The sequence below is a fragment of the Pseudomonas sp. NCIMB 10586 genome (genome assembly GCF_023127895.1).
Lineage (GTDB): Bacteria > Pseudomonadota > Gammaproteobacteria > Pseudomonadales > Pseudomonadaceae > Aquipseudomonas > Aquipseudomonas synxantha_A.
The window spans coordinates 1-43655 of sequence record NZ_SPKQ01000027.1 but is presented as its reverse complement, the minus strand read 5'-3'; the positions used below and the strand labels follow the sequence as shown (position 1 = coordinate 43655).

Sequence of the window (43655 nt, the reverse complement as noted above, 5' to 3'; positions counted from 1 at the left end):
GCTTGCCACTCACCGCTCTCACCTCAGTCTAATCCCGGATCAAGACACAAGCCGGGCTTGCCCGCGATGACGGCAGTACTGACGACCCTTACTTCTCAGTCAGCCCAAACTGCGTCAGGCAAAACGTGGGAATCCCCATGTCTTCCAACCGCTGCGAACCACCCAATTCCGGTAAATCAATAATCGCCGCCGCTTCAAAGATCTGCGCGCCCATGCGCCGTACCAGGTTGGCCGCAGCAATCAGGGTGCCACCCGTGGCGATCAGGTCATCGAATATCAGCACCGAATCACCTTCGCACAGGCTGTCGGCGTGTACTTCCAGGAAGGCTTCGCCGTACTCGGTCTGGTAACCCTCGGCCAGCACATCCGCCGGCAGCTTGCCTTGCTTGCGAAACAGGATCAGCGGCTTGTTGAGCTGGTAGGCGATGATCGAACCGATCAGGAAACCGCGGGCATCCATCGCACCGATATGCGTGAAATCGGCTTCGACATAGCGCTGGGCAAAGCTGTCGGCTACCAGGCGCAGGGCGCGGGGTGATTGGAACAGCGGGGTGATGTCACGAAAGATAACCCCAGGCTTGGGGAAGTCGATGACAGGGCGAATCAGGGATTTGATGTCGAACGAATCGAAGGTCATCGTCGCAGAGTCCTGGGCGGAAAACGGACTCGAAGTATACCTGCGGCCTTGCCGATTGGCGCGGCCGCAGTGTCTGGATCAGACCTCCAGTGAGCCCCCGGCCAATGCGCAAAGCTGGATCGGGTCGAGGATATGCACTTCCTTGCCCTCGGCAGCAATCAACTGGTTCTGCTGGAAGCGGGTAAACACGCGGGACACGGTCTCAACTGCCAGGCCCAGGTAATTGCCGATTTCATTACGCGACATGCTCAGGCGGAACTGGTTGGCCGAGAAACCACGGGCACGGAAGCGCGCCGACAGGTTGACCAGGAATGTCGCGATGCGCTCGTCGGCGGTTTTCTTCGACAGCAGCAGCATCATTTGCTGGTCGTCACGAATCTCGCGGCTCATCACGCGCATCAATTGGCGGCGCAGTTGTGGCAATTGCAGGGCCAATTCGTCCAGGCGCTCGAAAGGAATTTCGCACACCGACGTCGTCTCCAGGGCCTGGGCCGACACCGGGTGAATCTCGGTGTCCATTCCCGACAGCCCGACCAACTCGCTGGGCAGGTGGAAGCCGGTGATTTGTTCTTCGCCGCCGTCGCTGAGGCTGAACGTCTTCAATGCGCCCGAACGTACTGCATAGACGGAATCAAACTTGTCGCCCTGGCGAAACAAAAATTCGCCTTTTTTCAATGGGCGGCCGCGTTTGACGATGTCGTCCAGCGCATCCATGTCTTCCAGATTCAACGAAAGTGGCAGGCAGAGGGGAGCCAGGCTGCAATCCTTGCAATGGGCCTGGCTGTGAGCGCGCAGTTTAACTGGCTCGGACATTTCTTAAATCCTTGTGGGAAAACACACATAAGACGTAAGGGTAACGCACTGGGGGGTATGGAGGCCAGCGTGTACAAAAAACCTGTCGGTATATAAAGATCTGGCTAAAACCGCCGATAGTACTGCTATCGACTACAAATACGGCGACTCAAAACATGTTAGCCCTCAGTACTCAACTCGCTTCGCGTACTCAGATCCAGGCACAGCCCGAAACCAAGAAAGCTGCCGATTCCGATGTTGCCGCGATTCCGACAGCGGATGAAGCCAAGCCTGCCGTTTCGGTGACCATTTCCGGCGCCGCGATGAAAGCTGCCGCGGCGGAAAAAACCTCAAACAGTGACATCGACGAAAGCGGCCTGGCGGACAACGTCAAGAATCTGCTCAAGATGATTCGTGAGATCAAAAAGCAGATTGCCGAGAAACAGGCTGAGATGGCAGCGGTAATGGCCGACAGAAGTCTCAGCCCTGAACAGGCCCGTGCCCGGCTCTCCGGGCTGCAGTCAGCGTTGAGCGCGCTGCAAGCCAGCTTGACCAGCGCCCAGGCATCCCTGACCAAGGCGATGAAAGACATGAGCGCGGGTGATGCGGTCAAGGCCGCGAGCCTGGCCATGAAGTAAGAACGTCTAGATGACCCGCGAAAATCGTTGCCTGTTCTGGTGCTCCAGATAGGCATCGAACACCATGCACACTGAACGCACCAGCAAGCGCCCGGCCGGCAGCACACGAATGCCCCGGGCGTCCAACTCGATCAGGCCATCGGTGGCCATCGTCTCCAATTGCGGCCATAGCTCGGCGAAGTAGCCGCGAAAGTCGATGTTGTACGCCTGTTCGATCGCCTCGAACCCCAGGCTGAAATTGCAGATCAACTGCTGGATCACTTCCCGTCGCAGACGATCGTCAGTGGTGCAGACCAAACCACGGCTGGTTGCCAGTTGTGCGCCCGCCAAGGCGTTCTGGTAGTGGGTGAGGTCGCTGCTGTTCTGGCAATACAAGTCGCCAATCTGGCTGATCGCCGAAACGCCCAACCCAATCAGATCGCAATGCCCGTGGGTGGTATAGCCCTGGAAGTTGCGCTGCAGCTTGCCTTCCTCCTGGGCGATGGCCAGTTCGTCGTCCGGCAGGGCGAAGTGATCCATGCCGATATAGCGGTAACCGGCCTGGGTCAGTTGTTCAATGGTGGTTTGCAGCATCAGCAGTTTTTCGGCCGGCGAGGGCAGCTCGTCGGTGTTGATCCGCCGTTGGGGCATGAAACGTTCCGGCAGATGGGCGTAGTTGAATACGGACAAGCGGTCCGGCTGCAAGCGGATGACTTCTTCCACAGTGCGCGCAAAGTTCAGCGGTGATTGCTTGGGCAAGCCGTAGATCAAATCGATATTGATCGAGCGAAATTGCAGGGTACGTGCCGCATCGATCACTGCGCGGGTCTCTTCCAGGCTTTGCAGGCGATTGACCGCTCGTTGCACCTCGGGGTCAAGGTCTTGCAGGCCGATGCTTACGCGGTTGAAACCCAGCTCGCGCAGCAGGCCCATGGTGGCCCAGTCGGCTTCGCGAGGGTCGATTTCGATGCCATAGTCGCCCGAATCATCATCGAGCAAATTGAAATGCTGGCGCAGGCAATTCATCACCTGGCGCAGTTCGTCGTGGCTGAGAAAAGTCGGTGTGCCGCCGCCAAAGTGCAATTGCTCCACTGGCTGCTTCGGATCGAGGTGGCAGGCCACCAGCTGGATTTCCTGCTGCAGGCGCTGCAAGTAGGCCTGGGCGCGACCACGGTCCTTGGTGACCACCTTGTTGCAGGCGCAGTAGTAGCAAATGTTTGCGCAGAACGGTACGTGCACATACACCGATAACGGCCGTACCGCCTTGCGGCTTTCGCGCAGGGCATGGAGCAGGTCGAAGGTGCCGACCTGGCTGTCGAATTGGACGGCGGTAGGGTAGGACGTGTAGCGCGGCCCCGCCAAGTCGTAGCGGTGAATCAGATCTGTGTCCCAACGAATGGCGTCGAGCATGCGGGCGGTCCCCCGGTTTGGCTGGTGGGCCGAGTCTAGGGGCAGGGTGACAGAGGCATGTTGATTTGTATCAACGGTGAGCGGCGCTATGCCACATGGCCTTTTAATGACCCATTAGCCAGTGTTGATGTGGGCCTGGCAAGGTCCATATTCCGAAGATCATCACCAGCACGCCCCCGGCGACGCGCACGCTGCGCTTGCGCAATAGTGCGGTCACGCGTTCGGCTGCCAGCCCGGTCGCCAACAGCACCGGCCAGGTGCCCAACCCGAATGCCAGCATCAGCAAGGCACTGTCCAGCGCATTGCCCTGGCTCGCCGCCCAGAGCAGGGTGCTGTAGACCAAGCCGCACGGCAACCAGCCCCAAAGCGCTCCCAGCAGCAACGCGCGGGGTAGGCTGGACACCGGCAGCAGACGGTTGGCAACAGGCTGTATATGCCGCCACAGGCCGCGTCCGAGGCTTTCGATGCGGGTCAGGCCGCTCCACCAGCCGGCCAGGTACAGGCCCATGCAAATCAGCAGTAACCCGGCGAGTACGCGCATGAACATCGCCGCCGGGCTGTTGGCCACCGCCCAGCCGGCCAGGCCGATCAGCAGCCCTGCCGTGGCATAGCTGAGGATGCGCCCCAGGTTGTACGCCAGCAGCAGGCGAAAGCGGCGGCTGCGTTGCTCCTTGGGGATCGCCAGGGTCAGCGCGCCCATCAACCCGCCGCACATGCCGAGGCAATGGCCGCCGCCGAGCAGGCCCAGAATCAATGCCGAAACCAGCAGGGGCGCCAGCTCAAGCATGGGGTGGATCCTTGGGCGGTTGTTCGGAGCTGTTGGCTTCGTCAATGGCGGCCAGGTGGTTAGGGTCCTGATCGTCAAATAGTACGCTGTGGGCCGGGCCATCTAGATCTTCGTACTGTCCGCTGTCCACGGCCCAGAAGAAGATATAGATGGCCACACCCACTAACAGCAGCGCCGCTGGAATCATTACGTATAAGGCTGGCATCTGCACTCCATGCCCACGCGGCTCAGGCCGGCAGCGGGCGGGTTACTGGGGCGGTACCTTTAGCGTGTGCGCTCGGCAGGCGAGTCAGGCGCAATGCGTTAAGTACCACGGTCAACGAACTGAGGGACATACCGATGGCTGCCCAGATTGGTGTGATCCAGCCCAGGGCCGCAAACGGCAGCATAAGGCCATTGTACAGCCCGGCCCACAGCAGGTTTTCAATGATCACTCGACGGGTGCGCCGCGCCAGGCTGAAGGCCTGCACCAAGGCATCCAGGCGGTTGGACAACAGCACCGCGTCGGCGCTGGTTTTCGCCAGGTCAGTGGCCGAGCCCATGGCCACGCTGATATCGGCGGCGGCCAGCACCGGCACATCATTGACGCCATCGCCCAGCATCAGCACCTTGCGGCCTTGCCTGTGCAGGTTTTGCAGCACCTGCAACTTGTCATCAGGGCGCAGGCCGCCGTGGGCTTCGTCGATGCCCAACTCAAGGGCCACACTGGCGACCATCGGTGAGCTGTCGCCCGAGAGCAGCAGCGTACGCCAGCCGCGTGCCTTGCACGCTGCGAGCAGGGCAGGGGCGTCGCTGCGCAGGCGGTCGTCGAGTACGAACCAGGCGAGGGCGCCGCTGTTGTCACCCAACAGCAGCCATTGCCCGGCTTCGTCCGGTGAGGCGGGAATCGCGCAGCCACTGAGTTCGCAGACAAAACCCGGTTGGCCAATACGCAACAGGCGGTCCCCCACCCGACCCTCCAGGCCCAGGCCAGGGGTGCTCAACACTTCATCAGCGGCCAGTGGCGCACGCCCAAAGGCTCGAGCAATCGGGTGTTCCGAGCGGTTCTCCAGGGCGGCGGCGAGGCCCAGGCACTGGTCGCTGTCCAGCGCGCCCAGGGGCTGGATGGCGCGCAACGCCAGGCGTCCTTCGGTGAGGGTGCCGGTCTTGTCGAAAATCACCGTGTCGATCTGGTTCAGGCCTTCAAGCACATGGCCGCGGGTCAGTAGCAACCCCAGGGTGTGCAAGGTGCCGGTGGCAGCGGTCAGGGCGGTTGGGGTGGCCAGGGACAGTGCACACGGGCAAGTCGCCACCAGCATCGCCAACACAATCCAGAATGCGCGTGACGGGTCCAGTTCCCACCACAGCAGGCCGATCAGCACGGCGGCGATCAGCGAGCACAGCAGGAACCACTGCGCGGCACGGTCGGCGATTTGCGCCAGGCGTGGTTTCTCGGCCTGGGCGCGCTCCAGCAGGCGCACAATGGCGGACAGACGCGTGTCGTGGCCCAGGGCGCGCACCTCGACCGTCAGTGCGCCCTCGACATTCAGCGTGCCAGCCGTAACGCTGTCGCCGACCCGCCGCGGCTGTGGCAGGTACTCGCCGGTCAGCAGGGATTCATCGATGCTGGATTGGCCGTCGAGGATCACGCCATCCGCCGGCAGCACCGCGCCGGGATGCACCAGGACACGATCACCCAATGCCAGTTCACTGAGCAGGATGCGTTCGCTCTGACCATCACCTTGGAGGCGCAAGCAGGAGGCGGGCAACAGGTTGACCAATTGAGCGGTGGCCGCTGCGGTGCGCTCCCGGGCGCGGCGCTCAAGGTAACGCCCGGCCAGCAGGAACAGCGCAAACATGCCCACGGCATCGAAATACAATTCGCCCACGCCAGTGATCGCGGTCCAGATGCCCGCCAGGTACGCACCGCCAATTGCCAGGGATACCGATACGTCCATGGTCAGGTGTCGCGTGCGTATGTCACGCAGCGCCCCTTTGAAGAACGGTGCGCAGCTATAGAACACGATGGGGGTGGTGAGAAACATCGCAACCCAGCGCAGGATCACGTGCAACTCCGGGCTCAGGTCGATATTGAATTCCGGCCAGGTCGCCATGGTTGCCATCATCGCCTGGAACCACAGCAAGCCGGCAACCCCCAGTTGACGCAGGGCCAGGCGATTTTCGCTGGCCAATTGTTCGGCGGCGCGGTCGGCCTGGTAGGGGTGGGCGGCGTAGCCGATATGGCGCAGTTCGCTGAGCAGTTGGCTCAACGGCAGTTGCCCATCGGCCCAGCGCACGTGCAAGCGATGGTTGGACAGGTTCAGCCGCGCCTCGGCCACCGCGGGCAGGCTGCGCAGGTGTTTCTCGATCAACCAGCCGCAGGCGGCGCAGCTGATGCCTTCCATCAACAGGGTGGTTTCGGCCAAGTCGCCTTGATGGCGCACAAAGGGTTTTTGCACATCGGCGCGGTCGTACAGCGCCAGCTCATCCACCAGTTGCACCGGGAGCGCCTCAGGGTTGGCCGAGGCTTCGCTGCGGTGCTGGTAATAGCTTTCCAGCCCACCGGCCACAATCGCTTCGGCCACGGCCTGACAGCCGGGGCAGCAGAGTTCGCGGCGTTCGCCGAGGATCCGGGCGGTGAACCGGCTGCCGGATGGGACGGGCAGGGCGCAGTGGTAGCAGGGGATTGGGCTGGTCATGGGCGCTGCTATTTTTTCAGGTCTTCGGCACCCTGCAATGGTTCGTCACCCAACAGCAAGTCTTTGTCGTGGCTGACCTCTTCTTCCTCGAACATCCTCCAGGTGTTGCTGCCTTCCACGCCAAGCAGTTCCACGAAACGCCGGCCTTCGACCTTGTCGGTGACCTGGCCGATGTAGCGGCCCTGCTCGCTATCACTGCGGGCCAGGACGATCTTGCGATCCTTCTCCGGCTGGGTCGGGGAAATCAGGTTCAGTTCCAGGGTTGCAGGGCCGCTGTTGCCGGTCAGGTGCAACTCGACTTCGCCGGTCAGTTCATCCAGGTGCAACTTGGCACGCAGTTGCAGCGTCTGGGCCAGGCGTTCACGGTCCAGGGAGCGGTTGATGCCTTTGCCGGCCTCGTAGTAATTGTCGTTGACCAGGTTGTCCGGGTTGTTGACCGCGATGGTCACCATGGACAGGGTCAGCGTCACCGAGCAGGCCAGGATCGCGATGATGATCCAGGGCCAGAGGTGCTTGTACCAAGGGCTTGCAGCAGTGGTTGCGGGCATTCTTGTGTTCCCTGTTTAACGAACTTGTGGGCCGATGAATCGGCTCTTGGCTTCAATATGAACGCTGGTGTCATCGGCATCTTTGAGGATGAAAGTCACCTCGTTGGTGCTCGACGGCAGTTGCTCCGGCGCACTCGACAACTCCACCGGCATACTGACTATATCGCCGGCGGCCACCTTGATTTCGCGTCGCCCCTGCAACTTGAGGTCCGGCAGGCCGGCGGCGTCGAGCACGTAGGTGTGGTCGTGCTGGTCCTTGTTCATGATCTTCAGGCTGTAGACGTTTTCGATGCGCCCTTCGGCGTTTTCCCGGTACAGCACGCGGTCCTTGCTGACATCGAAACCCACCAGCGAGCGCATGAAGAATGCGCCGACCAGCAAGCCGATCATGGTCAGCAGCACCAGCGCATAGCCGATCAGCCGTGGGCGTAACTTATGGGTCTTCTGACCGGACAGATTGTGCTCGGTGGTATAGCTGATCAGGCCGCGTGGGTAGTCCATCTTGTCCATGATGTTATCGCAGGCATCGATACAGGCGGCGCAGCCGATGCACTCGATTTGCAGGCCGTCGCGGATATCGATGCCGGTCGGGCACACCTGCACGCACATGGTGCAATCGATGCAGTCTCCCAGGCCCTGGGCCTTGTAGTCGACGCCCTTTTTACGCGGGCCGCGCACTTCGCCACGGCGCGGGTCATATGAAACGATCAGGGTGTCTTTGTCGAACATTACGCTCTGGAAGCGCGCGTAAGGGCACATGTAGATACACACCTGCTCGCGCAGCCAGCCGGCGTTGCCGTAGGTGGCGAGGGTGAAGAAGCCGACCCAGAAATACGACCAGCCGTCGGCCTGGCCGGTGAAGAAATCGAACACCAGCTCGCGGATCGGCGAAAAGTAGCCGACGAAGGTCATGCCGGTGGCGAAACCGATCAACAGCCACAGCGTGTGTTTGCTGAACTTGCGCAGGAACTTGTTGGCGCCCATGGGCGCCTTGTCCAGCTTGATGCGCTGGTTGCGGTCGCCTTCGGTGACCTTTTCGCACCACATGAAGATCCACGTCCACACGCTTTGCGGGCAGGTATAGCCGCACCACACCCGTCCGGCGTACACGGTGATAAAGAACAGGCCAAAGGCCGCAACAATGAGAATGCCCGAGAGCAGGATGAAATCCTGGGGCCAAAAGGTGGCGCCAAAAATGAAGAACTTACGCTCCGGCAGGTTCCACCACACCGCCTGGTGGCCGCCCCAGTTCAGCCACACGGTGCCGAAGTAAAGCAGGAACAGGCCGGCGCCACCGAGCATGCGCAAATTGCGGAACAGGCCGGTGAAGGCACGGGTATAGATTTTCTCTCGCGAGGCGTAGAGGTCGACGGTTTTGGCAGGTGGGGTAACGTCATGTACCGGTATCTGGTTGCTCATCATTGCATCCCACGGCGGTGGAGATTTGCCTCGGCCAGTACGTGCCAGCCAGGGTCAAATGGGGGTGTTGCAGTGGCCTAATGATACGCCCCCGATGTTGTGCAAAGGGTGCGACCTTTGGTCGCGTTGGGAGAAATCAAATGATGGTGTACGTGACCTGGATCAATTGACTTGTGAAGTATGGACGGTTTTTGCTCGCAAGACGGTCATTCGTCCCATGGATTGATCAGCGCAACGCCGCTGGACTTGAAGTCGCTGACGTTGCGTGTGACCACGGTAAGCCCATGAACCAGAGCGGTTGCGGCAATCAACGAGTCACTTTCGTTGGCGCGGTCTGGAACATGCAAGTGCGCGCAACGCAACGCGACGGCCGCATCGACGGGCAGGATTCTGGCATCAAAGGCGGGCATTACGTGGCGTTTGAGCCAGGCCCTCAATACCTTCCCCTGAGCCGGGTCTCGCCGTTCGATGCGCAGAACGCCGGTTTCCAGTTCCTTTAGCGTGATCGCCGAAATAAACATACGCGGCGCAATCACGCTTTTCGCCCAGGCAACGACATTTGCATCAGCCTGAGGTTTACGCAGTTCAGAAATTACATTGGTGTCGAGTAGATACATCAAGAAAGGTCCACGGGTCGATGAATGATCACGGCACGTTCGGTTTCGAAGTCGATATCGGCCGCTTCCGGCATCACCAGCAGGTCAACGATGTCGGCATTCAGACCTGTGAGTTTCTGGTAGTCCTCAATGCTTAGCAGTACATGGGCAGGCTTGCCGCGATCGGTGATGAAAACCGGGCCGTTGCGCGTGGCTTTTTTGGCGCCACTTGTGTCTTGGTTGAATTCTCGGCTGGAAATTGTCGTGATGGTCATGGGGTAACCCCCTTCGTTAGGCTTAATGTAGTTACGTTACTACTTAGGCATGGCGCGTGGCAAGTTCGAGGTATGAGCGGTAATGAATGACAGTCTTGAACGGCCAAGGGGAGCCAGAAACAAAAAAGCCCCGCCAGTTTTCGCTGGGCGGGGCTTTTTTATGGGCGAGGATTTACTGCTCTTCTGCCTTCTTGTCCCCATGGGACAAGCTGTAAACATACGCAGCCAGCAAATGCACCTTGTCATTGCCTTGCAGTTGCTCTTGCGCGGGCATCTGGCCCTGGCGGCCATAACGGATAGTCTGTTGCAGTTGCGCAAAGCTTGAACCGTAGATGAATGCGCCTGGATGCGTCAGGTCGGGCGCGCCCATGGCTGGCGTGCCTTTACCGGTCGGGCCGTGGCAGGCCACGCAGTTGGCGGCGAAAAGTTTCTCGCCGTTGGCGACGTCGGCCTTGGCGCCTTCGGGCAGTTTGCGGCCATCGAGTTGGGTCACCACAAAGCCTGCTACGTCAGCTACGCCTTGCTCGCCGATGACTTCGGCCCAGCCTGGCATCACTGCGTGGCGGCCTTTCATGATGGTTTCCTTGATGGTGTTGGGCTCGCCGCCCCAGCGCCAGTCAGCGTCGGTCAGGTTAGGGAAACCGTAGGCGCCCTTGGCGTCGGAGCCGTGGCACACCGAGCAGTTGGAGGCAAACAGGCGGCCGCCCATCTTCAGGGCTTGCGGGTCCTTGGCCACCTCTTCAATGGGCATCGATGCGAATTTGGCGAAGATCGGCCCGAACTTGGCTTCCGATCTGGCCATTTCCTTTTCCCATTCGTGCACGCCGGTCCAGCCGGTCTGGCCGTTGGCAAAGGCGGTTTGCTTGTCGTTGTCCAGGTAGTTATAGCCCGGCAGCAAGCCTTTCCAGTTACCCAGGCCGGGGTAGAGCACCAGGTAGCCGAGGGCGAAGACGATGGTGCCGACAAACAGCATGAACCACCATTTGGGCAGTGGGTTGTCGTACTCCTCGATGCCATCGAACGAGTGGCCGACGGTCTCGTCCGTCTGCTCGGTGCGCTGGCCCTTGCGGGTCGACAGCAGCAGCCAGGTCAGGGCGAAGATGGTACCCAGACTGAGGACTGTGACGTACAGACTCCAGAACGTAGTCATTCTTTGTTACTCCTAGAAGCTTGCTCGACGTGCTTGATGGCTTCGGGATCATCTGCAAAGGGCAGCATGGTCGCGTCGTCAAACTCCGACTTGCGCCGCGGGCTGAACACCCACAGCGCCAGGCCGACAAAGGCCACCATCACCACAACGGTGCCCAGGCCACGAATCATCCCGATATCCATGTAGGTCACCGTTTGCTTTTGATGATGGTGCCAAGGCCCTGCAGGTAGGCCACCAGTGCGTCCATTTCGGTCTTGCCCTTCACAGCGGCCGCTGCACCGGCGATGTCTTCGTCGGTGTAGGGCACGCCCAGGGTGCGCAAGACTTCCATCTTCTTCGCGGTGTCCTTGCCGTCGAGCTTGTTTTCCACGAGGAACGGGTACGCCGGCATTTTCGACTCCGGCACCACGTTGCGCGGGTTGTACAAGTGCGCACGCTGCCAGTCATCGGAGTAACGCCCGCCGACCCGGGCCAGGTCCGGGCCGGTGCGCTTGGAACCCCACAGGAACGGGTGGTCCCACACGCTTTCACCGGCGACCGAATAGTGGCCGTAGCGTTCGGTTTCGGCACGGAACGGGCGAATCATCTGCGAGTGGCAGCCCACGCAACCGTTGGCGATGTAGACGTCGCGGCCTTCCAGTTCAAGGGCGGTACGCGGCTTCATGCCTTCGACCGGCTTGTTGGTCACGTCCTGGAAAAACAGCGGCACGATCTGGGTCAGGCCGCCGATACTCACGGCAATGACCATGAAGAAGGCCAGCAGGCCGATATTCTTCTCGACTACTTCATGCTTCATCAGTGAGCTCCCACAACGGCGATCTTGGCGGCGGCTTCAGCTTGCGCCGGGTCGGAGGCACGCACGGTGCGCCAGACGTTGTAGGCCATCAACAACATGCCGCTGGCAAAGAATGCACCGCCCAGGGCACGCACGATAAAGCCCGGGTGGCTGGCTTGCAGCGCTTCGACGAAGGAGTAGGTGAGGGTGCCGTCATCATTGATCGCACGCCACATCAGGCCCTGGGTGATGCCGTTGACCCACATCGAAGCGATGTAGAGCACGGTGCCGATGGTCGCCAGCCAGAAGTGCGCATTGATCAGCCCGACGCTGTGCATCTGAGCGCGGCCGAACAGTTTGGGGATCATGTGGTACAGCGCGCCGATGGAGATCATCGCTACCCAGCCCAGTGCGCCGGCATGTACGTGGCCGATGGTCCAGTCGGTGTAGTGGGACAGCGAGTTGACGGTCTTGATCGCCATCATCGGCCCTTCAAAGGTCGACATGCCGTAGAACGCCAGCGACACCACCAGAAAGCGCAGGATCGGGTCGGTGCGCAGCTTATGCCAGGCGCCCGACAGGGTCATCATGCCGTTGATCATGCCGCCCCAGCTTGGTGCCAGCAGGATGATCGACATCGCCATGCCCAGGGACTGTGCCCAATCCGGCAAGGCGGTGTAGTGCAGGTGGTGGGGGCCGGCCCAGATGTACAGGGTGATCAGCGCCCAGAAGTGCACGATGGACAGGCGATAGGAGTAGATCGGGCGCTCGGCCTGCTTGGGCACGAAGTAATACATCATCCCCAGGAAGCCGGTGGTGAGGAAAAAGCCTACGGCGTTGTGGCCGTACCACCATTGAATCATCGCGTCCGTCGCGCCAGAGTAGGCCGAGTAGGACTTGAACAGGCTGACCGGCAAGGACGCGTGGTTGACGATGTGCAGCATCGCCGTGACCAGGATGAACGCCCCGTAGAACCAGTTGCCCACATAAATGTGCTTGGTCTTGCGCTTGACGATGGTGCCGAAGAACACCACCGCGTAGGTCACCCAGACGATGGCGAGCAGAATCGCGATCGGCCATTCCAGCTCGGCGTATTCCTTGGTGGTGGTGTAGCCCAGCGGCAGGCTGATGATGGCGCCGACGATAACCGCCTGCCAGCCCCAGAAAGTGAACGCGGCCAGGCTATCCGAGATCAATCGCGTCTGGCAGGTGCGTTGCACCACGTAGTAGGAGGTGGCAAACAGTGCACAGCCACCGAAGGCGAAGATCACCAGGTTGGTGTGCAGCGGGCGCAAACGACCGAAGGTCGTCCAGGGCAGGTCGAAATTCAATTGCGGCCAGACCAGTTGCGAGGCGATGAACACCCCGAGCCCCATGCCAAGGATCCCCCAGACCACCGTCATGATGGCGAACTGGCGGACTACCTTATAGTTATAAGCAGTCGGACTGATTGCTGTGCTCATTCTAAGGTTCCACGGTTTAGGTTTTTTTATAGGTAAAATCGGTCGCAAGTATGTAGAAAGCGAGGGGCCATTGCAACGCAATGGCTGACCTGTATCAATGCGTTCCACGCCAGATTCTGCGCCCTTTCCATGTTTGTCGTAAGGATTAAATCCGAAATAGAAAGCTGATCAAGTGGACAGGAATTTTAGGGAGCGCAACGGATACCGTCGCCTACGCCAGAATTGCTCCACTGTGGGAACAAGCGTAGACCCGAATGGGAGGGGGGGAAAGTTGGGTGTTGCGAGGGTGCGACACTTGGTCGCGACTTATGCCTGTGGCGAGGGAGCTTGCTCCCGCTGGGCTTCGCAGCGGCCCCAAAATCTTGGGAGCGCTTCGCACTCCAGCGGGAGCAAGCTCCCTCGCCACAGGTAGAGCTTTTACTGCGGTTGGCTGTCTGGCGTTGCACCATCAGTATTATGGGACAGGCTATACACGTACGCCGCCAGCAGATGCACCTTGTCATTACCCTGCAGCACTTCCTGGGCCGGCATCTGGCCCTGGCGACCATGGCGGATGGTCTGCTGCAACTGCGCCAGGCTGGTGCCGTAGATAAACCCGCTTGGTTCGGTCAGGTTCGGCGCGCCCATGGCTTCCACGCCGTGGCCTTGTGGGCCATGGCAAGCCACGCAGGTGGTGCTGAATGCGGCTTGGCCCGCGGCCAGGTCAGCGGTGTTGTCCGCCGGCAAGGGCAGCTTGGCCAGGTCGTGGCGCACATAGGCGGCGACGTTTTTCACCCCGTCCTCGCCCAGCACTTCACCCCAGGCCGGCATGGCCGCGTGGCGACCGGCCATGATGGTAGCCTTGATCGCTTCGGCCGAACCACCCCAGCGCCAGTTGTTGTCCGCCAGGTTGGGGAAGCCATAGGCGCCCTTGGCATCCGAACCGTGGCACACCGCGCAGTTGGAGGCAAACAGGCGGCCGCCCATCTTCAACGCTTGCGGGTCCTTGGCGACTTCTTCCACGGGCATCGCCGCGAACTTGGCGAAGATCGGCCCGAACCTGGCGTCGGCCTTGGCCATTTCCTTGTCCCATTCCTTGGTCTGGGTCCAGCCATCTTCATAGCCCGGCAGCACGCCTTTCCAGTTGCCCAGGCCCGGGTAGAGAATCAGGTAGCCGACGGCAAATACCAGCGTGCCGGCGAACAGCATGAACCACCACTGGGGCAGCGGGTTGTCGTACTCCTCGATACCGTCGAAGGCGTGGCCCATGGTCTGGTCGACGCTGCCCTTGGTTTCGCCCTTGCGGGTGCCGACCAACAGCCAGGTCAGGCCGATCAGGCTGCCGAGGGTCAATACGCAGATCCATGTACTCCAAAAAGTAGTCATGGCCGAGTGCTCCTTGTTACTGGCTCTGCTTGAGCGTCGGTTGGGGAGGGTTCATCGGCAAACGGCAGCATGGTCGCATCGTCAAACTCCGACTTGCGCCGTGGGCTGAACACCCACAGCGACAGGCCGATAAAGGCGATGGCGACCACCAGTGTGCCGAGGCCGCGGATGGTGCCCGCATCGAATTCAAATCCCATGGCTCACCTCTTGCTCTTGATGGCAGTGCCGAGCACTTGCAGGTAGGAAACCAGCGCGTCCATCTCTGTCTTGCCCTTGAGGCTGGCGACCGCGCCGTTGATGTCGTCGTCGGTGTACGGCACGCCGAGGGTGCGCATCACTTTCAATTTGGTCTCGGTGTGGCTGCTGTCGACGGCGGCGGTGACCAACCACGGATAGGCCGGCATTTTCGACTCCGGCACCACGTTGCGCGGGTTGTACAAATGCGCGCGGTGCCAGTCGTCCGAGTAGCGCGCGCCGACGCGGGCCAGGTCCGGCCCGGTGCGCTTGGAGCCCCACAGAAACGGGTGGTCCCACACGCTTTCGCCGGCCACCGAGTAGTGACCGTAGCGCTCGGTCTCGGCGCGGAACGGGCGGATCATCTGCGAGTGGCACTGCACGCAGCCTTCGCGGATGTAGATGTCGCGGCCCTCCAGCTGCAGCGCGGTGTAGGGCTTCATGCCTTCCACCGGCTTGTTGGTCACGTCCTGGAAGAACAGCGGGACGATCTGGGTCAGGCCGCCGATGCTCACGGCGAGCACCATCAGCAGCATCAGCAGGCCGACGTTTTTTTCAATCGTTTCGTGTTTCATCATCGAGTCCTCAGGCCATCTGCGCTGCGGCGCTGATTTCGGCTGGCTGCGCCGAACGCACGGTGCGCCACGTGTTGTAAGCCATCAGCAACATGCCGGTGAGGAAGATCGCACCGCCCACCAGCCGCACGATGAAGCCAGGGTGGCTGGCCACCAGGGTTTCGACGAAGGAGTAGGTCAAGGTGCCGTCTTCGTTGACCGCACGCCACATCAGGCCCTGGGCGATGCCGTTGACCCACATCGAGGCGATGTAGAGCACGGTGCCGATGGTGGCCAGCCAGAAGTGCGCGTTGATCAGGCCGAGGCTGTACATCTGCTCGCGACCGAAGACTTTCGGGATCATGTGGTACAGCGCGCCGATGGAGATCATCGCTACCCAGCCCAGCGCCCCGGCGTGTACGTGGCCGATGGTCCAGTCGGTGTAGTGGGAGAGAGCGTTGACGGTCTTGATCGCCATCATCGGACCTTCGAAGGTCGACATGCCGTAGAAGGCCAGGGACACAACGAGGAAGCGCAGGATCGGGTCGCTGCGCAACTTATGCCAGGCACCCGAGAGGGTCATCATGCCGTTGATCATGCCGCCCCAGCTTGGCGCCAGCAGCACCAGTGACATCACCATGCCCAGGGACTGCGCCCAGTCCGGCAAGGCGGTGTAGTGCAAGTGGTGAGGGCCGGCCCAGATGTACAGGGTGATCAGCGCCCAGAAGTGCACGATCGACAAGCGATAGGAATACACCGGACGCTCGGCCTGCTTGGGTACGAAGTAGTACATCATCCCCAGGAAGCCTGCGGTGAGGAAAAAGCCTACCGCGTTGTGCCCATACCACCATTGCACCATGGCATCCGTCGCACCGCCGTACAGCGAGTAGGACTTGGTCAGGCTGACCGGGATTTCCAGGTTATTGACGATATGCAGGATGGCCACGGTGATGATGAACGCACCGAAGAACCAGTTACCGACGTAGATGTGCTTGGTCTTGCGCTTCATGATCGTGCCGAAGAACACGATGGCATAGGCGACCCAGACGATGGTGATCAGGATATCGATCGGCCATTCCAGCTCGGCGTATTCCTTGGAGCTGGTGTAGCCCAGCGGCAGGCTGATTGCGGCCAGCAAAATTACCAGCTGCCAGCCCCAGAAGCAGAACGCAGCCACTTTTGGTGCGAACAGCTGAGTCTGGCAGGTGCGTTGTACCGAGTAGAAGGAGCTGGCGAACAGCGCGCAGCCACCGAAGGCGAAAATCACCGCATTGGTGTGCAACGGGCGCAGGCGGCCGAAGCTGGTCCAGGGTAAATCGAAGTTGAGCGCAGGCCAAACCAATTGGGCGGCGAGAAAAACCCCGAGCCCCATGCCGACGATGCCCCACACCACCGTCATAATGGCGAATTGGCGGACCACCTTGTAGTTATAGGCGGTACTTAAAGTAGTGTTCATGGTTCCCCATCCACGGTTCAACCCAAGCAAGTGCGGCACTTGGGCTGGAGTTATAGGCAGACTAAAAAGCGAGGCAAGCATGGGCAAAGAGCACAAGGCCAGTATTGACGGGGATCAATGGGCGCAGTGTGTGCGCGAACGCTGCTGGCTGTGGGATGTCGCCACGGGCACGGCTTCGGGCGAGCCGGTCACGCTGATCCTGGCCCACGGCGCCGGGGCACCGATGGACTCGGCGTTCATGAACGACATGGCGGCACGCCTTGCCGGGCATGGCGTGAACGTGGTGCGCTTCGAGTTCCCGTACATGGCCCAGCGCCGTATGGATGGCGGCAAGCGCCCGCCGAATCCGGCGCCGAAACTGCTGGAGTGCTGGCGCGAGGTGTATGGCGAGGTGCGACGTCATGTCGCTGGGAAACTGGCAGTTGGCGGCAAGTCCATGGGTGGGCGGATGGCCAGTTTACTGGCCGATGAACTGGGCGCCGATGGGTTGGTGTGCCTGGGCTATCCGTTCTATGCGGTGGGCAAGCCAGAGAAACCCCGGGTGGAGCACTTGGCTGCGCTTACGACGCCAACGTTGATTGTGCAGGGCGAGCGTGATGCCTTGGGCAATCGGGCAGCGGTGCAGGATTATGAGTTGTCAGAGAGTATTGAAGTGATGTGGTTGGTGGCGGGCGATCATGACTTGAAGCCGTTGAAGGCTTCGGGGTTCAGCCATGAGCAGCACTTGGAGGCGGCGGCGGTGCAGGTGGCTGAGTTTCTCAGGGCCTGTTAGGGCCCTATCGGGGGCAAGCCAGCTCCCACATTGGACTGGGTTCACCTATTTCTATCGGTGAATACCGTCCAGTGTGGGAGCTGGCTTGCCTGCGATAGCGGTTTATCGGTTAAAACGCTCCACCAGCGAGTACTGGGTATTGGCGGTATGCGTCAACTCCTCACTCAACTGCGCCGAGTTCATCGCCTGCTCTGAAGTCTGATCCGCCAACAGCGCGATGGTGCTGATATTGCGGCTGATCTCCTCGGCCACGGCGCTTTGCTCTTCGGTAGCAGCGGCAATCTGGGTGGTCATGTCGGTGATATTGGCCACCGCCTCACTGATGCCCACCAACGCCTGATCCGCTTCCATCACCCGCGCTACACCCTCTTCAGCCTGGCGATGCCCGGCGTCCATGGTTTGCACAGCCGCAGCCGCCGTGTGTTGCAGCTTGGCGATCAGGGTATGGATCTGCCCGGTGGATTCGGCCGTACGCTGCGCCAGTTGGCGCACTTCATCGGCGACCACCGCAAATCCACGGCCCATCTCACCGGCACGCGCGGCTTCGATAGCGGCATTGAGCGCCAGCAGGTTGGTCTGGTCGGCGATGCCTTTGATCACATCGACCACGCCGCCGATTTCATCGCTGTCCTTGGCCAGTTGAGTGACGGTCACACCCGTCTCGCCCACCGCAACCGACAGCCGCTGAATCGCCTCGCGGGTTTCCCCGGCGATATCTCGGCCGCGACCGGTCAGGCGGTTGGCTTCCTGGGTGGCATCGGCGGTGCGCTGCACATGGCTGGCGACTTCCTGGGTGGTCGCGGCCATCTGGTTGACGGCGGTGGCCACCTGTTCGGTTTCCACGCGCTGACGTTCCAGGCCGCTGGAGCTGCTGTGCGCCAGGGTGTTGGACTGCGCCGCTTGGTCGTTGAGGTGCTCGGCGGTGTCCTGCAGACGGGTCAGGCAGGTCTTCAGGCGCGCTTCCTGGCTGAGGATCGACATTTCCAGTCGGGCCTGGGCGCCACGGCTGTCGGTGTACATCTGCGCGATCAACGGATCGGAGGTGGTCTGCTCGGCCAGCCGCAGCAAGCGCTTGAGGCCGCGCTGCTGCCAGCTCAGGCCCAGCAGGCCCAACGGCACCGATAGCGCTGCCGCCAGGGCAAAGCCCCACTGGGAGGTGAGGGTGGCGCCGATCATGAAGCTCAGTTGGCTGACCAGGATAAACGGCAGCCAGTCCTGTAGCACCGGCAGCCATTTGTCGCGCTGGGGGATGGCCGACTTGCCCTGGTTGATGCGTTGATAGAGCGCCTCGGCCCGGCGGATCTGCTCGGCGGTGGGCTTGATGCGCACCGATTCGTAGCCGATCACCTGGTTGCCGTCGAACACCGGAGTCACATAGGCGTTAACCCAGTAATGGTCACCGGTCTTGCAGCGATTCTTGACAATGCCCATCCATGGCAAGCCTTGTTTGAGCGTGGACCACATGTGCGCGAACACGGCCGAGGGCACATCCGGGTGGCGCACCAGGTTGTGCGGGGCACGGATCAGTTCGTCGCGGGTGAACCCACTGATTTCGACAAACGCGTCGTTGCAGTAGGTAATGACACCCTTGGCATCTGTGGTGGAGATCAACCGTTGCTGAGCGGGGAAGGTACGTTCGCGCTGGGTAACGGGTTGGTTATTACGCATGATTGTTCAATCCGCAAGGCTTTCAGGGGGTATCGGCCATGGCGGGCATTTATTTAACTTATTTTTTGCAACAATCCTGGGAGCAGTGGGCTGGCTGTGGTGAGGGAGCAAGCTCCCTCGCCACAACAACTCGCTCCTACAGCAAGAAAGGCTCAGCCGGCCAGCATCGGGTAGGTGAACAGCCCGAAGTGCAGCAGATTCAAGCCAAAGTGCGTGGCAATCGCTGCGCCGAGCCCGCCAAAGCGATACGCCAGGCCGTAACCGACCCCGGCAATACTCGCCAGCATTACCCATTGCCAACCCGCACCAAAATGCGCCAGGCCGAATAACAGCGAGGCCAGCAGCAGCGCGAGGTTCTCGCCGTAGGGCAGGTGTTTGAAGCGCTGGCTCAGGCCGCCCTGAACATAGCCACGAAACAGCGCTTCTTCCACCAGCGTCACCAGCAGCAGGTTATTGAGTACCCACAGCCATGCCTGGTCCGGCCATTTGGGGGCCCAACTGATCATCCCCATCAGGGCCGCGCCACCCAGGGCTGCGATGGCGGTCAGGGTCAGTGCCAAAGCGGTGACGCAGATCGACAGGCGCAATGAGCGTCGCGCCACAATCCATGGGCACGCCAGCAACAGCCAGAAGCCGATCAGGGGTTTGTCCTGGTTCAGGTACATCGAGAAGGGCACTGAGTCCGGGGTAAAACGCTGGGGTGCAATACCTCGGCCATTGTAGAAACCCGGCAGCCAGTGCATCGCTAGCCCCAGGGCCAGGACGATAAACAAGCCGTGGCCCAGGTAGCGTGCCCAAGGAGTGCGTTGCTGGCGTACGGCGTAGCCGGCCACCAGCAACAGCGCCACTGACACCGCCGCCAGTATGCCCAGTTGGCCGTAGATCAAGGCCGTGACATAGCCAATGCAAAGTAGTGTGAGGTACAGCCAGGGCAGAGCAATCATGTGAAATCCTTAACAAAAACCGGGCGGCATTATAGCGAGAGGTCTGGTTCGGGGGCATGAAAACGCCTCTACGTACAAGGTAAGGGGGAAAGGATTGCAAAGTATGTTTGCGGCTGGTTATAGTCGTCGCGTCTTTCTCCCTTCAAAAAGATCAGCACATGCCAGCTTCCCAGCGCATAGCGGTAGTCGATTCAGCGGTCAACGCTGTGGTCGTGCCGTGCGGCGCAAAGCAGCCTGCGCAGATCAGTCACTACCCCCCACCTGTCAGTAGCACGCCGGTGTACGCAGTCGTATCACCGCCGGGCGTTGGCATTTCGGGCTGATCAGCTGTTTGCTGTTCCCCTGTGCCTGCCTGAAAAAAACCTACTGAAATTCAGTCCTTACTGAATCGGCTTTTTTGCCTGATAACAGGTGGTAACTCATGTCTGTTCTTTCGAAACAATCCGTGGCCGCGGCGGCCTCGACGAGCTTGTTTGTCTTGCTGTGGAGCAGCGGGGCGATCTTCTCCAAGTTGGGCCTGGCCCATGCTTCGCCCTTTGCCTTTCTGCTGATCCGCTTTGCCATCGCCCTAGTGGGGTTGGTGGTGCTGGTGCCGATCCTCAAGTTGAAGCTGCCACGTCCCGGCAAGCCCATGCTGTATGCGGCGGCGACGGGCCTGGTGTTGTTGGGGGCCTACCAGATTTTCTATCTGCTGGCCCTGGACCTCAAAGTCACCCCAGGGGTGATGGCGACCATCATGGGCGTCCAGCCGATCCTCACCGTGGTGCTGATGGAGCGTCAGCGCTCGTTACGCCGGCTGTTCGGCCTGGGGTTGGGCCTGGCCGGGTTGATCATGGTGGTGTACCAGGGCATCGGGCTGGCGGGCATGTCCCTGGCCGGGATGCTGTTCGGGCTGCTGGCGCTGGCGAGCATGACGTTTGGCTCGATCATGCAAAAGCGCATCACCGACAACCCCTTGGGCACGTTGCCGTTGCAATACCTGGCCGGGATGCTGTTGTGTGCGGTGTTCGTGCCGTTCCAGCCCTTCCATTTCGAGCACAGTTGGGGCTTTTACCTGCCGGTGCTGTGGATGGGATTGGTGGTGTCAGTGCTGGCGACGCTGTTGCTGTATCGGCTGATCGCCCGCGGCAACCTGGTGAATGTCACCAGTTTGTTCTATCTGGTGCCAGCGGTGACGGCGGTAATGGACTACCTGATCTTCGGCAATCGCCTTGCGCTGTTGAGCGTGCTGGGAATGGCGTTGATCATCGTCGGCTTGGTGTTTGTATTCCGTAAAAACTAAAACCTATCCCTGTAGGAGCAAGCTTGCTTGCGTTGGGGGGCGAAGCACCCCCAGGAGCAAGGGCGCGCTCCTATAGTTTTTGCGGGCGCAGCACCAACCACAACGCCCCGGCAATCAGCACCCCGCCATACAGGTGAGCCATGGACAGCGGCTCATCCAACAGCAACGCCCCCCACAGCACGCCGAACGGCGGAATCATAAAGGTCACGGTCATCGACTTGACCGGGCCAATGGATGACAGCAGGCGGAAGTACAAAATGTAGGCGAACGCCGTACACACCAGCCCCAAGCCCAGCAGCGACGCCCACACCTGCCAGCCGCCCCAACTTGCCGGTGGATGGCTGATGGCGCTGTAGGCAAAGAGCGGCAATAGAAACAAGGTAGCGCCGAGCATACTGCCCAAGGCCGAAAGGCGACTGTCTAGCCCGCCGCGCTGATCCAGCCAGCGTCGTGCCAGGAAACCGGCAAAACCGTAGCAGGTGGTCGCCAGCAGGCACGCCAACGCGCCCATCAACAATTGCAAATCAAAGGCCACTGGCCCCGCACGTGTGAGCACGGCGACGCCAAACAGCCCCAAGGCAACGCCCGCTATTTTCGACGGTGTCAGGCGCTCGCTGAAAAACAACCCGCCAATCAGCACGCCCATCAGCGGCGTGGTGGCGTTGAAAATCGCCGAATAACCCGCCGGCAGTACCTGCGCTGCCACTGAATACATGGTCGCCGGAATTCCGGAGTTGATCACCCCCAACAGCAAAACGGTCTTGAACTTGCCCTGGAAATCCCAGCTCACGCGCAGCATCGCCAGGATCACCAGCAACCCGGCGGCGGCAATCGACACGCGGAAAAACGCAGTCGGCACTGTGCCGATTTCCGGCGCAATGATGCGCATGAACAGGAAACTCGCGCCCCAGATGGCAGCCAGTCCCAGCAAGTAGAGGGTGTCAACAGGTCTCACGGAAAACTCCTACGCCAATCAGGCGGGGAGTGTTGCCCAGTGCTCAGGCCGACACAATCGCTAACTACGACGGCCCCTTAAAAATCCTCCTTCTCCTGCCAGCGTTCACTGGCTAAGCTCTGAGCTTCCCGCTACCCGTTCGAGGTTTCCCGCATGTCGCAGCCCGCCCTTGCTATCGCCCGGATGATCCTCGACGGTTTCGACGATTACCGTGAGCACTTTCGCCAGATCACCGATGGGGCCCGCGAGCGTTTCGAGAAGGCCCAGTGGCAGCAAGGGCAGGCGGCGTCTGCGGCACGCATCAACCTGTATGAAGAGAAAGTTGCCGAGGTCACTGCCCGCCTGCGCGCCGGTTTCGAAGCGAGTGCGTTGCAGGACATCGAGCTGTGGCCCTTGGTGAAAAGCGCGTATATCGGCCTGATCGACCTGCGCTTTGACGATGAGTTGTCCGAGACCTGGTACAACTCGATCTTCTGCGGCCTGTTCAGCCATGACCTGATCAGCGACGGCTGCATGTTCATCCACACCACCCGGCCGAGCCTGCGCCGGGCGCGGGCGGCGCAAACCCGGGTCTACACGCCGGCCGGTAAAATATCAGACATGCTGGCGCAGATTTTCTCTGACTACAGCTTCAGCGAGCCTTACGCCGACCTTCCTGCCGACCTGCGTCGCCTCGAAGCCCAACTGCGGGAAAACCTGCCGGATTGGGTATGCAAGGACCCGGACCTCAAGGTCGAGCTGTTTTCCTCCGTGCTCTACCGCAACAAAGGCGCCTATCTCGTAGGGCGCATTTATACCCGCGACGAACAGTGGCCGTTGGTCATCCCGTTGCTGCACCGCGAAGGGCGCGGCATCCAGATCGATGCGTTGATCACCGACGAAGCCGACGTGTCGATCATCTTCTCGTTCACCCGTTCCTATTTCATGGTCGACGTGCCGGTGCCTGCCGAATTCATCGGTTTTCTCAAGCGCATCCTGCCGGGCAAGCACATTGCCGAGCTGTACACCTCCATTGGTTTCTACAAGCACGGCAAGTCCGAATTCTACCGCGCACTCATCAACCACCTGGCCACCACCGACGATCAGTTCATCATGGCCCCCGGCGTGCGCGGCATGGTCATGAGCGTGTTCACGCTGCCGGGCTTCAACACCGTGTTCAAGATCATCAAGGACCGCTTTTCGCCGTCGAAAAACGTCAACCGTGCCACGGTGATCGAAAAGTATCGCTTGGTTAAAAGCGTCGACCGGGTAGGGCGTATGGCTGATACCCAGGAGTTCGCCGACTTCCGCTTCCCCTTGAGCAAGTTCGAGCCCGAGTGCCTGGCCGAGTTGCTGGAAGTCGCGGCCGGCACGGTCGAAGTGGAAGGCGACAGCGTGCTGATCCGCCACTGCTGGACCGAGCGGCGCATGACCCCGCTCAACCTCTACCTCGACAACGCCAACCCCGCCCAGGTGCGCGAAGCCCTGGAAGACTACGGCCTGGCAATCAAGCAACTGGCGGCGGCGAATATCTTCCCCGGCGACATGCTGCTGAAAAACTTCGGCGTCACCCGTCATGGCCGCGTGGTGTTCTACGACTACGATGAAATCTGCTTTCTGACCGAAGCCAACTTCCGCCATATTCCCGCACCGCGCACCCCCGAGGACGAAATGGCCTCAGAGCCCTGGTACTCCATCGGCCCGCTGGACGTATTCCCCGAAGAGTTCCCGCCGTTCCTGTTTGCCGACGCCGGCCAGCGCAAGTTGTTCGACGAGCTGCATGGCGAGCTGTACAACGCCGATTACTGGAAGGGCCTGCAGGACGCGATTCGCGCCGGCAAGGTTATCGACGTATTCCCCTATCGCCGAAAAGACCCGCTATAACGCTTTCTCTTGTGGGAGGGGGCTTGCTCCCACATGTTTGACCTGCCAGATAAGTCGATTTTCTGCCACACTTGCCGGCCGCGCATAACATAGATGACCGTCGAAGTAGCTGATGACTGACCAAGCACCCACCATCGACCAACTGCTCAAAACCCTCGATCACGCCATGCTCGCCGACCGCCACCGCTTGCGCCGGCAGTTGCTTGAGCTGCGCAAGAAACCCGATGAGGACAAGCTGGCGCAGTGGGTGGCGCGGATGCAGGCATCCTGTGCCCAGGTCACGGCGCGGCGCGCCAGCCTGCCGGTAATTCGCTACGACGACAGCCTGCCGATTGCCGCCAAGCGCGATGAGATCAAGGACGCGCTGCTCAAACACCAGGTGTTGATCATTGCCGGCGAGACCGGCTCGGGCAAGACCACCCAGTTGCCGAAAATCTGCCTGGAAATCGGCCGCGGCCAGTACGGCCTGATCGGCCACACCCAGCCGCGCCGGATCGCAGCGCGCAGCGTCGCCAGCCGTGTCGCTGAAGAGCTGGCCACGCCATTGGGCGCCTTGGTCGGCTATCAGGTGCGCTTCGAAGACCAGAGTGATTCCAACACCCTGATCAAACTGATGACCGACGGCATCCTGCTGGCCGAAACCCAGAACGACCGTTATCTGGAACGCTACGACACGATCATCGTCGACGAGGCCCATGAACGCAGCCTGAACATCGACTTCCTGCTCGGCTACCTCAAGACCCTGCTGCCGCGTCGCCCTGACCTGAAAGTCATCATCACCTCGGCGACCATCGACCTGGAGCGCTTTTCCAAGCACTTCGACGATGCGCCGATTGTCGAGGTCTCGGGCCGTACTTTCCCGGTGGACACCTGGTATCGCCCACTGACCCTGGAACAGGACGAAGAGGGCAACCGCGTCGAGGATGACTTGACCGTCGACCAGGCGATCCTCGCCACCCTCGATGAAATCGCCGCCTATGAGCGCAGCGAGCGACGCAGCCCCGGCGATGTGCTGGTGTTTCTGCCCGGAGAGCGCGAGATTCGTGATGCCGCCGACATGCTGCGCAAGGCCCAGCTCAAGCACACCGAGATTTTGCCGTTGTACGCACGGCTGTCACCGGCCGAGCAACAGCGCATTTTCCAATCCCACCCAGGCCGGCGCGTGGTACTGGCGACCAACGTTGCGGAAACCTCGCTGACGGTGCCGGGCATTCGCTATGTGATCGACAGCGGCACGGCGCGCATCAGCCGCTACAGCTACCGCGCCAAGGTGCAGCGCCTGCCGATCGAGGCGATCTCCCAGGCCAGCGCCAACCAGCGTAAAGGCCGTTGCGGCCGGGTTGAGCCGGGCATTTGCGTGCGCCTGTACAGCGAAGAAGATTTTATCGGGCGCCCGGAATTCACCGACCCGGAAATCCTGCGTACCAACCTCGCCGCCGTGATCCTGCAGATGCTGCACCTGCGCCTGGGCGAAATCACCGATTTCCCGTTTATCGAACCGCCAGATGGCAAGGCGATCAGCGACGGTTTCAACCTGCTGCAGGAACTCTCGGCGGTGGACCGTAACAGCCAACTCACGCCGTTGGGCCGCCAGCTTGCACGCTTGCCGGTGGACCCGCGCATGGGCCGCATGTTGCTCGAAGCGGCCAAGCTGGGCAGCTTGCAGGAAGTGCTGATCGTCGCGAGCGCCATGTCTATCCAGGACCCGCGCGAGCGCCCACCGGAGCGTCAACAGGCCGCCGACCAGGCCCACGCTCAGTGGAAAGATCCGGATTCGGACTTCGCCGGGCTGGTCAACCTGTGGCGTGGCTTTGAAGAGCAGCGCCAGGAACTGACCGCCAGCCCGCTGCGCAACTGGTGTCGCAAGAACTTCCTCAACTACCTGCGCCTGCGCGAGTGGCGCGACTCCCATCGCCAGTTGAGCCTGATCTGCCGCGACATGCAGCTGAACATCAATAAAGAGCCTGCGGACTTCCCCAAACTGCACAAGGCGGTGCTGTCCGGCCTGCTCAGCCAGATCGGCCAGAAGACCGAAGACGGCGATTACCTCGGTGCGCGGCAGCGGCGTTTCTGGATCCACCCCTCGTCCGGTATCGGCAAGAAGCGCCCGCAATGGCTGATGACCGCCGAACTGGTGGAAACCACCAAGCTCTATGCGCGCATGGTGGCGAAGATCGATGCCGACTGGATCGAGCCGCTGGCCGGGCACCTGATCAAGAAAAACCACTTCGAACCCCATTGGGAGAAGAAGCGCGGCCAGGTGGTGGCGTTTGAGCAGATCACCCTCTTCGGGCTGATTGTGGTCGGGCGTCGGCCGGTGCATTACGGGCCGATTGACCCGGTGGTGTCTCGCGAGTTGTTTATTCGTGAGGGCCTGGTGCGCGGCGAGATTCAATCCCGTGCCAAGTGCCTGGCGGCCAACCAGCTATTGCTGGAGCAGCTCGACGAACTGGAGGCAAAGGCACGCCGCCGCGACATCCTCGCCGACGAAGAAACCCTCTACGCGTTCTACGATGCGCGCCTGCCAGCGGAGATTCACCAGACCGCCACGTTCGACAGCTGGTACAAGGTCAACAGCCAGAAAGACCCGCAACTGCTGATCATGCGCGAAGAAGATGTGCTGGCCCGCGAGGCCAGTGAGGTTACCGCTGCGCATTATCCGGACACCTTGCACCTGGGTGACCTGGCGTTGGCCTTGAGCTACCACTTCGAACCCAACCACCCTCGCGATGGCGTCACCCTGCGTGTACCTGCGCCGTTGCTGCCGGCGTTGCCGGCCGAGCGCCTGGAGTGGCTGGTGCCGGGCGTGATCGAAGCCAAATGCATCGCGTTGGTACGCAACCTGCCCAAGGCATTGCGCAAGAACTTCGTGCCGGTGCCGGACTTCGTCAAGGCGGCGCTGCAACGTATCGAATTCGGCCAGGGCTCGCTGCCCCAGGCGCTGGGGCGCGAGTTACTGCGCATGACCGGTGCGCGGGTCAGCGATGAGGCCTGGGCCGAAGCGGCGCAGCAGGTAGAAAGCCACCTGAAGATGAACCTGGAAGTGGTCGACGGCCAAGGCAAGTTCCTTGGCGAAGGCCGCGACCTGGCCGAACTGACCGCACGTTTTGCAGAGGCCAGCCAGGCCGCGTTGGCCGTACCGCAAACCGCGAAAAGCCAACAGCCGGTAGAAGCCAAGGTGTTCGCGGCGGTGGCTGAAAAGACCCAGCAAAACATCGCCGGCCTGTCGATGACGGTGTACCCGGCGCTGGTGGAAGAGAACGGCACGGTCAAGGAAGGGCGTTTCTCCACCGCCGCCGAAGCCGAGTTCCAGCATCGCCGCGCGTTGCAGCGCCTGCTGATGCAACAACTGGCGGAACCGGCGAAATTCCTGCGCGGCAAATTGCCGGGCCTGACCGAGCTGGGCTTGATGTACCGCGAACTGGGGCGTATCGACGCGTTGGTGGAAGACATTCTGCTGGCCAGCCTCGACACCTGTGTACTTGAGGGCGAAGACAGCCTGCCGCGTGATGGCGCGGGCCTGGCTGCCCTGGCCGAGCGCAAGCGTGGCGGTTGGACCGAACACGCCGAGCGCCTGGCACGCCTGACCCTGGAGGTGCTGAAACTCTGGCACGGCCTGCAAAAGCGCTTCAAAGGCAAGATCGACCTGGCCCAGGCGGTGGCCTTGAATGATATCAAGCAGCAACTGAGCAACCTGGTGTACCCAGGTTTTGTGCGCGAAACCCCGGCGCAATGGTTCAAGGAGCTGCCGCGCTATCTCAAGGCTATTGAACTGCGCCTGGAAAAACTGCCGAGCCAGGTGCAAAAGGACCGCGTGTGGAGCAGCGAATTGGGCGGCCTGTGGGCTCAATACCAGAACCGCTTGAACAAACACGCCCAGGAAGGCAAGCGTGACCCACAGTTGGAGCTGTACCGCTGGTGGCTGGAAGAATACCGGGTGTCGTTGTTTGCCCAGCAGTTGGGCACCAAGGTACCGATTTCCGATAAACGCTTGAGCAAGCAGTGGAGCCAGGTAGAGCCCTGAACCTTTCCCGGTTTCCCGATCCGGGCAGGGCCAAATGTGGGAGGGAGCAAGTCGAATCGTCGCACCGCCCCTCCCACATTCAAGGTGTTTGTCTGGCCTATAGCGCCAAATCTCCAGGGTTGTGGCAAACTTCGCGGTTACAAGATTGAATAAAGCGTCGCCAGTTTGATGCCTGCTGGACGGAATCAAACGACTTTAAGTTTGGTACGACGGTACCAATATCTTCTGCCTGACAGATTTAGAGGAACGACCGTGCATAACGTCGTCATCAGCGGCACTGGCCTGTACACCCCGGCCAACAGCATCTCCAACGAAGAGCTGGTGCAGTCTTTCAATGCCTATGTGCAACAGTTCAACGCAGACAACGCCGCCGCCATCGAGCGTGGCGAGGTGCAGGCGCTGACGGAGTCGAGCGCGGCATTCATCGAAAAGGCATCCGGCATCAAGAGCCGTTTTGTGATGGACAAGGACGGCATCCTCGATCCGCAGCGCATGGCGCCACGCCTGCCCGAGCGTAGCAACGACGAATGGTCGGTGCTCTGCCAGATGGCGGTCGGTGCCGCCGAACAAGCCCTGCAACGCGCCGGCAAGACCGCCGCCGACATTGATGGCGTGATCGTTGCCTGTTCCAACCTGCAACGTGCCTACCCGGCGATTGCCATTGAAGTCCAGGAAGCCTTGGGTATCCAGGGCTTCGGTTTTGACATGAACGTGGCGTGTTCTTCGGCCACCTTCGGCATCCAGAACGCGGCCAACAGCATCCAGTTGGGCCAGGCCCGGGCGATCCTGATGGTCAACCCGGAAGTCTGCACCGGCCACCTGAACTTCCGCGATCGCGACAGCCACTTCATCTTCGGTGACGCCGCCACTGCGGTGATCCTGGAACGCGCTGACCTGGCGACGTCCGAGCACCAGTTCGATGTGGTGAGTACAAAGCTGCTGACCAAGTTCTCCAACAACATCCGCAACAATTTCGGCTTCCTCAATCGCACGGCGGAAGAAGGTGTCGGTGCCCCCGACAAGCTGTTCGTGCAGGAAGGCCGCAAGGTGTTTCGCGATGTCTGCCCGATGGTGGCCGAATTGATCGGCGCGCACCTGGCGGAAAATCAGTTGAGTGTGACCGATGTGAAGCGCTTCTGGCTGCACCAGGCCAACCTGAGCATGAACCACCTGATCGTGAAAAAGCTGCTGGGGCGCGACGCGTCGGTGGAAGAAGCGCCAGTGATCCTCGATACTTACGCCAATACCAGCTCGGCCGGCTCGGTGATTGCGTTTCACACTTACCAGGATGACTTGCCCAAGGGCTCGGTTGCCGTACTCAGCTCCTTTGGCGCCGGGTATTCGATTGGCAGTGTGATCCTGCGCAAACGCTGATTGTGTGGGGGCTGGCTTGCGTGCGATGGCATCACTGTGGTGTGACTGATACACCGAGGTATCTGCATCGCAGGCAAGCCAGCTCCCACAGGACCGGGTGTGCACTTTTAAATAGAGGTTTGAATGGCAGCAGCGGACGACGCGCACCTGCTTGAACGCCTGCTCAAGGGTGAGCAGCGGGCCTACAAGGAATTGGTCACCACTTACCAGAGCGCAATGCGGGCGGTGGCCTACGCCATCGTCGGTCAGCGCCACGCCGACGAAATCGTGCAAGACGCCTGGGTTTCGGTCGTACGCAACCTGGCCAGATTCGAAGGGCGATCGAGCCTCAAGACATGGTTATTGACCATTACCGCCAACGCCGCCAAGGGACGTTACAAGCAGAATCGTCGGGAAGTGCTGCTCGACGATTTGCCTTCGCCCCACGGCACCATTGGTGATGATCGCTTCAGCCCGGATGATGGCCATTGGGCCGTCGCCCCGTATGCCTGGCACCAGGACACCCCTGAAGCGCTGCTGACCGAAGATGAACTGCGCAAATGCCTGGAGCATACGATTCTGAGTTTGTCCGAACTGCAAAGCAGCGTGCTGGTGTTGCGTGAACGCCAGGGTCTGGAACTGGAGGAAATCTGTAATCTTCTGAGCCTTTCGCTCTCCAACGTTCGTGTGCTCCTGCATCGAGCACGGCTTAAAGTCTTTGCTACGGTGGAGCATTTTGAGGAGACGGGCGAATGTTGACCTGTAAAGAGCAAGTAGCGCGCTCCAGTGACTATCTGGATGGTCAATTGACCTTCCGTGAACGTCTGATGGTGCGTCATCACTTGATGTTCTGCCCGAACTGCCGACGATTTATCCGGCAGATGCGCCTGTTGCAGGCGACGCTCAAGCGTATGCCGCAGGAGCCGGTGGACGGTGCTGATGCGCTGGCTGAACAGATGGCAGCCGAGCGCCGTAAGGATATGTAGGAGCGAGCTCACCAAGCTCGCTCCTACAGTAACGGTTAGAACTTGGCTTCAGCATCCAGCTGCAGGGTGTTGGTGTTGGCATCCCGCTGGGTACGGCTGGCGTAGTCCGCCTTGGTCAGGAAGTAGGTGGCGCCCAGGGCGAAGTTCTTGTCGATGTCGTAGCTGACCTTCATCTTGTGGCCGCGCGAACCGGTGGTACCGTTGGCGAAGTCCGAATCGGTGAACGCGCCTACGACGGCATTACGCTGAACATCGCGGTAGTTGTAGTCCAGGTTGAAACCGAACACCTTGGACTTGGCACCCAGCAACCACGCGGTGTCCTGGTCGGTCACGGCATCGTTGTTTTTCACGTATTGGCCGTAGAACGACAGTGGCACTGCCAGGCCGCCGATGTCTGCCTGGGCAAAACCTTCGTACAGGCGGAACTCGTTGTTGGCCGAGTTGCCGTTGACCGCCAACGCGCAAGGTGTGGTAGTGGTTGTGCAGCGGCTGTCCTCGTCATTTTTGTAGGCGTAGACGCTGCCGCCCAGGGTCATTTTCAGGTTGTCGGTGACCGAGAAACGCGTACCCAACTGGCCGGACGTCAGGCGCAGGTCGTGGCGGAACTGCACGCCGTCGCCGTCGACGTTGTCCTTGAGGTTGTAGTTACCCAGGCTGCCGAACAGTTCGGCGCTGCTGCCCAGTGGGTATTTGTAGGTGACGGCCAGGCCTTCAGGGTTGATATCGCTATCCCAGATCACGTCGCCCATGTTTACCCAAGGCTGAAGCATCTTGCCGCCGATCACGTGCAGGTTCTTGATCTGGTCCGGGTGGTAGTCGATGTAACCGAGGTCCAGCCAGATCGATTTTTTATCGAAGTAGCCGTCCTGATCCTGGTTGGTAGAACGCGCATCGTCACCACCGCCGGTGGCGATACGGATACCGGTGTCCACCTGCGGGTTGATTTCGGTGTAGGCACCCAGGCGGGCGCGGATACGTTGACGGTCTTTGTCACGCCCACCGTTGTTGGGTTCGCCATCAATCTTGATGGTTTCCTGGCGGAAGCGTACATCACCCTTGAATTGAGTCTTGGCGGCCCAGGCCAGCTTTTGGTCGAAGCTGCTCAGCTCGTTGGTTTTTTTCGCAGTGGCTGCGATCTGCTCGTTGGTCTCTTGCTGAGCTTGGCGTGCGATCTGCTGTTCTTTCTGGTCCTTGGCCAGTTCCGCTTGCAGTTCTGTGTACTGCGACGCGGTGATCTGGCCGTTGGCCTTGAGCATGTCGAGCAATTTAGCGTCGACTGCAGCGCTGGCCGGTACGCTCAGGGCCAGCAACAGGCCGCCACACAGGAGCGCCGCAGTTTTAGTGGAAGCAAGACGCATATCAATCTCCGAAAGTGAGGAGGGATGGCAAACCATCCAGGACACAACCGACCCATGACGGACGGAAAAAATGTCGCCCGGTAGATCCGGACGCTCTAAAAACTGGCGTCAGTATCGCGGCCGTTTATGACGGAGTAGTGGCTAAGTGATTTCATGTAGATGACAGCTTGTAACGGGAAGGAACTAACGCTTGCGCGGTCTGTCGGCGCGTTTTGCAGATGTACGCCAGGCTGCGATAAGCGATACTGCCCAGGCTTTCATGCCGCGAAACAATGAGGATGTCGATGCCACTGCAACGCCTGGACAGCCTGTCCGCAATCGCTGCTCACACTTGGGATGCCCTGGTGCCGCAGGCCCAGCCTTTTGTGCGGCATGGGTTTTTGAGCGCGCTGGAAGACAGCGCCAGCCTGGGCCCGCAAACAGGCTGGCAGGCGGAACATCTGCTGCACTGGGAAGGCCCGCGTTTGGTGGCGGCATTACCCAGTTACCGCAAGTGGCACTCTTATGGCGAGTACGTGTTCGACCATGGCTGGGCCGACGCCTGCGAGCGTGCCGGCATTGATTACTACCCGAAGCTGCTGACAGCCGTGCCGTTCAGTCCGGTCAGCGGGCCGCGTTTATTGGCCGCCAGTGCCGAAGACGGCTTTGAGTTGCTCAAAAGTTTGCCGGGTTACCTGGAAATCGAAGGGCTCTCCAGCGCCCATATCAATTTCACCGACGCTTTGGCCGACGACGCCTTGGCCCGGCAGCCCGACTGGATGCAACGCCTGGGCTGCCAGTTTCATTGGCAGAACCGTGGCTATCGCGACTTCCAGGACTTCCTTGATGCCTTGAGTTCACGCAAGCGCAAGCAGATGCGCAAAGAGCGTGAACAAGTGGCCGGGCAGGGCATCGAGTTCGAGTGGCTGCAAGGTCATCAATTGAGCGAGGCCCAATGGGATTTTGTTTATGCCTGCTATGCCAACACCTATGCGGTGCGCCGCCAAGCGCCCTATCTGACGCGGGCGTTTTTCAGCCTGTTGGCCGAACGTATGCCCGAGGCGATCCGCGTGGTGCTGGCCAAGCAAGGCCCGCGTCCGGTGGCCATGGCGTTCAGCTTGATCGGTGGCGACAGCTTCTACGGCCGCTACTGGGGCTGCCTGGGGGAGTTCGACCGGCTGCATTTCGAAACCTGTTTCTACCAGGGCATGGACTACGCCATCGCCCACGGCCTGCAACGCTTCGATGCGGGGGCCCAGGGCGAGCACAAATTGATTCGCGGGTTTGAGCCGGTGATCACGCGGTCCTGGCACTACCTGCGCCATCCGGGGCTCAAGAGTGCCGTGCACGACTTTCTTGAACGTGAACGGGTGGGGATTCTGGCGTATGCCGAAGAGGCGAGGGCGGCTTTGCCTTATCGGCAACCTGACAGCAAGTGAAACACCTTGTAGGAACGAGCTTGCTCGCGAAGAACGCTTAGGCGAAGCGGGCTGCATCTGGAAGCCTGCGTCATCGTTGACGTTTTTCGCGAGCAAGCTCGCTCCTAGAGGGGTTTGGTCAGGCAGGCTTTTCTGCGCCCAACCATCGGTACGTAATGCCACCGATCACCGCGCCCAGGATCGGCGCAAGCCAGAACAGCCACAACTGTTCGAGCGCCCAGCCGCCGACAATCAACGCGGGCCCCGTGCTGCGGGCCGGGTTGACCGAGGTGTTGGTGACCGGGATCGAGATCAGGTGGATCAGCGTCAGCCCCAGGCCAATGGCGATGGGGGCAAAGCCCGCGGGGGCACGGCGGTCGGTAGCGCCCAGGATGATCAGCACGAACATCGCCGTCATCACCAGCTCACAGACCAATCCTGCTGCCATCGAGTAACCACCGGGTGAGTGTTCTCCATAGCCGTTGGAGGCCAGGCCACTCGCCAGTTCAAAGCCGGGTTTGCCGCTGGCAATAAAGTACAGCAGCGCAGCGGCGATGGTGGCACCGATCACCTGAGACACGATGTAGGCCGGCAACTCTCTGGCCGGAAATCTTCCGCCCACTACCAGCCCCACCGAAACGGCCGGGTTGAGGTGACAGCCGCTGATGTGCCCGATGGCAAACGCCATGGTCAGCACTGTGAGCCCGAAGGCCAGGGCCACGCCGAGCAGGCCGATTCCGACATTGGGGAACGCTGCGGCCAGCACCGCACTCCCGCAACCGCCCAACACCAGCCAAAACGTACCCAGCCCTTCCGTTACGGAACGTTTGAACAGTGACATGAACACTTCCTTAGATTGCTCTATCTGATTAACGGTTTGTGAAGCTTCCCTGCCGCCTAAATCAGGGCCCTCCTGGGGCCTGATTGCAGTACAGCAGGATTGTGTCGCAAGACCAGTTCGATAGAGAAAACTGTCAGAATTGTTCGGAATTGCCCGGGCACCTATCCAATGAAATCAGTCTATTCCGACGAATCCACCGGTCTGGTGCTGCCATAACCGCGAATAAAGCCCGCCCTGCGCCAGCAACTCGGCATGGCTGCCGCTTTCGGCAATCTGGCCTTTCTCCAGCACTACCAAGCGGTCCATTCGTGCGATGGTCGACAACCGGTGGGCGATCGCAATCACGGTCTTGCCCTGCATCAGAGTTTCCAGGCTCTCCTGGATTGCCGCTTCCACTTCCGAGTCCAATGCCGAGGTGGCTTCGTCCATGATCAGGATCGGTGCGTCCTTGAGCAGCACGCGGGCGATGGCGATACGTTGACGTTGACCGCCAGAGAGTTTCACCCCGCGCTCACCAACATGGGCGTCCAGCCCGGTGCGGCCCTCGGAATCCGACAACAGCGGGATGAACTCATCGGCGCGAGCCTTGTGCACCGCAGCCCAGAGTTCTTCCTCAGTTGCGTCGGGCTTGCCATACAGCAGGTTGTCACGGATCGAACGGTGCAGAAGCGATGTGTCCTGGGTGATCATGCCGATCTGTGCACGCAGGCTTTCCTGGGCCACTTCGGCGATGTTCTGGCCGTCGATCAGGATGCGGCCGCCTTGCAGGTCGTAGAGGCGCAGCAGCAGGTTGACCAGGGTCGACTTGCCCGCGCCGGACGGGCCGATCAAACCGATCTTTTCCCCGGCCTTGATGTTGAGGTTGAGGCCGCCAATGATCCCGCTCTTCTTGCCGTAGTGGAAATCCACCTGCTCAAAGTGCACTTGGGCATTGGGGACTTTCAGGCGCGGGGCGTTTTCACGGTCGGTCACGGCCAGTGGCTGGGCGATGGTTTTCAGGCCGTCCTGCACGATGCCGATATTTTCGAAGATGCCATTGACCACCCACATGATCCAACCGGACATGTTGACGATGCGGATAACCAAGCCAGTGGCCAAGGCAATCGCACCGACGGAAATCAGCGACTGCGTCCACAACCACAGGGCCAGGCCGGTGGTGGTCACAATCAGCAGGCCGTTCAAGATACAGATCACGGTGTCCATGCTGGTGAGCACACGGGCGGCCAGTTGGGTTTTTTCGGTCTGCTCGATGATCGCTTGCTTGGCGTATTCCTGTTCATTCTGCGTATGGGCGAACAGTTTCAAGGTGGTGATATTGGTATAGCCGTCGACAATTCGGCCCATCAATTTGGAGCGCGCCTCCGAGGAAATCACCGAGCGCTCCTTCACGCGCGGTACGAAGTAACGCAGGGCCAGGCTGTAGCAGATGATCCAGGTGATCAGCGGGATCATCAGCCGCCAGTCGGCCTCGGCAAACAGCACCAGGGCACTGATGGCATAGATCGACACGTGCCAGATGGCTTCTGCCGTCGCCACTGCCGAATCACGCAAGGAGTTGCCGGTTTGCATGATCCGCTGGGCGATGCGCCCGGCGAAATCGTTCTGGAAAAAGTTCAGGCTCTGCTTGAGCACGTAGCTGTGGTTCTGCCAGCGAATCAGGCTGGTCATGCCTGGGTTGATGGTCTGGTGCACCAGCAAGTCATGCAGGCCGTTGAAAACCGGGCGCAGCAGCAGGGCGACCACGGCCATCCAGATCAGCTCGGCGCTGTGGATCTGGAAGAAATTCGCCGGTGGTGTGCCCTGGGCCAGGTCGATGATGCGGCTCAGATAGCTGAACAGCGCCACTTCGATAAGCGCACCGACCAGCCCCACCACCAACAGTGCGGCGAAGCAGGGCCAGACCTGGCGCAGGTAATAGAGATAGAAGGGCAGGACTTTTTCGGGAGGGGCCGCGCTGGGAGCGTCGCGGAAAATATCGATCAGTTGTTCAAAGCGACGATAGAGCATTGGGTTTGACGCCCGCCGGGCGGGCTCTCCTTTCAAATGCGCGCGGTGCCGTGTGGGCACCACGCGAAGCTACCTGCAGACCTCAGTCGATGCGCTTGGCCGACTTGATCAACACAGGATCGATTGGCACGTTCTGCATGCCTTGTTTGGTGGTGGTCTGGGAGTTGACGATGATGTCGACCACATCCATGCCCTTGACCACTTTGGCGAACACGGCGTAACCGGCATCGCGGCCCGGGTCGAGGAAGGCATTGTCGGCTACGTTGATGAAGAACTGGCTGGTGGCCGAGTTCGGGTCATTGGTGCGGGCCATCGACAGCGTGCCGCGCACGTTATGCAGGCCATTGCTGGCTTCGTTCTTGATCGGTGCTTCAGTCGGTTTTTGCGACATCTGCTGGGTGAACCCGCCGCCCTGGACCATGAAGCCCGGGATCACGCGGTGGAAAATCGTGTTGGTGTAGAAACCCTTGTCGACATAGGCGAGGAAGTTCTTGGTGCTGATCGGCGCCTTGACCGGGTCCAGTTCGATTTCAATGTCGCCATTGGTGGTGGAGATCAATACGTGGGGCGCCTTGGCCGGTTCGGCCGCCATCAGGTTGGCAGCGAACAGAACAGAACCGGCAAAGAAGGCGATTTTTTTCAGCATGGGTCAGTGATCCTGGGTAGTGGTTTCGACTGTCTTTAGAAAATCGAGCAAGGTTGCGTTAAAGACTTCGGGTTGATCCAAGGGCGTGGCATGGCGGGAATCTTCGATCACCACCAGTCGCGCATCGGGCAGCAGTTTTACATAGATTTCTTTCTGCGCCACGGGGGTGTAGTCGTGGTCGGCGCTGATGACCAGGGTTGGACAGGTAATTCGCGAAAGTTGTTCCTGCACGCCCCAGCCCACAATCGCGTCGAAGCTGGCGAGATAAGCACGTTTGTCGTTGCTTGCCCAGCGTTCGGCCATCTTGCGGCGCAGGTCTGCCTGGGCAGGTTTGGGAAACAGTCGTTCGCCCAGGGCGTTGCCGATGGTGCGCAGGTTGAGTACGCGGGCCAGGGTCCAGCGTTTGGCCCACTGCCAATAGTCACCTGCGCTGCGCACCTTGACTTCGGGCGCGCTGTTGACGATGCACAGGCTTCTGACTCGCGCGGGGTCGTCCACCGCCAGTTGGAAGGCGATCATGCCGCCCATGGATAAACCCACAACGTGGGCTGGCGGCAGGTCCAGGTGCTCGATCAGGGCGAGCAGGTCGAACGTGAAGCCCTGGATGCTGTAGCGCTCGCGGGGCTTATCGGAGCGGCCATGCCCACGCACGTCGACCACGATCAGGCGATAGTGCCGAGCCAGTACCGGCACTTGCAGCTCCCAATCCTGGCTACTGGAGCCCAGGCCGTGGATCAGGATCAGCGGCGTGCCGTGGCCGTATTCCTCGTAGTGCAGGCTGCAGCCTTCGTGGTCGAACCAGGCCATGGATGAACTCCGTTTCAGGCTTGTCGGGGAGCGGCGAAAGGCGCGTCCAGGGGAGCAGTGTCAAACGTGCGTAGCAGCTCCACGAGAATCTGCGTCGCCGGCCCCAGGGGTTTGTCTTTGTTGGAGTAGAGATAGAACGTCGGGTGACGGCTGCCGCCTTGTTCCAGGGGCAGTTGCTTGAGTACGCCTTCGGCCAGTTCGCGCTCGATCATGTGCCGTGGCAGCCAGGCAAAGCCCAGGCCGCTGCCCACGAAGGCGGCGGCGGTAGCCAGGCTGCCGACGGTCCAGCGCTGTTCGGCGCCCAGCCAACCCACGTCGCGCGGTTGCTGGCGGCCGGAGTCGCGGATGACCACCTGCATCTGGCTTTCCAGGTCCTGGAAACTCAGCTCGCGATTCATGCGGTGCAACGCATGTTCGGGGTGGGCCACGGCGATAAATTCCACATCGCTCATTTCGGTGCCCAGGTAACCGGGGATACTGAAACCGCAAATTGCCAGGTCGGCTACGCCTTCGATCAGCAGTTCTTCGACGCCGGACAACACCTCTTCACGCAAGCGCACGCGGCAGCCGCGACTTTGCGGCATAAACGCAGTCAGGGCGCGCACCAGGCGCGCATTGGGATAGGCCGCATCCACTACCAGGCGCACTTCGGCCTCCCATCCCTGTTCCATATGATGGGCAAGGTCCTCAAGTTGACTGGCGTTCTTCACCAACTGCCGGGAGCGACGCAGCAGCACTTCACCGGCCTCGGTCAGCACCGCCTTGCGCCCGTCGATGCGCAGCAGCGGCACGCCGAGTTGATCCTGCATACGAGCCACGGTGTAGCTCACCGAGGATTGCGAACGGTGCAGCGCTTCAGCCGCCTGGGCGAAGCCGCCATGGTCAACCACGGCCTGCAACGTGCGCCATTGATCGAGGGTAACGCGGGGCGCTTTCAAGATGAGCTCCTCTTGTCCTAAGCTGGCGGTCCTTATTGGAGACTGCCGAATGAGAAAATTGTGTTGTGTGTTGCTGGCGCTGCTGCCGATGAGCGTATTTGCCTACCCTATCGACGTGACGAAAAAGATCGATGGCGTCAGCATTGATTACACCGCCTCCGACGTGGACGCAGACATCAGCTCGATTCAGCTGAACAACTACGGCACCCAGGATGCTGTGTGTTCGGTAATCTTCACCAACGGCCCAGAATCGCCGCGCCGTCGCACCGTGAGCGTGCCAGCAGGCAAAAGCACCAACACCACGGTCAAGTTCAACCGCGCCATCATCAAGATGCGCATTGCCTTGAACTGCAGCCCCAAATAAAGCGATAGCGGAGCCTGTCCACAGGAGTACTCCGCTTATAAACAAATTTATAGATGGGTTATAGCAGTTTTTTGCGCTTTTTTATCGAATGAGCCCTGGTTAATCTTTTCTCCATCGACTTACAACATTCACCGATGGAGCCTACATAGCCATGTCCAACGTTCTGATCATCGAAAGCAGTGCGCGCCAGCAGGATTCTATCTCTCGCCAGCTCACCCAACAGTTCATCAGCCAATGGCGGGCTGCCCACCCAGCCGATCAGATCACCGTGCGCGACGTGGCACTCAACCCGGTTCCACACCTGGACGCCAACCTGCTTGGCGGCTGGATGAAACCTGAAGATCAGCGTAACGACAGCGAACAGGTATCCCTGGAGCGTTCCAACGCATTGACCGACGAATTGCTCGCCGCCGATGTGTTGGTAATGGCTGCACCGATGTACAACTTCGCCATCCCCAGCACCCTCAAAGCCTGGCTGGATCACGTACTGCGCGCCGGCGTAACGTTCAAGTACACCGCCACCGGGCCGCAAGGCTTGCTGACCGGCAAACGTGCCATTGTGCTGACCGCCCGTGGCGGCATTCACACCGGGGCCACCTCGGACCACCAGGAACCCTACCTGCGCCAGGTGATGGCCTTTATCGGCATTCACGACGTGACCTTCATTCACGCCGAAGGGGTGAACCTGAGCAGCGACTTTCAGGAAAAAGGCATCAACCATGCCAAAGCCCTGCTCGCACAGGTGGCGTGATCCGTTAATCGCCAGATAATCGCGGGTTGTTTATATAACGCCACGCCAACCCTTCAAGTACGCGTATCGAACCTCCCTTTGCACTTGTTGCTCCTGAGTGCTCCTGCCCGACTGCCGCTTTAGCGAGGTCGGGTTTTTTTTGCCTTGAGTTTCTTCAACGCTGGAAAAGCTTTAATGTCGCGCCCATTCGAAACGAGGCGCGCATGGGCTATTTACTGGTTGTCACCCTGATTCAGGCATTTTCCTTCAGCTTGATCGGCGAATACCTCGCCGGTCACGTCGACAGCTACTTCGCAGTGCTGGTGCGTGTGGTGCTGGCCGGGCTGATCTTTATCCCGCTGACGCGCTGGCGCTCGGTGGAGCCCGCGTTCATGCGCGGCATGTTGGTGATCGGTGCATTGCAGTTCGGCGTGACCTACGTATGCCTGTACCTGAGCTTTCGCGTGCTGACGGTGCCGGAAGTGCTGCTGTTCACCATCCTCACACCGCTGCATGTGACCCTGATCGAGGACGCGCTTAATCGCCGCTTCAATCCCTGGGCACTGGTCGCGGCCCTGGTGGCGGTGGGCGGTGCGGCGGTGATTCGTTTCGATCAGATCACCCCGCACTTCCTGATGGGATTCTTGCTGCTGCAATTGGCCAACTTCACCTACGCCGCCGGGCAAGTCATGTACAAGCATCTGGTGGCGCGTTATCCCAGTGACCAACCGCACTTCCGGCGTTTCGGTTATTTCTACCTGGGCGCCTTGCTGGTGGTGTTGCCGGCGTTCCTGCTGTTCGGCAAGGCTGACTTCTTGCCGCAAGCGCCGCTGCAATGGGGCGTGCTGGTGTTCCTTGGTTTGGTCAGCACCGCGCTGGGTATGTACTGGTGGAACAAGGGCGCCTGTCTGGTCAATGGTGGCACCCTGGCGGTGATGAACAACCTGCATGTACCGGTGGGGCTGCTGTTGAACCTGCTGATCTGGAATCAGCATGAGCCGCTGGGCCGTCTGGCCCTGGGCGGCCTGGTGATTCTGGGCGCGGTGTGGATCAGTCGGCTCGGCGCACGCCAGGCGCGGGCGGCGCTGTCATCGTGATCACCACTTTGCCTTTGGCGCGGCCTTGTTCGACATAGCTCAGGGCTTGGGCTGTGGACTCGAAAGGGAAGGTGCGGTCGATCACCGGCTTGATGATGCCGGCTTCCACCAGCGCGGTCAGTTCATCCAACTGGGTGCCGCTGGCGCGCATGAAGAGGAAGTCATAACGCACGCCTTGTTTGCGCGCTTTGCGGCGAATACCGCTGCTCAACATGCCCATGACCAGGCCCAATAGCCACGACAGCTGCTGCTCGCGAGCAAACGCCTGCGTCGGTGGCCCGGAGATGGAGATGAGTTGACCGCCCGGTTTGAGAATGTCGAGTGACTTTGCCAGTGCGTCCGGGCCGAGACTGTTCAAGACGACGTCATAATCATTAAGCAGGGTTTCGAAGTTTTGCTGCTTGTAGTCGATCACTAGATCGGCGCCCAGTGCCTTGACCCACTCGACATTGGCGGTGCTGGTCGTCGTTGCGACAAACGCGCCCAAATGCCTGGCAAGCTGGATGGCGATACTGCCGACTCCGCCGGAACCGGCATGAATGAACACCTTCTGGCCTTTTTTCAGCCTCGCGGTTTCAACCAGTACTTGCCATGCCGTCAATGCGACCAGAGGCAGGGCGGCGGCTTGCTCCATCGTGATGTTTGCAGGTTTGCGTGCCAGTGCGTCCTCGCGTACCGCAATCAGCTCGGCGAAGGTGCCGATACGCTGCTGTGGAGGGCGGCCATACACTTCGTCACCCGGCTTGAAGCGTCGCACCGCGGCCCCGACGCTGAGCACCACGCCCGCCAGGTCATTGCCCAGTATCAACGGCAATGCATACGGCAGAATCAGTTTGAATTCGCCCTTGGCGATTTTTGCATCCAGCACGTTGACGCTGCTGGCATGTACTTGAACCAGCACGTCATGCTCACCCACCACTGGTGTTGGCGCTTCGGTGAGGCGACCGGTCTGTTTGCCGTAACGTTCGATTGAAAATGCCTTCATGGTTCAACGCTCATCGCTTCGAGAGGAAGGGCAGGCGCATAGAGCGCGCCTGCAACAGGTTGATCAGGCTTGGGTCAGGTACCGCTCGGCAACCTCGGACTGCTTGATCTGCGACAGCAAGCCTTGTCGGGCTGCCTGCAAGGCATCCCAGCGTGCGCCGTCCTGCAAGGGCGGGATGGTCACGGGCTCACGACGGTCGAAACCGACCAGCGCCGCATCCACCAGGTCACCTACTTCCATCACGTCCGTGAGGGTGTTGATGTCAATGCCTGCCCGGTCCCAGATCTCGGTACGCGTAGCGGCCGGTAGCACGGCTTGTACATAGACACCTTTGGCGCCCAACTCCAGGCTCATGCCCTGGGACAGGAACAGTACGAATGCTTTGGTCGCGCCATATACGGTCATGCCGAACTCCGGCGCCAGGCCCACCACCGAGCCAATGTTGATGATAGCGCCATTGCCGGCTGCCGCCAGGCGTGGGGCAATGGCGCTGGCAAGCCGTACCAGCGCGGTGGTGTTGAGCGCGACCAATTGAGCGACGCTGTCGGTGGACTGTTCGATGAAGCTGCCGGACTGTGCGGCACCGGCATTGTTGACCAGCGTACCGATGCTGGAATCTTCGCGCAGGCGTGCTTCGACCGCTGCCAGGTCAGCGATCTGGGTCAGGTCAGCGGGGAGGATATCAACCGTGATGGCGTGCTCTTCACGCAGACGTGCAGCGAGCGCTTCCAGGCGCTTGGTATCGCGGGCGACCAGAACCAGGTCGTGACCACGCTGGGCAAAACGTTCGGCGTAGGCGGCACCAATGCCGGTCGAGGCGCCAGTGATGAGAACGGTCTTGGAAGTGCTCATGGTGTGATGCTCAGTGAGTGCAGGGAGGTTTTATGATGTCGATCATAATCAAAGCTGTCAATGGTTTTGATTATGATCGACATCATAGTAAGATCCCTCTATCGCAGGGCAGCAGGAGCGCATAGAAATGAAGATCACCAAGACGCAATCACAGAACAATCGAGCGCATATCGTCGCGACGGCTTCCGCGCTGTTTCGTGAACGTGGTTTCGATGGGGTGGGTGTGGCCGAATTGATGGCTGCCGCTGGTTTTACCCAGGGCGGCTTCTACAAGCACTTCGGCTCCAAGGCGGATTTGATGGCAGAAGCGGCCGCCAATGGCCTGGCGCAGTCGCTCGCCAGCAGCGTGGAGATGGAGGCGGGGGAGTTTTTCGAGGTTTACCTGTCCAGGCAGCACCGCGATCATCGCGGCGGCGGGTGCACGTTGGCGGCGTTGTGTGCAGACGCTGCGCGTCAATCGGACACGCTTAAGGAGACTTTCGCCAACGGGCTGGAAAACACGCTGCAAGCCCTGGAGGCAAAGTACAACACGACGCAGGACGAGCCACAGCAAGACGTGCGCGCGAAAATGCTCAACAGGATGGCCCATGCCATTGGCGCAATCATGTTATCGCGGGCGTGCCCGGATGATTCCGCTTTGGCTGATGAAGTGCTTGAGGTTTGCCGCCAGGAGATTACGGCATCACTGCCGTAATCCCGTTCGGATCACTTCACGCCGTTTCGATGGCGGGTAGTTGCGCGGCCCCGGCCAACGCCGGCAATACGCCGGCGCGCAAGTCATTGCCACTCGGCTGCTGATACAGGGGGGGAGAAAGAGCTGGATCCAGACCCTTTGGATCGGGCGGAGCTTTAGATTTTAAGCGCTCCAATCCTGAGGCAAGCGATGAGGGCGTTGAATCCTACGCTGAGGCTCACTGGTTTGGTCACGCTTGGCGATTACCCATGTGAACTTCGACTCCGGGCGCGCTCTGCGGCCGTTAGGGATGCTCCGATCAACTTGCCGTATGCCGGCGGCCAGTCGCAATTTTCC

42 protein-coding genes are annotated in these 43655 nt (G+C 60.5%); 13 read left to right on the top strand and 29 right to left on the bottom strand.

Annotation, left to right across the window (positions count from 1 at the left end):
- Nucleotides 1-88 precede the first annotated feature (88 nt).
- Nucleotides 89-637 (bottom strand): adenine phosphoribosyltransferase, encoded by a 549-nt coding sequence (locus E4P01_RS11960; RefSeq protein ID WP_078822037.1) that lies wholly within the window; start codon nucleotides 635-637, stop codon nucleotides 89-91.
- A gap of 78 nt (nucleotides 638-715) precedes the next feature.
- Nucleotides 716-1450, bottom strand: a complete 735-nt coding sequence (fnr, locus tag E4P01_RS11955; RefSeq protein ID WP_005790290.1) for a fumarate/nitrate reduction transcriptional regulator Fnr — start codon at nucleotides 1448-1450, stop codon at nucleotides 716-718.
- 155 nt (nucleotides 1451-1605) lie between these two features.
- Between fnr and E4P01_RS11950 the strand changes: the two genes are divergently transcribed.
- Nucleotides 1606-2067, top strand: coding sequence for a hypothetical protein (locus E4P01_RS11950; protein ID WP_032879954.1), 462 nt, complete (start codon nucleotides 1606-1608; stop codon nucleotides 2065-2067).
- Between the two features lie 6 nt (nucleotides 2068-2073).
- Here the strand turns inward: E4P01_RS11950 and hemN are convergent, their stop codons facing one another.
- From hemN to ccoN (E4P01_RS11870), 16 genes are all read right to left on the bottom strand, one after another.
- Complete coding sequence (hemN, locus tag E4P01_RS11945) at nucleotides 2074-3456, bottom strand: oxygen-independent coproporphyrinogen III oxidase (protein WP_078822035.1); 1383 nt, start codon at nucleotides 3454-3456, stop codon at nucleotides 2074-2076.
- 103 nt (nucleotides 3457-3559) lie between these two features.
- Nucleotides 3560-4243, bottom strand: coding sequence for a sulfite exporter TauE/SafE family protein (locus tag E4P01_RS11940; protein WP_078822034.1), 684 nt, complete (start codon nucleotides 4241-4243; stop codon nucleotides 3560-3562).
- Entirely contained in the window at nucleotides 4236-4448 is a 213-nt protein-coding gene (ccoS, locus tag E4P01_RS11935) for a cbb3-type cytochrome oxidase assembly protein CcoS (RefSeq protein ID WP_078822033.1), read from the bottom strand. Before ccoS ends, E4P01_RS11940 begins: the two co-directional genes overlap by 8 nt.
- Before the next feature lie 22 nt (nucleotides 4449-4470).
- Nucleotides 4471-6921 carry a heavy metal translocating P-type ATPase gene (locus E4P01_RS11930; RefSeq protein WP_216091940.1) on the bottom strand — a complete coding sequence of 817 codons (2451 nt, stop codon included), beginning with the start codon at nucleotides 6919-6921 and terminating at the stop codon, nucleotides 4471-4473.
- An 8-nt stretch (nucleotides 6922-6929) separates the two neighbouring features.
- Nucleotides 6930-7469 (bottom strand): FixH family protein, encoded by a 540-nt coding sequence (locus tag E4P01_RS11925; protein ID WP_032879960.1) that lies wholly within the window; start codon nucleotides 7467-7469, stop codon nucleotides 6930-6932.
- A 15-nt stretch (nucleotides 7470-7484) separates the two neighbouring features.
- Nucleotides 7485-8888: a cytochrome c oxidase accessory protein CcoG gene (gene ccoG, locus E4P01_RS11920; protein WP_216091939.1), complete on the bottom strand. Its 1404-nt coding sequence runs from the start codon at nucleotides 8886-8888 to the stop codon at nucleotides 7485-7487.
- 206 nt (nucleotides 8889-9094) lie between these two features.
- Complete coding sequence (locus E4P01_RS11915) at nucleotides 9095-9505, bottom strand: type II toxin-antitoxin system VapC family toxin (protein ID WP_216091938.1); 411 nt, start codon at nucleotides 9503-9505, stop codon at nucleotides 9095-9097.
- Nucleotides 9505-9759, bottom strand: coding sequence for a type II toxin-antitoxin system Phd/YefM family antitoxin (locus tag E4P01_RS11910; RefSeq protein ID WP_216091937.1), 255 nt, complete (start codon nucleotides 9757-9759; stop codon nucleotides 9505-9507). The genes E4P01_RS11915 and E4P01_RS11910 overlap by 1 nt, the downstream gene beginning before the upstream one ends.
- Before the next feature lie 172 nt (nucleotides 9760-9931).
- Nucleotides 9932-10909: a cytochrome-c oxidase, cbb3-type subunit III gene (ccoP, locus tag E4P01_RS11905; protein ID WP_216091936.1), complete on the bottom strand. Its 978-nt coding sequence runs from the start codon at nucleotides 10907-10909 to the stop codon at nucleotides 9932-9934.
- Nucleotides 10906-11091: a CcoQ/FixQ family Cbb3-type cytochrome c oxidase assembly chaperone gene (locus E4P01_RS11900; RefSeq protein WP_005790274.1), complete on the bottom strand. Its 186-nt coding sequence runs from the start codon at nucleotides 11089-11091 to the stop codon at nucleotides 10906-10908. Before E4P01_RS11900 ends, ccoP (E4P01_RS11905) begins: the two co-directional genes overlap by 4 nt.
- 5 nt (nucleotides 11092-11096) lie before the next feature.
- Nucleotides 11097-11705 (bottom strand): cytochrome-c oxidase, cbb3-type subunit II, encoded by a 609-nt coding sequence (gene ccoO, locus E4P01_RS11895; protein WP_003193167.1) that lies wholly within the window; start codon nucleotides 11703-11705, stop codon nucleotides 11097-11099.
- A complete protein-coding gene (ccoN, locus tag E4P01_RS11890) occupies nucleotides 11705-13147 on the bottom strand; it encodes a cytochrome-c oxidase, cbb3-type subunit I (protein WP_078822029.1) in 1443 nt (480 codons plus the stop codon). The genes ccoO (E4P01_RS11895) and ccoN (E4P01_RS11890) overlap by 1 nt, the downstream gene beginning before the upstream one ends.
- Nucleotides 13148-13564: 417 nt before the next feature.
- Nucleotides 13565-14512, bottom strand: a complete 948-nt coding sequence (gene ccoP / locus E4P01_RS11885) for a cytochrome-c oxidase, cbb3-type subunit III (protein ID WP_078822028.1) — start codon at nucleotides 14510-14512, stop codon at nucleotides 13565-13567.
- Nucleotides 14509-14709, bottom strand: a complete 201-nt coding sequence (locus E4P01_RS11880; protein WP_032879966.1) for a CcoQ/FixQ family Cbb3-type cytochrome c oxidase assembly chaperone — start codon at nucleotides 14707-14709, stop codon at nucleotides 14509-14511. The genes ccoP (E4P01_RS11885) and E4P01_RS11880 overlap by 4 nt, the downstream gene beginning before the upstream one ends.
- A 3-nt stretch (nucleotides 14710-14712) precedes the next feature.
- Nucleotides 14713-15321 (bottom strand): cytochrome-c oxidase, cbb3-type subunit II, encoded by a 609-nt coding sequence (gene ccoO / locus E4P01_RS11875; protein ID WP_003193159.1) that lies wholly within the window; start codon nucleotides 15319-15321, stop codon nucleotides 14713-14715.
- Between the two features lie 10 nt (nucleotides 15322-15331).
- A complete protein-coding gene (ccoN, locus tag E4P01_RS11870) occupies nucleotides 15332-16756 on the bottom strand; it encodes a cytochrome-c oxidase, cbb3-type subunit I (RefSeq protein ID WP_005790268.1) in 1425 nt (474 codons plus the stop codon).
- Nucleotides 16757-16835: 79 nt separating this feature from the next.
- Here ccoN (E4P01_RS11870) and E4P01_RS11865 point away from each other — a divergent pair, with 79 nt between their 5' ends.
- Nucleotides 16836-17528 (top strand): alpha/beta family hydrolase, encoded by a 693-nt coding sequence (locus tag E4P01_RS11865; RefSeq protein ID WP_216091935.1) that lies wholly within the window; start codon nucleotides 16836-16838, stop codon nucleotides 17526-17528.
- Between the two features lie 102 nt (nucleotides 17529-17630).
- On the opposite strand, the gene E4P01_RS11860 is transcribed toward E4P01_RS11865, so the two are convergent.
- Nucleotides 17631-19196 carry a PAS domain-containing methyl-accepting chemotaxis protein gene (locus E4P01_RS11860; RefSeq protein WP_032879969.1) on the bottom strand — a complete coding sequence of 522 codons (1566 nt, stop codon included), beginning with the start codon at nucleotides 19194-19196 and terminating at the stop codon, nucleotides 17631-17633.
- A 152-nt stretch (nucleotides 19197-19348) separates the two neighbouring features.
- Nucleotides 19349-20140: a CPBP family intramembrane glutamic endopeptidase gene (locus tag E4P01_RS11855; RefSeq protein ID WP_078822027.1), complete on the bottom strand. Its 792-nt coding sequence runs from the start codon at nucleotides 20138-20140 to the stop codon at nucleotides 19349-19351.
- A gap of 421 nt (nucleotides 20141-20561) precedes the next feature.
- Here E4P01_RS11855 and E4P01_RS11850 point away from each other — a divergent pair, with 421 nt between their 5' ends.
- Nucleotides 20562-21422: a DMT family transporter gene (locus E4P01_RS11850; protein WP_216091934.1), complete on the top strand. Its 861-nt coding sequence runs from the start codon at nucleotides 20562-20564 to the stop codon at nucleotides 21420-21422.
- Between the two features lie 70 nt (nucleotides 21423-21492).
- Here the strand turns inward: E4P01_RS11850 and E4P01_RS11845 are convergent, their stop codons facing one another.
- Nucleotides 21493-22377: a DMT family transporter gene (locus E4P01_RS11845; RefSeq protein ID WP_032879973.1), complete on the bottom strand. Its 885-nt coding sequence runs from the start codon at nucleotides 22375-22377 to the stop codon at nucleotides 21493-21495.
- 153 nt (nucleotides 22378-22530) lie between these two features.
- Between E4P01_RS11845 and aceK the strand changes: the two genes are divergently transcribed.
- The 5 genes from aceK (at nucleotide 22531) to E4P01_RS11820 (ending at nucleotide 30603) form a co-directional block, all read left to right on the top strand.
- A complete protein-coding gene (aceK, locus tag E4P01_RS11840) occupies nucleotides 22531-24240 on the top strand; it encodes a bifunctional isocitrate dehydrogenase kinase/phosphatase (RefSeq protein WP_078822025.1) in 1710 nt (569 codons plus the stop codon).
- Between the two features lie 112 nt (nucleotides 24241-24352).
- Entirely contained in the window at nucleotides 24353-28264 is a 3912-nt protein-coding gene (gene hrpA, locus E4P01_RS11835) for an ATP-dependent RNA helicase HrpA (RefSeq protein WP_216091933.1), read from the top strand.
- Between the two features lie 252 nt (nucleotides 28265-28516).
- A complete protein-coding gene (locus E4P01_RS11830; RefSeq protein ID WP_005790250.1) occupies nucleotides 28517-29638 on the top strand; it encodes a beta-ketoacyl-ACP synthase III in 1122 nt (373 codons plus the stop codon).
- A 123-nt stretch (nucleotides 29639-29761) separates the two neighbouring features.
- A complete protein-coding gene (locus E4P01_RS11825; protein WP_005790248.1) occupies nucleotides 29762-30376 on the top strand; it encodes an RNA polymerase sigma factor in 615 nt (204 codons plus the stop codon).
- A complete protein-coding gene (locus E4P01_RS11820; protein ID WP_032879977.1) occupies nucleotides 30370-30603 on the top strand; it encodes a zf-HC2 domain-containing protein in 234 nt (77 codons plus the stop codon). The genes E4P01_RS11825 and E4P01_RS11820 overlap by 7 nt, the downstream gene beginning before the upstream one ends.
- A gap of 35 nt (nucleotides 30604-30638) precedes the next feature.
- On the opposite strand, the gene E4P01_RS11815 is transcribed toward E4P01_RS11820, so the two are convergent.
- Complete coding sequence (locus E4P01_RS11815) at nucleotides 30639-31961, bottom strand: putative porin (protein WP_005790244.1); 1323 nt, start codon at nucleotides 31959-31961, stop codon at nucleotides 30639-30641.
- Between the two features lie 284 nt (nucleotides 31962-32245).
- On the opposite strand from E4P01_RS11815, the gene E4P01_RS11810 reads away from it, so the two are divergent.
- Entirely contained in the window at nucleotides 32246-33379 is a 1134-nt protein-coding gene (locus E4P01_RS11810) for a GNAT family N-acetyltransferase (protein ID WP_216091932.1), read from the top strand.
- Between the two features lie 118 nt (nucleotides 33380-33497).
- On the opposite strand, the gene aqpZ is transcribed toward E4P01_RS11810, so the two are convergent.
- The 5 genes from aqpZ to E4P01_RS11785 form a co-directional block, all read right to left on the bottom strand.
- Entirely contained in the window at nucleotides 33498-34199 is a 702-nt protein-coding gene (gene aqpZ, locus E4P01_RS11805) for an aquaporin Z (RefSeq protein WP_005790241.1), read from the bottom strand.
- A gap of 174 nt (nucleotides 34200-34373) precedes the next feature.
- Nucleotides 34374-36206 (bottom strand): ABC transporter ATP-binding protein, encoded by a 1833-nt coding sequence (locus E4P01_RS11800; protein WP_032879980.1) that lies wholly within the window; start codon nucleotides 36204-36206, stop codon nucleotides 34374-34376.
- A gap of 82 nt (nucleotides 36207-36288) precedes the next feature.
- Nucleotides 36289-36852, bottom strand: coding sequence for a peptidylprolyl isomerase (locus E4P01_RS11795; protein ID WP_032879982.1), 564 nt, complete (start codon nucleotides 36850-36852; stop codon nucleotides 36289-36291).
- Between the two features lie 3 nt (nucleotides 36853-36855).
- A complete protein-coding gene (locus E4P01_RS11790; RefSeq protein WP_103733651.1) occupies nucleotides 36856-37659 on the bottom strand; it encodes an alpha/beta hydrolase in 804 nt (267 codons plus the stop codon).
- Between the two features lie 14 nt (nucleotides 37660-37673).
- Nucleotides 37674-38597: a LysR family transcriptional regulator gene (locus E4P01_RS11785; RefSeq protein ID WP_005790234.1), complete on the bottom strand. Its 924-nt coding sequence runs from the start codon at nucleotides 38595-38597 to the stop codon at nucleotides 37674-37676.
- Between the two features lie 49 nt (nucleotides 38598-38646).
- On the opposite strand from E4P01_RS11785, the gene E4P01_RS11780 reads away from it, so the two are divergent.
- From E4P01_RS11780 to E4P01_RS11770, 3 genes are all read left to right on the top strand, one after another.
- On the top strand, nucleotides 38647-38961 hold the full coding sequence (locus tag E4P01_RS11780) for a hypothetical protein (RefSeq protein ID WP_032803666.1): 315 nt from the start codon (nucleotides 38647-38649) through the stop codon (nucleotides 38959-38961).
- 151 nt (nucleotides 38962-39112) lie between these two features.
- Entirely contained in the window at nucleotides 39113-39712 is a 600-nt protein-coding gene (locus E4P01_RS11775) for an FMN-dependent NADH-azoreductase (RefSeq protein WP_103733652.1), read from the top strand.
- 203 nt (nucleotides 39713-39915) lie between these two features.
- On the top strand, nucleotides 39916-40788 hold the full coding sequence (locus E4P01_RS11770; protein ID WP_005790229.1) for a carboxylate/amino acid/amine transporter: 873 nt from the start codon (nucleotides 39916-39918) through the stop codon (nucleotides 40786-40788).
- Here the strand turns inward: E4P01_RS11770 and E4P01_RS11765 are convergent.
- Entirely contained in the window at nucleotides 40742-41773 is a 1032-nt protein-coding gene (locus E4P01_RS11765; RefSeq protein ID WP_216091931.1) for an NADP-dependent oxidoreductase, read from the bottom strand. The genes E4P01_RS11770 and E4P01_RS11765 overlap by 47 nt on opposite strands.
- Before the next feature lie 63 nt (nucleotides 41774-41836).
- The gene (locus E4P01_RS11760) at nucleotides 41837-42625 is read right to left on the bottom strand and encodes an SDR family oxidoreductase (RefSeq protein ID WP_103733654.1); all 789 of its coding nucleotides are present in this window, start codon (nucleotides 42623-42625) and stop codon (nucleotides 41837-41839) included.
- A gap of 127 nt (nucleotides 42626-42752) precedes the next feature.
- On the opposite strand from E4P01_RS11760, the gene E4P01_RS11755 reads away from it, so the two are divergent.
- A complete protein-coding gene (locus E4P01_RS11755; protein WP_078822015.1) occupies nucleotides 42753-43319 on the top strand; it encodes a TetR/AcrR family transcriptional regulator in 567 nt (188 codons plus the stop codon).
- Nucleotides 43320-43655: the final 336 nt, after the last annotated feature.

Excerpts from the sequence above, each read along its gene's own strand:
- E4P01_RS11765 (WP_216091931.1), bottom strand. The coding sequence starts at position 41,773 with ATGAAGGCATTTTCAATCGAACGTTACGGCAAACAGACCGGTCGCCTC.
- hemN (WP_078822035.1), bottom strand. The coding sequence starts at position 3,456 with ATGCTCGACGCCATTCGTTGGGACACAGATCTGATTCACCGCTACGAC.
- E4P01_RS11900 (WP_005790274.1), bottom strand. The coding sequence starts at position 11,091 with ATGGATATCGGGATGATTCGTGGCCTGGGCACCGTTGTGGTGATGGTG.
- E4P01_RS11960 (WP_078822037.1), bottom strand. The coding sequence starts at position 637 with ATGACCTTCGATTCGTTCGACATCAAATCCCTGATTCGCCCTGTCATC.
- E4P01_RS11790 (WP_103733651.1), bottom strand. The coding sequence starts at position 37,659 with ATGGCCTGGTTCGACCACGAAGGCTGCAGCCTGCACTACGAGGAATAC.
- E4P01_RS11950 (WP_032879954.1), top strand. The coding sequence starts at position 1,606 with ATGTTAGCCCTCAGTACTCAACTCGCTTCGCGTACTCAGATCCAGGCA.
- E4P01_RS11755 (WP_078822015.1), top strand. The coding sequence starts at position 42,753 with ATGAAGATCACCAAGACGCAATCACAGAACAATCGAGCGCATATCGTC.
- E4P01_RS11810 (WP_216091932.1), top strand. The coding sequence starts at position 32,246 with ATGCCACTGCAACGCCTGGACAGCCTGTCCGCAATCGCTGCTCACACT.
- fnr (WP_005790290.1), bottom strand. The coding sequence starts at position 1,450 with ATGTCCGAGCCAGTTAAACTGCGCGCTCACAGCCAGGCCCATTGCAAG.
- ccoO (WP_003193167.1), bottom strand. The coding sequence starts at position 11,705 with ATGAAGCATGAAGTAGTCGAGAAGAATATCGGCCTGCTGGCCTTCTTC.
- E4P01_RS11775 (WP_103733652.1), top strand. The coding sequence starts at position 39,113 with ATGTCCAACGTTCTGATCATCGAAAGCAGTGCGCGCCAGCAGGATTCT.
- ccoP (WP_216091936.1), bottom strand. The coding sequence starts at position 10,909 with ATGACTACGTTCTGGAGTCTGTACGTCACAGTCCTCAGTCTGGGTACC.
- E4P01_RS11930 (WP_216091940.1), bottom strand. The coding sequence starts at position 6,921 with ATGACCAGCCCAATCCCCTGCTACCACTGCGCCCTGCCCGTCCCATCC.
- E4P01_RS11820 (WP_032879977.1), top strand. The coding sequence starts at position 30,370 with ATGTTGACCTGTAAAGAGCAAGTAGCGCGCTCCAGTGACTATCTGGAT.
- E4P01_RS11815 (WP_005790244.1), bottom strand. The coding sequence starts at position 31,961 with ATGCGTCTTGCTTCCACTAAAACTGCGGCGCTCCTGTGTGGCGGCCTG.
- E4P01_RS11940 (WP_078822034.1), bottom strand. The coding sequence starts at position 4,243 with ATGCTTGAGCTGGCGCCCCTGCTGGTTTCGGCATTGATTCTGGGCCTG.
- E4P01_RS11800 (WP_032879980.1), bottom strand. The coding sequence starts at position 36,206 with ATGCTCTATCGTCGCTTTGAACAACTGATCGATATTTTCCGCGACGCT.
- E4P01_RS11925 (WP_032879960.1), bottom strand. The coding sequence starts at position 7,469 with ATGCCCGCAACCACTGCTGCAAGCCCTTGGTACAAGCACCTCTGGCCC.
- ccoG (WP_216091939.1), bottom strand. The coding sequence starts at position 8,888 with ATGAGCAACCAGATACCGGTACATGACGTTACCCCACCTGCCAAAACC.
- ccoN (WP_005790268.1), bottom strand. The coding sequence starts at position 16,756 with ATGAACACTACTTTAAGTACCGCCTATAACTACAAGGTGGTCCGCCAA.
- ccoN (WP_078822029.1), bottom strand. The coding sequence starts at position 13,147 with ATGAGCACAGCAATCAGTCCGACTGCTTATAACTATAAGGTAGTCCGC.
- E4P01_RS11860 (WP_032879969.1), bottom strand. The coding sequence starts at position 19,196 with ATGCGTAATAACCAACCCGTTACCCAGCGCGAACGTACCTTCCCCGCT.
- E4P01_RS11795 (WP_032879982.1), bottom strand. The coding sequence starts at position 36,852 with ATGCTGAAAAAAATCGCCTTCTTTGCCGGTTCTGTTCTGTTCGCTGCC.
- E4P01_RS11915 (WP_216091938.1), bottom strand. The coding sequence starts at position 9,505 with ATGTATCTACTCGACACCAATGTAATTTCTGAACTGCGTAAACCTCAG.
- E4P01_RS11865 (WP_216091935.1), top strand. The coding sequence starts at position 16,836 with ATGGGCAAAGAGCACAAGGCCAGTATTGACGGGGATCAATGGGCGCAG.
- E4P01_RS11910 (WP_216091937.1), bottom strand. The coding sequence starts at position 9,759 with ATGACCATCACGACAATTTCCAGCCGAGAATTCAACCAAGACACAAGT.
- E4P01_RS11780 (WP_032803666.1), top strand. The coding sequence starts at position 38,647 with ATGAGAAAATTGTGTTGTGTGTTGCTGGCGCTGCTGCCGATGAGCGTA.
- E4P01_RS11850 (WP_216091934.1), top strand. The coding sequence starts at position 20,562 with ATGTCTGTTCTTTCGAAACAATCCGTGGCCGCGGCGGCCTCGACGAGC.
- aceK (WP_078822025.1), top strand. The coding sequence starts at position 22,531 with ATGTCGCAGCCCGCCCTTGCTATCGCCCGGATGATCCTCGACGGTTTC.
- ccoO (WP_003193159.1), bottom strand. The coding sequence starts at position 15,321 with ATGAAACACGAAACGATTGAAAAAAACGTCGGCCTGCTGATGCTGCTG.
- E4P01_RS11880 (WP_032879966.1), bottom strand. The coding sequence starts at position 14,709 with ATGGGATTTGAATTCGATGCGGGCACCATCCGCGGCCTCGGCACACTG.
- E4P01_RS11825 (WP_005790248.1), top strand. The coding sequence starts at position 29,762 with ATGGCAGCAGCGGACGACGCGCACCTGCTTGAACGCCTGCTCAAGGGT.
- ccoP (WP_078822028.1), bottom strand. The coding sequence starts at position 14,512 with ATGACTACTTTTTGGAGTACATGGATCTGCGTATTGACCCTCGGCAGC.
- ccoS (WP_078822033.1), bottom strand. The coding sequence starts at position 4,448 with ATGCCAGCCTTATACGTAATGATTCCAGCGGCGCTGCTGTTAGTGGGT.
- hrpA (WP_216091933.1), top strand. The coding sequence starts at position 24,353 with ATGACTGACCAAGCACCCACCATCGACCAACTGCTCAAAACCCTCGAT.
- E4P01_RS11760 (WP_103733654.1), bottom strand. The coding sequence starts at position 42,625 with ATGAGCACTTCCAAGACCGTTCTCATCACTGGCGCCTCGACCGGCATT.
- aqpZ (WP_005790241.1), bottom strand. The coding sequence starts at position 34,199 with ATGTCACTGTTCAAACGTTCCGTAACGGAAGGGCTGGGTACGTTTTGG.
- E4P01_RS11770 (WP_005790229.1), top strand. The coding sequence starts at position 39,916 with ATGGGCTATTTACTGGTTGTCACCCTGATTCAGGCATTTTCCTTCAGC.
- E4P01_RS11855 (WP_078822027.1), bottom strand. The coding sequence starts at position 20,140 with ATGATTGCTCTGCCCTGGCTGTACCTCACACTACTTTGCATTGGCTAT.